Annotated in this window: 66 protein-coding genes (1 of these 66 running past the window's edge); 58 read left to right on the top strand and 8 right to left on the bottom strand. The window is 40.0% G+C overall.

Going from position 1 to position 57671, the window contains the following annotated elements:
• The 45 genes from ACDX78_RS02285 to ACDX78_RS02065 all read left to right on the top strand — a co-directional run.
• Positions 1-1290 carry the 3' portion of a DNA polymerase gene (locus tag ACDX78_RS02285; protein ID WP_486025005.1) on the top strand. Its footprint begins 669 nt before the window's first position, so only the last 1290 of its 1959 coding nucleotides appear in the window; its start codon lies beyond the left edge, outside the window; the stop codon is at positions 1288-1290.
• Positions 1291-1302: 12 nt separating this feature from the next.
• Positions 1303-1971 (top strand): sigma-70 family RNA polymerase sigma factor, encoded by a 669-nt coding sequence (locus tag ACDX78_RS02280; protein WP_486025003.1) that lies wholly within the window; start codon positions 1303-1305, stop codon positions 1969-1971.
• Between the two features lie 37 nt (positions 1972-2008).
• On the top strand, positions 2009-2212 hold the full coding sequence (locus tag ACDX78_RS02275) for a hypothetical protein (RefSeq protein WP_486025001.1): 204 nt from the start codon (positions 2009-2011) through the stop codon (positions 2210-2212).
• 42 nt (positions 2213-2254) lie between these two features.
• Positions 2255-2431 (top strand): hypothetical protein, encoded by a 177-nt coding sequence (locus tag ACDX78_RS02270; protein ID WP_486025310.1) that lies wholly within the window; start codon positions 2255-2257, stop codon positions 2429-2431.
• Entirely contained in the window at positions 2422-2859 is a 438-nt protein-coding gene (locus ACDX78_RS02265) for a hypothetical protein (protein WP_486024999.1), read from the top strand. Before ACDX78_RS02270 ends, ACDX78_RS02265 begins: the two co-directional genes overlap by 10 nt.
• Positions 2860-2869: 10 nt before the next feature.
• Positions 2870-3193: a DUF3310 domain-containing protein gene (locus ACDX78_RS02260; RefSeq protein WP_486024997.1), complete on the top strand. Its 324-nt coding sequence runs from the start codon at positions 2870-2872 to the stop codon at positions 3191-3193.
• Positions 3194-3214: 21 nt separating this feature from the next.
• The gene (locus ACDX78_RS02255) at positions 3215-5656 is read left to right on the top strand and encodes a virulence-associated E family protein (RefSeq protein ID WP_486024995.1); all 2442 of its coding nucleotides are present in this window, start codon (positions 3215-3217) and stop codon (positions 5654-5656) included.
• A gap of 315 nt (positions 5657-5971) precedes the next feature.
• Positions 5972-6253, top strand: a complete 282-nt coding sequence (locus ACDX78_RS02250) for a VRR-NUC domain-containing protein (RefSeq protein ID WP_486024994.1) — start codon at positions 5972-5974, stop codon at positions 6251-6253.
• Complete coding sequence (locus tag ACDX78_RS02245; protein ID WP_486024992.1) at positions 6250-7626, top strand: DEAD/DEAH box helicase; 1377 nt, start codon at positions 6250-6252, stop codon at positions 7624-7626. Before ACDX78_RS02250 ends, ACDX78_RS02245 begins: the two co-directional genes overlap by 4 nt.
• A 1-nt stretch (position 7627) precedes the next feature.
• Positions 7628-8056 (top strand): transcriptional regulator, encoded by a 429-nt coding sequence (locus tag ACDX78_RS02240; protein ID WP_486024991.1) that lies wholly within the window; start codon positions 7628-7630, stop codon positions 8054-8056.
• 193 nt (positions 8057-8249) lie between these two features.
• Positions 8250-8726: a hypothetical protein gene (locus ACDX78_RS02235; RefSeq protein ID WP_486024990.1), complete on the top strand. Its 477-nt coding sequence runs from the start codon at positions 8250-8252 to the stop codon at positions 8724-8726.
• Complete coding sequence (locus ACDX78_RS02230; protein WP_486024989.1) at positions 8727-9032, top strand: hypothetical protein; 306 nt, start codon at positions 8727-8729, stop codon at positions 9030-9032.
• Positions 9033-9187: 155 nt separating this feature from the next.
• Entirely contained in the window at positions 9188-9526 is a 339-nt protein-coding gene (locus tag ACDX78_RS02225) for a hypothetical protein (RefSeq protein WP_486024987.1), read from the top strand.
• The gene (locus ACDX78_RS02220; RefSeq protein WP_486024985.1) at positions 9513-9926 is read left to right on the top strand and encodes an HNH endonuclease; all 414 of its coding nucleotides are present in this window, start codon (positions 9513-9515) and stop codon (positions 9924-9926) included. Before ACDX78_RS02225 ends, ACDX78_RS02220 begins: the two co-directional genes overlap by 14 nt.
• A 61-nt stretch (positions 9927-9987) precedes the next feature.
• Entirely contained in the window at positions 9988-10383 is a 396-nt protein-coding gene (locus ACDX78_RS02215; protein WP_486024983.1) for a phage terminase small subunit P27 family, read from the top strand.
• A gap of 16 nt (positions 10384-10399) precedes the next feature.
• Positions 10400-12001 carry a terminase large subunit gene (locus ACDX78_RS02210; RefSeq protein WP_486024982.1) on the top strand — a complete coding sequence of 534 codons (1602 nt, stop codon included), beginning with the start codon at positions 10400-10402 and terminating at the stop codon, positions 11999-12001.
• 4 nt (positions 12002-12005) lie between these two features.
• Positions 12006-12284, top strand: a complete 279-nt coding sequence (locus ACDX78_RS02205; RefSeq protein ID WP_486024980.1) for a hypothetical protein — start codon at positions 12006-12008, stop codon at positions 12282-12284.
• Positions 12285-12512: 228 nt separating this feature from the next.
• A complete protein-coding gene (locus tag ACDX78_RS02200; protein ID WP_486024978.1) occupies positions 12513-13742 on the top strand; it encodes a phage portal protein in 1230 nt (409 codons plus the stop codon).
• On the top strand, positions 13723-14322 hold the full coding sequence (locus tag ACDX78_RS02195) for an HK97 family phage prohead protease (RefSeq protein WP_486024977.1): 600 nt from the start codon (positions 13723-13725) through the stop codon (positions 14320-14322). Before ACDX78_RS02200 ends, ACDX78_RS02195 begins: the two co-directional genes overlap by 20 nt.
• A 2-nt stretch (positions 14323-14324) precedes the next feature.
• Positions 14325-15566, top strand: coding sequence for a phage major capsid protein (locus tag ACDX78_RS02190; RefSeq protein ID WP_486024975.1), 1242 nt, complete (start codon positions 14325-14327; stop codon positions 15564-15566).
• 141 nt (positions 15567-15707) lie between these two features.
• Positions 15708-15974, top strand: coding sequence for a head-tail connector protein (locus tag ACDX78_RS02185; protein WP_486024974.1), 267 nt, complete (start codon positions 15708-15710; stop codon positions 15972-15974).
• The gene (locus tag ACDX78_RS02180) at positions 15967-16347 is read left to right on the top strand and encodes a phage head closure protein (protein WP_486024972.1); all 381 of its coding nucleotides are present in this window, start codon (positions 15967-15969) and stop codon (positions 16345-16347) included. Before ACDX78_RS02185 ends, ACDX78_RS02180 begins: the two co-directional genes overlap by 8 nt.
• Before the next feature lie 4 nt (positions 16348-16351).
• A complete protein-coding gene (locus tag ACDX78_RS02175; RefSeq protein WP_486024971.1) occupies positions 16352-16732 on the top strand; it encodes an HK97-gp10 family putative phage morphogenesis protein in 381 nt (126 codons plus the stop codon).
• Positions 16729-17124: a tail completion protein gp17 gene (gp17, locus tag ACDX78_RS02170; protein ID WP_486024969.1), complete on the top strand. Its 396-nt coding sequence runs from the start codon at positions 16729-16731 to the stop codon at positions 17122-17124. The genes ACDX78_RS02175 and gp17 overlap by 4 nt, the downstream gene beginning before the upstream one ends.
• Entirely contained in the window at positions 17124-17720 is a 597-nt protein-coding gene (locus tag ACDX78_RS02165; RefSeq protein ID WP_486024967.1) for a major tail protein, read from the top strand. Before gp17 ends, ACDX78_RS02165 begins: the two co-directional genes overlap by 1 nt.
• 124 nt (positions 17721-17844) lie before the next feature.
• Positions 17845-18213, top strand: a complete 369-nt coding sequence (gpG, locus tag ACDX78_RS02160; RefSeq protein WP_486024966.1) for a phage tail assembly chaperone G — start codon at positions 17845-17847, stop codon at positions 18211-18213.
• Positions 18214-18230: 17 nt separating this feature from the next.
• Positions 18231-18380: a hypothetical protein gene (locus ACDX78_RS02155; RefSeq protein ID WP_486024965.1), complete on the top strand. Its 150-nt coding sequence runs from the start codon at positions 18231-18233 to the stop codon at positions 18378-18380.
• A 20-nt stretch (positions 18381-18400) separates the two neighbouring features.
• Positions 18401-22369, top strand: a complete 3969-nt coding sequence (locus ACDX78_RS02150) for a phage tail tape measure protein (protein WP_486024963.1) — start codon at positions 18401-18403, stop codon at positions 22367-22369.
• Between the two features lie 6 nt (positions 22370-22375).
• Complete coding sequence (locus tag ACDX78_RS02145; RefSeq protein WP_486024962.1) at positions 22376-23224, top strand: phage distal tail protein; 849 nt, start codon at positions 22376-22378, stop codon at positions 23222-23224.
• Positions 23225-23279: 55 nt separating this feature from the next.
• A complete protein-coding gene (locus ACDX78_RS02140; RefSeq protein WP_486024960.1) occupies positions 23280-23480 on the top strand; it encodes a hypothetical protein in 201 nt (66 codons plus the stop codon).
• Positions 23481-23502: 22 nt separating this feature from the next.
• Positions 23503-23670 carry a hypothetical protein gene (locus tag ACDX78_RS02135; protein ID WP_486024958.1) on the top strand — a complete coding sequence of 56 codons (168 nt, stop codon included), beginning with the start codon at positions 23503-23505 and terminating at the stop codon, positions 23668-23670.
• A gap of 26 nt (positions 23671-23696) precedes the next feature.
• Complete coding sequence (locus ACDX78_RS02130) at positions 23697-23948, top strand: hypothetical protein (RefSeq protein WP_486024956.1); 252 nt, start codon at positions 23697-23699, stop codon at positions 23946-23948.
• Positions 23949-25124 carry a hypothetical protein gene (locus tag ACDX78_RS02125; protein ID WP_486024955.1) on the top strand — a complete coding sequence of 392 codons (1176 nt, stop codon included), beginning with the start codon at positions 23949-23951 and terminating at the stop codon, positions 25122-25124.
• 1 nt (position 25125) lies between these two features.
• Positions 25126-28893 (top strand): Gp37-like protein, encoded by a 3768-nt coding sequence (locus tag ACDX78_RS02120; protein WP_486024953.1) that lies wholly within the window; start codon positions 25126-25128, stop codon positions 28891-28893.
• Positions 28893-29087 (top strand): hypothetical protein, encoded by a 195-nt coding sequence (locus ACDX78_RS02115; RefSeq protein ID WP_486024951.1) that lies wholly within the window; start codon positions 28893-28895, stop codon positions 29085-29087. Before ACDX78_RS02120 ends, ACDX78_RS02115 begins: the two co-directional genes overlap by 1 nt.
• Complete coding sequence (locus ACDX78_RS02110) at positions 29036-29455, top strand: hypothetical protein (RefSeq protein ID WP_486024950.1); 420 nt, start codon at positions 29036-29038, stop codon at positions 29453-29455. Before ACDX78_RS02115 ends, ACDX78_RS02110 begins: the two co-directional genes overlap by 52 nt.
• A 75-nt stretch (positions 29456-29530) precedes the next feature.
• On the top strand, positions 29531-30049 hold the full coding sequence (locus ACDX78_RS02105) for a DUF2441 domain-containing protein (protein ID WP_486024949.1): 519 nt from the start codon (positions 29531-29533) through the stop codon (positions 30047-30049).
• A 90-nt stretch (positions 30050-30139) separates the two neighbouring features.
• Positions 30140-30448, top strand: a complete 309-nt coding sequence (locus tag ACDX78_RS02100) for a hypothetical protein (protein WP_486024947.1) — start codon at positions 30140-30142, stop codon at positions 30446-30448.
• Complete coding sequence (locus ACDX78_RS02095) at positions 30445-30696, top strand: phage holin (protein ID WP_486024945.1); 252 nt, start codon at positions 30445-30447, stop codon at positions 30694-30696. Before ACDX78_RS02100 ends, ACDX78_RS02095 begins: the two co-directional genes overlap by 4 nt.
• A complete protein-coding gene (locus tag ACDX78_RS02090) occupies positions 30696-31625 on the top strand; it encodes an N-acetylmuramoyl-L-alanine amidase family protein (protein ID WP_486024944.1) in 930 nt (309 codons plus the stop codon). The genes ACDX78_RS02095 and ACDX78_RS02090 overlap by 1 nt, the downstream gene beginning before the upstream one ends.
• Before the next feature lie 427 nt (positions 31626-32052).
• Positions 32053-32265, top strand: a complete 213-nt coding sequence (locus ACDX78_RS02085; RefSeq protein ID WP_486024942.1) for a hypothetical protein — start codon at positions 32053-32055, stop codon at positions 32263-32265.
• Positions 32262-32576 (top strand): YolD-like family protein, encoded by a 315-nt coding sequence (locus ACDX78_RS02080; protein WP_486024940.1) that lies wholly within the window; start codon positions 32262-32264, stop codon positions 32574-32576. The genes ACDX78_RS02085 and ACDX78_RS02080 overlap by 4 nt, the downstream gene beginning before the upstream one ends.
• 91 nt (positions 32577-32667) lie before the next feature.
• The gene (locus tag ACDX78_RS02075; protein ID WP_486024938.1) at positions 32668-33309 is read left to right on the top strand and encodes a hypothetical protein; all 642 of its coding nucleotides are present in this window, start codon (positions 32668-32670) and stop codon (positions 33307-33309) included.
• Positions 33306-33848 (top strand): hypothetical protein, encoded by a 543-nt coding sequence (locus ACDX78_RS02070; protein ID WP_486024937.1) that lies wholly within the window; start codon positions 33306-33308, stop codon positions 33846-33848. Before ACDX78_RS02075 ends, ACDX78_RS02070 begins: the two co-directional genes overlap by 4 nt.
• 206 nt (positions 33849-34054) lie before the next feature.
• Positions 34055-34312, top strand: coding sequence for a competence protein ComK (locus ACDX78_RS02065; RefSeq protein ID WP_486024935.1), 258 nt, complete (start codon positions 34055-34057; stop codon positions 34310-34312).
• Here ACDX78_RS02065 and ACDX78_RS02060 read toward each other — a convergent pair.
• Positions 34260-34649: a YhjD family protein gene (locus ACDX78_RS02060; protein ID WP_486024934.1), complete on the bottom strand. Its 390-nt coding sequence runs from the start codon at positions 34647-34649 to the stop codon at positions 34260-34262. The genes ACDX78_RS02065 and ACDX78_RS02060 overlap by 53 nt on opposite strands.
• A gap of 500 nt (positions 34650-35149) precedes the next feature.
• Here ACDX78_RS02060 and lepB point away from each other — a divergent pair, with 500 nt between their 5' ends.
• The 6 genes from lepB to ACDX78_RS02030 all read left to right on the top strand — a co-directional run bounded on the left by lepB (position 35150) and on the right by ACDX78_RS02030 (position 48148).
• Positions 35150-35701, top strand: coding sequence for a signal peptidase I (gene lepB, locus ACDX78_RS02055; protein WP_486024932.1), 552 nt, complete (start codon positions 35150-35152; stop codon positions 35699-35701).
• Positions 35702-36545: 844 nt separating this feature from the next.
• Positions 36546-40037, top strand: a complete 3492-nt coding sequence (gene addB, locus ACDX78_RS02050; RefSeq protein ID WP_486024931.1) for a helicase-exonuclease AddAB subunit AddB — start codon at positions 36546-36548, stop codon at positions 40035-40037.
• Positions 40037-43765: a helicase-exonuclease AddAB subunit AddA gene (gene addA, locus ACDX78_RS02045; RefSeq protein ID WP_486024929.1), complete on the top strand. Its 3729-nt coding sequence runs from the start codon at positions 40037-40039 to the stop codon at positions 43763-43765. Before addB ends, addA begins: the two co-directional genes overlap by 1 nt.
• 706 nt (positions 43766-44471) lie before the next feature.
• Complete coding sequence (locus ACDX78_RS02040; RefSeq protein ID WP_486024928.1) at positions 44472-45647, top strand: DUF418 domain-containing protein; 1176 nt, start codon at positions 44472-44474, stop codon at positions 45645-45647.
• 466 nt (positions 45648-46113) lie between these two features.
• Positions 46114-46467 carry a YisL family protein gene (locus ACDX78_RS02035; protein ID WP_486024926.1) on the top strand — a complete coding sequence of 118 codons (354 nt, stop codon included), beginning with the start codon at positions 46114-46116 and terminating at the stop codon, positions 46465-46467.
• Between the two features lie 172 nt (positions 46468-46639).
• Entirely contained in the window at positions 46640-48148 is a 1509-nt protein-coding gene (locus tag ACDX78_RS02030; RefSeq protein ID WP_486024924.1) for an alpha-amylase family glycosyl hydrolase, read from the top strand.
• Positions 48149-48185: 37 nt separating this feature from the next.
• Here ACDX78_RS02030 and ACDX78_RS02025 read toward each other — a convergent pair whose 3' ends face one another.
• From ACDX78_RS02025 to ACDX78_RS02015, 3 genes are all read right to left on the bottom strand, one after another.
• Complete coding sequence (locus ACDX78_RS02025) at positions 48186-49058, bottom strand: SDR family oxidoreductase (protein WP_486024922.1); 873 nt, start codon at positions 49056-49058, stop codon at positions 48186-48188.
• A 204-nt stretch (positions 49059-49262) separates the two neighbouring features.
• Positions 49263-49451: a YppF family protein gene (gene yppF / locus ACDX78_RS02020; protein WP_486024920.1), complete on the bottom strand. Its 189-nt coding sequence runs from the start codon at positions 49449-49451 to the stop codon at positions 49263-49265.
• Between the two features lie 241 nt (positions 49452-49692).
• Complete coding sequence (locus tag ACDX78_RS02015) at positions 49693-50550, bottom strand: DegV family protein (RefSeq protein ID WP_486024918.1); 858 nt, start codon at positions 50548-50550, stop codon at positions 49693-49695.
• 303 nt (positions 50551-50853) lie between these two features.
• On the opposite strand from ACDX78_RS02015, the gene ACDX78_RS02010 reads away from it, so the two are divergent.
• The gene (locus tag ACDX78_RS02010; protein ID WP_486024916.1) at positions 50854-51696 is read left to right on the top strand and encodes a YitT family protein; all 843 of its coding nucleotides are present in this window, start codon (positions 50854-50856) and stop codon (positions 51694-51696) included.
• 13 nt (positions 51697-51709) lie between these two features.
• A complete protein-coding gene (locus ACDX78_RS02005) occupies positions 51710-52111 on the top strand; it encodes a hypothetical protein (RefSeq protein ID WP_486024914.1) in 402 nt (133 codons plus the stop codon).
• Positions 52112-52479: 368 nt separating this feature from the next.
• Here the strand turns inward: ACDX78_RS02005 and ACDX78_RS02000 are convergent, their stop codons facing one another.
• From ACDX78_RS02000 to ACDX78_RS01985, 4 genes are all read right to left on the bottom strand, one after another.
• Complete coding sequence (locus ACDX78_RS02000) at positions 52480-52743, bottom strand: NifU N-terminal domain-containing protein (RefSeq protein WP_486024912.1); 264 nt, start codon at positions 52741-52743, stop codon at positions 52480-52482.
• A 206-nt stretch (positions 52744-52949) separates the two neighbouring features.
• Positions 52950-53156, bottom strand: coding sequence for a DUF3813 family protein (locus tag ACDX78_RS01995; RefSeq protein WP_486024910.1), 207 nt, complete (start codon positions 53154-53156; stop codon positions 52950-52952).
• A 1-nt stretch (position 53157) separates the two neighbouring features.
• On the bottom strand, positions 53158-53307 hold the full coding sequence (locus ACDX78_RS01990) for a hypothetical protein (protein ID WP_486024908.1): 150 nt from the start codon (positions 53305-53307) through the stop codon (positions 53158-53160).
• A gap of 307 nt (positions 53308-53614) precedes the next feature.
• Positions 53615-54448: an HAD family hydrolase gene (locus tag ACDX78_RS01985; RefSeq protein WP_486024906.1), complete on the bottom strand. Its 834-nt coding sequence runs from the start codon at positions 54446-54448 to the stop codon at positions 53615-53617.
• A 169-nt stretch (positions 54449-54617) separates the two neighbouring features.
• On the opposite strand from ACDX78_RS01985, the gene yjfP reads away from it, so the two are divergent.
• The 5 genes from yjfP (at position 54618) to moaD (ending at position 57096) form a co-directional block, all read left to right on the top strand.
• Positions 54618-55379: an esterase gene (yjfP, locus tag ACDX78_RS01980; protein ID WP_486024904.1), complete on the top strand. Its 762-nt coding sequence runs from the start codon at positions 54618-54620 to the stop codon at positions 55377-55379.
• Positions 55380-55453: 74 nt separating this feature from the next.
• Entirely contained in the window at positions 55454-55765 is a 312-nt protein-coding gene (locus ACDX78_RS01975) for a metal-sulfur cluster assembly factor (RefSeq protein ID WP_486024902.1), read from the top strand.
• Between the two features lie 87 nt (positions 55766-55852).
• A complete protein-coding gene (gene mobB / locus ACDX78_RS01970; protein WP_486024900.1) occupies positions 55853-56371 on the top strand; it encodes a molybdopterin-guanine dinucleotide biosynthesis protein B in 519 nt (172 codons plus the stop codon).
• A gap of 7 nt (positions 56372-56378) precedes the next feature.
• On the top strand, positions 56379-56870 hold the full coding sequence (locus ACDX78_RS01965) for a molybdenum cofactor biosynthesis protein MoaE (protein WP_486024898.1): 492 nt from the start codon (positions 56379-56381) through the stop codon (positions 56868-56870).
• Positions 56863-57096, top strand: coding sequence for a molybdopterin converting factor subunit 1 (gene moaD, locus ACDX78_RS01960; RefSeq protein WP_486024896.1), 234 nt, complete (start codon positions 56863-56865; stop codon positions 57094-57096). The genes ACDX78_RS01965 and moaD overlap by 8 nt, the downstream gene beginning before the upstream one ends.
• Positions 57097-57671: the final 575 nt, after the last annotated feature.

Raw genomic sequence — 57671 nt, 5'->3', positions numbered from 1 at the left:
GATCAATTAAGAACAGAAGCTGTAAAAATCACAGGACTGGATAACCCCAATAGCACAGCTCAGTTAAAGCCTTGGCTGGAAGGTAAAGGTTTGGAAGTTCCTAACCTGCAGAAAGAAACTGTTTCCGAGCTACTCGAGACTGCTTCAGATGATGTAAAACGCGTGCTTGAGATTCGGCAAGAAATGTCTAAAACAAGCATTAAAAAATACCAGGCTATGGTGGATGCCGGGGGACACGATGGGCGTGCAAGAGGGTTGCTGCAGTTCTACGGCGCCAATCGCACGGGCAGATGGGCAGGTAGACTTGTCCAGGTACAGAACCTGCCGAGAAACTATATGGACACCTTAAGCCTAGCTCGTGGTATTGTTCAGAATAAAAATGAAGAGGGTTTAAAGATGATTTACGGAAACGTACCGGATACTTTATCACAGCTTATCCGGACTGCCTTTATCCCTAGTGAAGGACACACTTTTGTAATTTCCGATTTTTCTGCCATTGAAGCAAGAGTAATAGCTTGGCTTGCCGGTGAGCAGTGGCGGCTGGACGTTTTCAACACTCACGGGAAAATTTATGAAGCTTCAGCCAGTGCCATGTTTGGTGTTCCAATTGAAGAAATTACCAAAGGTTCTGACCTCCGGCAGAAAGGTAAAGTGTCTGAACTTGCTCTTGGTTACCAGGGAGCTGCCGGCGCATTGATCAGTATGGGAGCTCTTAACATGGGTTTATCAGAGGAGGAACTGCCGGACATTGTGAAGCGGTGGAGATCAGCTAACAGAAGAATCGTAGATTTATGGTACAGCTTAGAAAACGCTGCTCTTGCCGTATTACGAGACGGTCAGCCAGTAGGTGTAAAAGGCTTAATTCTGCAGCGTGAGAGTGACATTGTAAACGGCTTGGACTTCCTTACCATCCAGCTGCCAAGTAAACGGAAACTGTATTATGTGAAGCCGTTTTTATCTGAAAATGATTTCGGCAAAGAGGCTGTCCACTACTGGGGCATGAATCAAACAACAAGAAAGTTTGAAAAAATAGGCACTTATGGCGGCAAATTGGCGGAGAACGTGGTACAGGCTATTGCAAGGGACTGCTTGGCTGTGTCGCTGGAACGGCTGCACAATGCAGGCTATCAGACTGTTATGCATGTGCATGATGAAGTTGTACTGGACGTACCGAAAGAACAGGCAGATCTTGCAGCAGTTGAACAAATCATGGGACAGTCTATTGACTGGGCTCCAGGGTTACCGCTTGAAGCAGATGGCTTTATATCAGACTACTATATGAAAGATTAGGAGAGCATCAAAATGAAACTAATAAACGGGGAGCTATTAAGTGAGGATGAATGTTATCAAAAACATTACAGATTGATTTATAAAACTTTAAGGCCGTTTCTGCCAACTGCAAAAAACGTTGGTATGGACCAAGAAGATCTTATCAGTGAAGGAAAAATAGGCTTTTTGAAAGCGTATCGCAGGTTTGATTCAAGCTTAGGTTACAGGTTTTCTTCTTATGCGATCAGGACAATTAAATTTGAAGCGCTGCGGTTTATAAGGGATAAAGGGAAAATTGTCAGGTTTCCCAGAACAGCTATAGAGCTGGCCAATAAAATAAACGTTGCAGGCTTGGAAGGTTGTACGGAAAAAGAAATAGCGGAAAAAATGAACGTTCCTGCAAAAGATGTGGAGATTGCTATGTTAAGCAGAATGGATGTCGATTCAGTCGATCAGACTGTTTTCGATGAAAATGAAAAAGTCACGCTGCTGGACCGGTTAGGCAGTGAAGCAGATTATTCAGTAGTTTTTGTAAATGATTTTATTGACCGGTTGAATCCAGATGAACAGACAATCATTGATATGAGGATGAAAGGATTTCAGCAGCGTATTATCAGTGAAAAATTAGGCGTTTCTCAAGTGTGGATTAGCAGGCAACTTAAGCAGATCGGTGAGAGGTATTTGGAGCAAGTTGGGTCGTAGTAGACACCAAATGCAACAAAACAAGGAGGAAATTAAAATGGAAAAGCAATTACTTTATTATGTAGTTCCAAAAGAAAATTTCAAAGCGGAAGATAGAGTTTTTTTAGAAGGCGAGAAGTACCCAGTATATGACAATGACGGTTACTCTATATTATGCGCTGAAAACGGAACATTCAATTTCAATAAAAAGTTAATGCCAAAAGTAATTGAAGATTGGGAGTTAGAAGTAGTCAATATTTAATAAGTAGTCCGATTAAAAACCGACACAAAAGGAGGCTTGTAAATGGGACGAGGAAAGAAGTGGTCTCAGGAAGAACTTGATTACCTTGAAGATAGATGGGGCGTAGTTAGTATAAAAGGTATTGCGAATAAACTTGGCAGATCTGTTAACGCCGTAAAACTTAAAGCCCAGAGAACCGGACTTGATGATGCCTATGAGGAGGTACTGAGATGGAAATAAAAATAGTCGGAAGCACCACCAAAGTTAAGGAAAAGATGAAGAAAGAGCGGCAGGAAAGAAAGTCTGAAATTGCCGCTCTGGAGAGGAAAAAGAAAAAGGCCAAGGGCATTCTTATTCCACCAGATCAGGAAAGGTTAAACCATTTGGAAAGAACGCTGCATATATTTTCTGTTTCAAGCACATTGCCTGCTGACTTTGACGGTTTAATCATAAACGGAAAATTGCTGCAGGCTTATTTAAAAAAGCTGAAAGGCTGTGACTTCAAAATAGAGAAATCTCATGAAACTACATTACCTTCTATTAAGCTTTGGTACGGAAAGGAAAGACCGTATTTAAACGGTTTGCTGGAGCTCTACCCACTCAATCACTATTTTGAAGATTATGAAGGCATACCCAAATTGGAAATACATTACGATTTCTTAGATTAGGAGGTATACAGTGATTAAACTAAAAAACCCTTTTTCAGGTTTAAAAGACCCTTTTACGGATTTACCTGAAGTGCCTATGCCCAAAGTTCCTAATATTGAACATCTCAAGCTCGACAACGTGAATCACCCGCCGCACTACAAGCAGGGGAAGATAGAAACTATTGATGTGATCATGGATGTTACAAAACAGCTACCTGGGGATCAGGGCTATCTGGTCGGGAACATCATTAAATACGTAAGCCGGTACCAATATAAAAATGGCGTGGAAGATTTGAAAAAAGCCAAATGGTACTTGGATAGGTTGATAGAGGAAGACGAAAAGGCTGGAAGGTAATAGAAAGCAGGTGAGGAGATTTTGACACTACAATACGACAGACAGATTACCATTTCCGCGGGGAACAGCCGCAGGGCTACCCAGTGGCCAGCACAAACTTTATATTGGTCTGACTTAGTAGATCGTCTCCGGACAGCTGTGAGGGGCACAGAAACGCTTGAAGAATATCTCAAAATGCCGAAGCGCCAGCAAGATGATCTTAAAGACGTAGGAGGTTTTGTCGCCGGTGAACTTAAAAACCACCGGCGAAAAGCTTCCAATGTGTCCGGTAGGGACGTACTAACCCTTGACCTGGATAACATCCCAGCAGGGGGCACAGAGGACGTACTGAAGCGCTTGGAAGGCTTAGGGTGTGCTTATGCCACGTACAGCACGAGGAAGCATGAGCCGGGCAAACCAAGGTTACGTGCTCTTGTTCCTATTAATCGGACTGCTACAGCGGATGAGTACGAGCCGTTAGCCCGGAAACTGGCTTCCATCATCGGGATGTCCTTGGCAGACCCTACCACATTTGAAGCTTCCAGGCTGATGTACTGGCCAAGTGTTTCAGCTGACAGCCAGTATGTTTTCCAGTTCGCTGATAAGCCGCTTCTGGATGTTGATGGGTTACTTTCCATGTACACTGACTGGCGAAACATTCAAGAGTGGCCACAGGTGCCGGGAGCCAGTGAATCCCATGTAAGGCTTGCAGCCAAACAAGGTAATCCGCTTGAAAAACGTGGCGTTATCGGCGCATTTTGCCGGCAGTATGATATCCACAGCGCTATTCAGACGTTTTTACCCGGTGTATATGAGCCCACTGATGATGGCAGGTATACGTTTGTAGACGGATCCACTGTAGGCGGTGCCGTGATATACGATGATGGGCTTTTCCTTTACTCTCACCATGCTACGGATCCCTGCAGCGGTAAATTAGTAAATGCTTTTGACCTGGTACGGTTGCATAAGTACGGAGATGAGGACGACGATGCCAAGCCGGAAACTCCGGTTAATAAGCTGCCTTCATTTACGCAGATGAGCGCTTTTGCTTTAAATGATGCGGGAGTAGCTGAAATTATTAACCAGGAACGGTACGAACAGGCTATTGCGGATTTCGGTGATCCGGCAGCGGATGCTCCGGAGGATAACCCGGGATCCGAGGTTAAAAAGGAAGATTACAGCTGGATAAAAATGCTTAAGATCCATCCTTCCACCGGACAGCCGCAAAAGACAATTGAGAATATATTAATTGCGCTTGAGGGAGAAAATAATTTAAAGGGCAGGATTCTATTAGATGACTTTGCAGATTCCATTGTAGGTATTGCGCCGTTGCCCTGGGCGCCCAGAAACAACCAAGAAGGGGAATTTAAATGGTCGGAAAATGACGACTCCGGATTACTTATTTACTTGGAAAAGATTTTAGGTTTCCAATCCAAAGAAAAAATGATGCATGCTTTAAGTCAATGCGCCGCAAAGCACGCTTTTAATCCGGTTACCGACTACTTACACAGTTTGAAATGGGATGGTGTAAAAAGGCTGGATACGCTGTTTATTGATTATCTGGGTGCTGCAGACACGGCTTACTCGCGTGCCGTTACCCGTAAATCATTTACTGCAGCTGTAGCCCGTGCCACGAGTCCCGGAATAAAACACGACACCATGCCTGTACTAACCGGGGAGCAGGGATTGGGTAAATCCACCTTGATCCATAAAATGGGGCAGACCTGGTTTAGTGATGCCCTGGAATCATTTGAAGGTAAAGATGCGGCTGAACTACTTCAAGGAGTATGGATAGTAGAAATCAGTGAAATGAGTGCTTACAATAAATCAGATTTAAACACCATCAAAGGTTTTTTAACAAGGACTGAAGATCATTACCGGGCAGCTTATGCACGTAAAACGGAAAAGCATCCACGTAAAAACGTGTTTTTTGGCACCAGTAATAGAAGTGATTATTTAAAGGATCCAACAGGCGGCCGGCGTTTTCTTCCCGTTGACGTAGGTGTGCAGCAGCCGATTAAAAGCGTGTTTGATGATTTAGACGGTGAAGTTGATCAGTTATGGGCTGAGGCAGTTATGTATTGGCGGCTGGGCGAGTCGCTGATATTAACGGGAGATCTGTTAGCGGAGGCAAAGCGGCAGCAGGAGAATCATGCAGAACAGGATCCTTGGGAAAGTATTATACGTGAATTTGTTGAAAGAAAAGTACCGGTTGATTGGTATAAAAAGGATAAGGCTACTCGGAAAATGTATTGGTCTGGAGATTTTGGCCGCAGTGACGTGGAACTTATGAATCGTGACCGTATATGTGCGGCTGAAATATGGGAAGAGTGTTTCAGTGAAAAAGTAAACCGTTTAAAACGATCAGAGACAATGCGGATTAACGACATCTTAAGCAACATAGAAGGTTGGGAAAAGAAAGCAACACCTTTCAGGTACGGCCCATACGGAAAAGTAAAAGGTGGATACGTAAGAATATTTTAGGGTTAAAAGCTGTCTACCTTCTGCCTTAAAATTGTCTACTTTGACCCTGTATTGTCTACCTTGTAAAAAATGGAAATGTCTACCTTGTCTACTTTGAAAAGTGAGAAAGTAGACGGGGAAAGTAGACAGCTAAACCCTTGATATATCTATATTTATATTACTTTGTCTACCTTGTCTACCTTAAATATATAAAAGTATATAAATAGGTAATATAGATGGATTAGGCGTATATAGTAACTGCCTGTACGCCTAATATAGCGCTTGTACGCGGGCGCGGTTGAGAAAGTAGACATGTTAGAAAGCGAGGTTTGTAAATTGAGAGAAAGAGACATTGAGGAGTACTTGAGAAAAGAAGTTAAAAAAGCCGGAGGTAAAGCTTATAAATTTGAATCACCTGGAAATGATGGCGTGCCGGACAGGTTGGTTGTTTTTCCCGGAAACAAAGTTTCTTTTGTGGAATTAAAAGCACCAGGTAAAAAGCCAAGGCCTTTACAAATTAAACAAATGCGGGATTTAGAAGGTTTCGGCTGCAAGGTGTTTTTAATCGACAGCAAAGAACTGGTGGATTTGTTTGTTGATGGAGAGCTTCAGAAATGAAGTTTATCCCGCACAGCTATCAAAAATACAATATCCACCGGATACTTCAAACACCGGCCATCGCGTTATGGCTTGGAATGGGACTTGGAAAAACCGTAATTACACTTACAGCCATAAACGATTTAAAATATAACCGATTTGCAGTGAATAAGGTTTTGGTAGTTGCACCTAAAAAAGTGGCCCAGGGAACATGGACAAACGAAGCAAAGAAGTGGGATCACCTGAAGATGTTACGGTTTTCCATTGTGCTTGGGTCCAGGAACAAGCGGATCCGGGCGCTAAATACACCGGCAGATATATACGTTATCAACCGGGATAACGTTACCTGGCTTGTCGATTATTACCGGAACAGCTGGCCTTTTGACATGGTAGTGCTGGACGAATCAAGCAGTTTTAAAAATCACCAGTCTAAAAGATTTAAAGCTTTGAAGAGCGTAAGGAAGCATATAAACAGGATTGTAGAACTAACCGGTACACCGGCTCCAAACGGTTTACTTGATACGTGGGCACAGATTTATTTGCTGGATGAAGGCAAAAGACTCGGATCGAAAATAACTGGTTTCCGGGAAAGATATTTTGAGCCGGATCAGCGTAACCGTGATAGAGTTTTCTCTTACGCACCGAAACCAGGAGCCGAGGAGAAAATTTACGATATGCTTAGGGACATTGTAGTCAGTATGAAAGCCAAAGATTATATAGAGCTGCCACCTGAAACATATAACACGATTCCGGTTGTTCTTAGCGATAAAGCCAAAAGAGCTTACGAGAAATTGGAGAAGGAGATGCTTCTGGAAGTGGACGAATCGGAAATAACGGCGGCTTCTGCAGCTGTGTTAGGTGGAAAACTTCTTCAACTTTGCAACGGAGCAGTTTATGACGAGGATAGAAATGTTTTAGATATCCATAACGATAAACTGGAAGCATTTCAGGAGACGATTGAAGCCTTAAATGGCCAGCCGGTTATCGTGTATTACAGCTATCAGCATGACAGGGAGCGAATTAAAAAAACACTTGCCAAAACAGGCTTACGGATCCGGGACCTTAAAACAGCCCAGGATGAAGCAGACTGGAATAATAAAGAAATCGACGTACTGCTTGCCCATCCTGCATCAGCCGGATACGGATTAAACTTGCAGGAAGGCGGAAACCATGTTATCTGGTTTAGCCTAAATTGGAGCCTGGAGTTGTACGAGCAGGCAAACGCAAGACTGGTCCGTCAAGGCCAGAAAGAAAAAGTTATTATCCACAAGCTTATTGTCAGCGGGGGCATGGATGAAAACGTGGAAGATGCCTTGCAAGGTAAAGCTGTTACCCAAGATGCATTACTGGAAGCTGTTAAAGCAAGAATTGAAAAAGTGAAGGAGGGGTCATGACTTGCAATTAAAGCGCAGCACGTTTAAATACATCGAGGCTGAAGTTTATAACCTTCACGAAACTTTGAAAGAGATAGAATTAACGGAGTCAGAACTATTGGATCCATACGAGGAAGAACCGGACGATCCGACAATCGTAAAAGGAGCTAACTCAGTTAGGATTCCAGGAGATCCAACCGGAAAGACAGCTACTCTTTTGGTTGAGCATAAGACTTTGCAACGGATGAAGCAGGTTTCCGGAGCAATTAAAAAAGTGTATGCCGGTTTAATTCCTGAAAAACAGGAAGTTATCAAAATATATTATTGGGACAAACCGGGTGAATTAACATGGGACGGAGTGGCCAAAGAGACCGACACAAGCCGCAGAACAGCCATCCGTTGGAGGAAACATTTTATCTATGAAATAGCTAAGGAGCTGGGTGAAAGATAAAAATGGCACTAAGTTGGCACTCTGAGAGTCTACTTCCGTGATATTATGTTAGTATAGGAAAATCTCCCATACCTGAGGACACAGCTTATAAATTTATCGAGACATCGGTTAATCACTGTAAGCTGTGTCAATAATTTGGTATTGCATAATCCTTCCAACTGACCGATAATAATAATAAAGGAGTGGGGGATTTATGAAGAAGGTATTATTTATATTGTTTGCTGCATTATTTGTAGTTGGGTGTTCGGGAGATGATGAAGAATCAGCAGAAGTAAATGCTGAAGAGATGGAACCAATGGAACAATCCGAAGGTGAAGAAGTAAAGAGTGAACAAGATGATGAATTTGACATAGATGAGTTTATAGAAAATGCAAGAGAAGAAACTTACGAACAATCAGAGGAAGCTGAAAAAGAAATTTATTTGAACTCGATAAACAATTTAATCTCTGATTACGATGAAACTTATGAAACCTTTACAACGGAAGCAGGAACAAACTTTTACGATATGGTTATTCAAGATATAGATACAAACGGTATAGATGTAGCTAGAGGAAACACAGATCAATTACTGGATGTATTGAAACCAGAAGAACAAGAAGCATTCAGTGAATTTCTTGATGAACTACTAGAGATTGAAGAAACATTCTCCCATTTAGATTGGAGTGATTAAATGCAAGTAGAATGTGATGATTGTTTTTCGCAGTTTGAAATGGATTTAAAAACAAAAGTGTTAAAGAACCAAATCCATAAACATTATTTCACTTGTCCTGATTGTAATACTGAATACGTTTCTTATTATACTGATGCTAAATTGCGTAGAGATATTAATCGGAACATGAAAAAACGTAAACAGTACGCCCAGTCCAAAACTGTTGAAGAATCAAGGCAGTTATTAGCTAGGATTAAAATGAATGATAAGCTGCTTAATCGGGATAAGGATGCATTGAAAGAGAAGATGCAGAAGGAAGTGGTGTGATGAACTCAAATCCTTCGGACGACTTCATTATGGAATTAGGTAAATCACTTGGTGTATATAAAGTATTAGATTGGATGATGAAAATAATAAATAAGCTGAAGACACTTACTTAATTGTAGGTGTCTTTTTATTTTATATAAAAGGAGATAGAGATAATGATTTCACTACAAGATTTAGGAATAAATATAATGAATGCCGATGGAGAAATGAGGAAAATGACAGACATTCAAAGAGATTTGAAAGAAGCTTATTCAAAAATACAAGCAGCAAATAAGCCTTTATTGGTTATCGAACTCCAAGATGAAACCTCCGTACCGAAAGTGTTTTACAAAGGGGAAGAGATCACGAAAAAAATACACATTCATTTTGATTGGGATACTGATACATCTTTTCCGGGCGGCTTGTCTTATGCGATCGAGCATGCAGATATGGACAATGGATATCCTGCTGTAAATAAAATCGAGCGCAGAATTAAAGACCATGCCGCAGACTAGTACTAAACCTCACAGCATCTGCAATGAGTTCGGATGCAACAATCTTACAAAGGAATCTTATTGCGAAGAGCACCAACACATTCAGATTGAAAAGGAACTCAAGCGTCACAGGTATTACAATACAAATCGTGACCCTGCGGTAATAAGGTTTTATAACTCAAAGGAATGGCGAGCACTCTCTGAATATGTTAGAGCCAAGAACCATTACTTATGTATTCAATGTGACTTATCTCCGGCGGACTTGACAGACCATATCATACCCATTGAGGTTGATTGGTCAAAACGGCTAGACGTAAATAACTGTCAGCCACTTTGTCACGATTGTCACAACAAAAAAACAGCTGAAGATAAGAAAAAGTTCGGGAGGGGGAGGTCAAAAGTTTCTCAAGAAAAGCTCTGAGAACCCACCCCCCATCGACCGTGCAACTTTTTCAGTTTTTAGGATAGGGGGGAGTTGATAATTGGAGGAAAATGGAAGTAAAAAATATAGAGTGCCAGGTTGGCTAGATGGTATGGCGAAAACTGAGTGGAAAAGAGTCTTGCCTCTGCTCGACGAAAGCCGATTCAATGAAGTAGACCTGAAAGCACTTGAAGCTTATTGTCAGTCTTACGCTAAATGGAAACGATGTGAAAGAATACTCATGGATGAAGGCTATACATTCGAAACACCAAACGGATATGTGCAACAACGCCCTGAAGTGTCGATTGCAAAAGATGCTGCTGGGAGTATGCAGACCATTGCTAAAGAATTAGGCTTCACCCCAGCTTCAAGGATCCGCATGGATAAGAATAAAGGTGAAGGAGCGAGTGGGAGGGGGGAAGGAAATGACCCAGAAATGGAAGACATGATTAGTTAAATGTAGGTGAGGTGATATGAAATTAAAGAAACTAGTTGATGAAAAATATCTAACAGAAGATTATTATTTTGATGAAAAAGAAGCGGAAAAATTCCACCGGTTTTACAGAAAATTAAAGCTGCCGTATGCTGGTGTATTAATTCAGCTGATGATGTTCCAGTTAAAAATAGCAATTGAAATACTGACCATAAAAAGAGTGAAAGATAACACCCGGCGATTTCGTGAAGTCTTTATTACTATGCCAAGGAAGAATGCAAAGTCATTCCTTGTGGCATTGATCATGCTTTATATATTTTTTACCGATAAAGAACCAGGGCAACAAAATATCATTGTGGCCAACAGCCGCGATCAAGCTTCTAACGTTTATAACATGATTAAGTTCATGGTCAAGAATAATAAAACACTTATGAAGTATTGCCGTATCGTTGACAGTAGACGTGAAATCATTCGAAAAAACGGATCTTATATCAAAGTAATGTCATCCGATGCGGGTAGGCTGGATTCATTTGAGCCTTACGTTGCATTGGTAGATGAAACCCACGAGGACACAACGCACGGCCAATCATTCGTGAAGCTTGAAACTGGAATGGGGCAGCGTGATGCTCCATTAATTTTTAGCGTTACCACAGCTTCAGATGGTCAAAACAAACATAATTTGGAGTATGAAAAGTTTCAATATGCGCAAAGTGTTCGTAATGGAGAGATTGAAGATAATGCATTTTACAGCGCCATTTTTAAAGCGGATGATGATTGCGATGTCATGGATAAAGAGCAATGGATTAAAGCAAATCCTGGCATTGATCTGTTGGAAGGCGGCTTTAGAAAGTCAGAAGAAATAGAACGATATGCAAAACGTGTTGTTCTTAATCCAGTAAAAGAACCGGAGTTCAGGCGATATTATCTGAATCAGCACGTTATTTTGGTTAATGAGCGTGCTATTAATATGGATTATTGGGAAAAGAGTGCAGCAAAAGAAGATTTATCTTTCCTAAAAGGTAAGCCTTGTTATGCCGGATTAGATTTATCCATACAGAAAGACTTTACTGCATTTGTCCTGGTGTTTCCGGTTAATGAAAAGTATTATGTCATACCGTATTTATTTAAGCCGGCGGATACGCTTGTGGATGATGCAAGATTAGATGATTTCCCATATCCTGCTTATGCAAAACAGGGATATATCGAAGCTACAAAAGGAGATTTTGTTAACCATAGGCACGTTAGGCAAAAAATAGGGGAATTGTCCCGGATCTATGATATTAAAGAAATCGTATTTGATAAGTTTTCCAGTAGTGGAATTGCTTCTGATTTGCAGAATGATGGTTTTATCATGGTTGATCATGTGCAAGGATTTGGATTTAGTCCTACTATATCCGATTTTTACGATTTATTATTTGATGATTTATTGAGACATAACGATAATCCTGTTATGAATTGGATGGCAGAAAGCACGAGAGCCAAAGAAAACAGCACTGGAAAGATAATGTTTGATAAAGAACAGGGGAAGATTGACGGTGTTATTGCTATGTTGATGGGATTGACTAGGGCGATTGCAAATAATAAAAAGCAGGAATACGATCCGAATAAAGCCATTGAAGAATGGGCTAATAGTATGAGGTGATGAAATGAAGATGTTGCACATAAAAGTGAACACAACTTTAGATGAACAAGGCTATGAAAAAGTTAGAAAGAGAATTGAAGATGAATTAGAAAGTGGTTTTCTAATTACTGATAAAAATATTCAAGCAGAAGTATTGGAATTCAACGTTGCGAGACTTGAAGAAGCTTCAAGTGATGATTTATACCAACGACATTATGCGTGTCACTGGGTTGGTGAAGATGGAAAGATTAAACCTAAAAGTTTAGGCACAGTAGATCGTCTTACCGGGAAGAAGATGACATAATGAAATTAATTAAAAACTTAATATCGAAAACCACCAAGTTCATTAAAAATATAATTAATGAGCTTTTTATTTTGTCTGGACTCTCTCTCATTGTGGTTGCGACATATCAGATTAATGTAATAGCAGCTATGTACTTACTTGGAGCAGTCCTTATTTTGTTTGGTTTATTCTTAGCATTTACCAGGAGGTGATCCACATCTAATTTAATTTGAAGGGAGTGATTATTTTGTGAAACTGTTTGGAAGAGAAGTCAAAAAAGAAGATATTGACGTAGATAAACTGCTGGAATCTCCTGTTTTTAAGTCAATGTTTGGTGTAAATATGGATAAAAAAGGCAAGAAGGAAACAACGCTAATCACTTCCTTACGCATTTTATCGGATAATGTTAGCAAGTTGCCTGTTAAAGTCCATAAGGGTAATGATGAGTCTGACGATCACGCTCTTTCCAATATGCTGAAATTGCGGCCAAACAAGCTAATGTCCGCATCCACACTGTGGAAAACAATCGAATATCAGCGTAATTGGTACGGTTATTCAGTTGTGGCGATTGGAAGAAATAAAAATGGTGAGCCAGTATCGTTAATTCCTTTGGATATGGACCATCTGACAACTTATGTTGATGATATTGGATTGTTGGAAAACAAAAAAACACCGATGTACTTTGAATATCATCAGGGCGGTAATCAATATCGTTTTTTTTACGAGGATGTTCTTTATTTTCTCGGAATGACAAAAGATGGCATAGATCCAATGCCAATTCGGAAACAACTGCAGACCGTAATTGATAACGCCAGCGAAGCACAACAATTCACTAATAATTATTTAAAAAATGGTCTCCATGCTCGCGGTGTAGTGAAATATATCGGTGATTTGGATGAACAAAGTCAAACTGAATTACAAAAAAGAATGAGTCGCGTTTCTGGTGGAATAGAAAAGGCTGGCCAATTGCTACCGTTGCCTATTGGATTTGATTATCAATCCATTAGCACGTCATTATCCGATTCGCAGTTTGTGGAGTTGCAGGCGTTAAGCGAAAGGCAGATTGCTTCTGCATTCGGTGTAAAAATGCATCAATTGAATAGCTTGGAACGGTCTACCCATCATAACCAAGAGCAGCAAAACAAAGAATTTTATGCTGATACATTACAACCAATTTTAACTGGATATGAACAGGAAATGTCTTACAAGCTTCTTACTGAAAAAGAAATCAGTGAGGGCTTTTTTATTCGGTTTAATGTTGATGCTATGCTTCGGTCAGATTTGGAAACACGTTACAAAGCATATAACGAAGGCATTCAAGGCGGATTCTTAAAACCGAATGAAGCAAGAGGTAAGGAAAACCTGCCTCCTGAACCAGAAGGAGACAAGCTTTATTTTAATGGAAACATGATGCCTGTCAGTTTTGCTGGTAAGCAGTTTATGAAAGGTGGTGAAGCTAATGGACAAAACGGAAATTAGAGAATTGGTGACAGGTGATATTGAAGTCAGGGAAGATGAGGATGGCAATCGGACATTATCCGGCCATGCCGTTAAATGGGAAAAGAAATCTCATGTACTTGGCTATTTTTACAAGTTTCGTGAACAAATCAAAAAAGGAGCATTCGCTGATTCTTTAAAAAATGATGATCAGCGTTTTTTATGGTCTCACGACGTTTCTCAAGTTCTTGGGAGAACAAAAAACAGCACTTTAAGGTTGAAAGAAGATGACACGGGTTTGCGGGTAGAACTTGATTTACCTAAAACAACTCTTGGTAATGATGCTTATGAAACTATTAACCGTGGTGATGTTGATGGAATGTCCTTTGGATTTATGGTTGAATCAGATGAAATCCAAGAACCAGATGATGATTTACCCCTGAGAACAGTCACAAAAGCTCGTCTCTTGGAGGTATCTGCGGTTGCTTTTCCTGCCTATCCAGATAGTGAAGTTTCAGCACGCGGATTTGACAGAATGAAAGAATACGACAATGAAATTAAAGAATACCGAGAACAGCAAGCAGCAAAAATAAAAACTTTGATTGATTTAGGAGGAATTTAATAATGACAGTTAAACAAAAAGGATTAAAGATGCAGCTTCAATTTTTTAATGGTGATAAAGAAGGAAAACGATTAAAAGAAATTACAGATCGTTTGGCAGAAATTCGTGAAATGCTTACGGATGATGAAAAACGCGGCGATGCAAAGTATTCTGATTTGGAAAAAGAAGTACGTGAATTGAATGATGAAAAGGTAGAAATTGAAGCTCGACAGAATGCGCTCGATGGAACTAAACCAGGAGAACAACGGGAGGGGGGAGAAAATCGTGAGTTTGATCCTGCCAACTTCCGTAAAGTTGATAATGGCAATGAAGAAAGAGTTGAACCAAATGACGAACAGCGTGATGCTTTCAAAAGTTATCTCGAAACAAGAGAAATTGACGGAGATAATTTAAAAACTGATTCCGGGTTTGTTGTTATTCCTGAAGAAGTAATCAACAGCATTATGAAACTGAAAGAAAAGGAATACAACCTGGACAGATTTGTAACGGTGAAATCAGTTAGCTATGGTTCTGGTAAATATCCGGTAATTCGTGAATCAGAAGTCGCTGCACTTCCAGAAGTTGAAGAACTGGCAGAGAATCCAGCACTTGCTGTTAAGCCATTTTACAATTTAGGTTACGAGATTAGAACACACCGAGGTTACTTTTTAGTATCCCGTGAAGCAATTGAGGATGCCGCAGTTAATATTCTGTCTGAATTAATGACATGGTTAGCTCGTACAGTTGCCGCCACTCGTAATAAGGCGATCGTTAATGCCATCAAAAACGGTACACCTGGACAAGTTAACGGCAACCCGTCAACACTTGAATTTGAAAAGGTAGAAGCAGTTGGCATGGACGGTATTAAAGATGCTATCAATCTGAAATTACTGCCGAATTACGATCATAACGTAGCTATTGTGTCTAAAACTGCATTTGCCACTCTTGACAAAATGAAAGATAAAGAGGGTAACTATTTACTGCAACCAGATGTGAAAGAACCTACTACAAAACGCTTGCTTGGAGCGACTGTTGAAGTTCTTCCGGATGAAATGATTGGCGATAACAATGCAAACACAATCATCATTGGTAACTTAAAAGATGGTATTGTCCTGTTTGACCGTTCTCAATATCAAGCAGCTTGGACAAACTACATGCATTTTGGCGAAGCGTTAATGGTTGCTGTACGCCAAGACGTTCGTATCCTGGATGAGAAGTCTGTCATTGTGCTTAACTTTGTAACTGAAGCACCTGAAACTCCCTAATACGCCCGATGAACCAGAAGAAAATGAAGAAGGTGAGGGCAACATAGCAAACTATCATTTAGGTGGTGGTTGGTATGAAGTCAATGGTCAGAAGGTGCAAGGGAAAGACAATGCATCAGAATTGCTAAAGGGTGATGAATAATGCTCCCATTAGTAAAACAATTTTTACGATTAGATGAACATTATGATTATGAAGATGAATTACTGCTGCATCTTATTGAAACAGCTAAAGAATATATCAAAAATGCAACCGGGCAGCAATTTGATGAAGAGATTAATATTCACCAGCAAATTGTGTTGTTGTTAGTAACCAACTGGTATGAAAACAGAAACACTCAAATTGCACAGGAACTGGACAGAACGCTCACAAGTATGATTTTACAAGCGGGGTTGGTTAAAAATGAATAGATCATCAATGGCAACAATGAATCAATTAAACAACCCTGCCAGATTTAATAAAATTGTACAGTTTGAAGAAGTAAAACAAGTACAGAATGAATCCGGTCATTGGGTTGATGATTGGGTTAAAAGTGATCTGGGTACAACCTACGCCCAGATCCGCAATATCCGGGGGAATGAGTTTATTATGGCTGGTGCAAAACAAGCGGAAATATCGGCTAGAATAAACACCCGTTATCGTAAAGATGTGGAAGATAAATATTATGAACTGGGAGAGAAATTAAGACTCACTCATAAAAATCGCGTTTTTGAAATCGAGTATATGAATAATCTCGAAGAAAGAAATGCGGAATTTGAATTTATCGTAAATGAGGTGAGGTGAGGTAATGAAATTAGACGTATCCGGATTTGATGAACTCACAACACAATTTAGCCGCATGGCAAGCGATGAACTCACTAAATTAGAAAATGAAGCAGTTAAAGATGGTGCTGAAATTGTTAAAAAGCAACAAGAACAAAACTGGAATCGATCAGGATCCGATGGAGAACACATCAAAGACAATATTAATGTTGGCCGCCCTTCCAAAATAGCAGAAGGCACGGGGATAAATGTTGGCCCTAAAATGTCTTTACGGTGGAGAGGGAAGTTTGTTGAATACGGAACATCTTATCAAGCGCCACAAAGACCAGTTGAGCGTTCAGGGGCTCAAAGCGAGAGGGCGGCAACCAGTGCAATGATGAGGGTGTTAGAGAGGGTGGTATCGTGACAACAGATTTAGGAAATTACGAAGCGCAATCCGAGTTATTTCAAGCATTAACAGAAGATGATGAACTGGCCACTCTATCAAAGGGTGGCTTTCATAATCTTGTGGCAAAACAGGATTCACCGTTCCCGCGGGTGGTTTATTCGGAATTAAATAACGTCCCGTCCGGTCATGCAGATAATGACGAAACACAAGCTACTGTTAATTTTCAAGTTAGCATATTTAACAATAGCCAAACTATCATTCATGAAAAAGCAATGATCAAGGCTGTCGATAGAATTATGAAATCTTTGGAATACGGCAAGTACGATCAACAAGGTTTATATGAAACAGACACAGAACTTTACCACGTGGCTTTACGCTACGAAAAAAACTTTTATGGAGGTAATGAATAATGGCAGAGAAACAAGCGAAAATCATTCACGGTTTGTCAAATTTCCATATTGCTTTATTGGAAAGTGATGATAACACAGGAGTTGAATACAGTACTGTTGAACGTATTGATGGTGCAGTAAGTGTATCAGGTACACCGAACGAGGACAGAACACCGAAGTATGCCGACAATGGCGTATTTGCTTATTTGGATAACTTTGAGAGTTTTGATGTAGATATGGCAGCTATTGACATTCCTGAGGATATGCAGGCAGAAATGTTCGGGGAAAAAGTAGTAAATGGAGTTACTTTTTCTAATAAAGATGACATTAAAAAAGAAATCGCACTCGGATTTGAAGCAAGATTGCGGGGAGGCGGCAAGCGTTTTTACTGGTTGTTAAAAGGATCCCCATCTGTTATGGGAATTGAACATGCTACAGATGAGGGAGCCATTACGGCGCAGGACGCTAACCTGTCTATTAGCTTTACTCCACTTAGCTATAACGGTGAATGGAGAGCACGTTTAAGCACAGAGACGGTTACATCTGATGAATGGTTCGCAGAAGTTGTTTATGGTGAAGAAGTTGCCTCTGAACTTCCAGGGGAAACCACACCCTAATGAGCCCGAAGAACCAGAAAATGGCGAGGGCGATGAAGAAACAGAATTAAATAATATTGGAGATATTGATTATTAAGAGTGGGCATATTGCTCACTCTTTTTATTTAGTTAAGGAGTGGTTTGATTGGCTGAAAAAGTAAAAGAAGAACATAAACCAATTTCAATTGAACTTGAAATAGACGGTAAAATGCAACGATTTGTTACACCGAAACGGATAAGCGGCACACTTTTAAAAGAAGCCGGAATGATATCGGAGGAAATCACATCAGGAATCCCGACTATCGCTGATTTGGATTCTTATTATCAATTTGTTTGTGATGTGTTTGGCAACCAATTCACCCTACAGCAATTTGAAGAAGGTGCTGACTCAAGGGACATCATGAAAACTGTTAATGCCTGTACGTATTTTGTCATGGGTCAAGTAACAATGGCAGCAGAAATGTTGTTGAAAGATGTGGATTTAACAGCGAATGAAGACGAAAAAAAAACATAAATGAAACAGTCATGGACATGTACAACCAATTAATTGATATTGGTATATCGCAAAACGATATCGACAACATGGATATGGTCTACCATTTGCAATTGCTTGGTAGACGTAAACAAGAAAAAGAAAGTAATGAAGATGACAAATTATATATCGATGATCTTGGAATCTAACTAGAAAGGCGGGTGAATTTATGAGTGGAAGGAATTTAAGGGTTAATCTGATTGCGAACACGTCACAGTTTAAAAGTGCTATGTCCGAAACTAGTAATCAGATGAAAACAATCAACTCGGAATTTCGAAACGCATCCGCTGAAACAGATGAATACGGTAATAAATTAGATAATACCGGAGCAAAGAAAACACAGCTTAACGGGATTATCGGACAGTACGAAACCAGAGTAAAGGCAATTACACAGGAACAACAGCACTGGACTGCAGAACTGGAAAGAGGAAATATCACCGAAGAAGAACATGCACAGAAGCAAGAAGAACTCTCTCGCCGTTTAAACAACACTGAAGCTGAAATGAAAAAGTATGAAGGGCAACTTAAACGATTGAATTCTGAAGGTCAAAATACGCGAATGACTTATGAAGAATTTGATAAACAGTTTCGTGATGTTGGTAAGACAATGGCGAAAACAGGTGCTGCTGTTGGTGCTGCCACGGGTGTTATGTTCAAGGGGCTTACGAATTTAGGTAAACGTGTAGTAACTACAGCTTCTGACTTCGATACAGAAATGAGCCGGGTCCAAGCTTTGACTGGTGCCACAGGTGATGAATTTGAACAGCTAGAAGGGAAAGCGTTAGAGCTCGGCAGCAGCACAGTTTTTGGTGCATCTGAAGCAGCAGATGCAATGGGCTTCTTAGGGATGGCTGGTTTTGATACTAATCAAATTTTAGAAGCCACGCCCGCACTTCTGGATTTAGCGGCAGCAGCACAAATGGATTTAGGACGAGCTGCGGACATAACTTCAAATATCATATCAGGGTTTAATTATGAAGCAGAAGAAGCCGGAAGGGTATCTGACGTACTAGCTAGTGCATCATCAAATGCGAACACGAACGTTGAGCAAATGGGAGATGCTATGGCTACTGTTGCCCCAATTGCCAGTACGTTAGGGATGGATATTGAAGATTTATCATCCGGTGTAATGGTCATGTCTGATGCAGGGATACAAGGGCAAAAATCCGGAAGGCAACTAAGACAAGGTTTAATTAGACTATCTAAGCCCACAGGTGAAGCATCTGATTTGATTGAAGAACTTGGAATTAATGTATTTGACGCAGACGGGAATATGAAGTCCCTTGATGGCGTTGTGGCTGAATTAGAAGACGGCTTAGATGGGATGTCTTCTCAAGCTGAAACAGCAGCCCTGGCAACACTCTTCGGTAGTGAATCTACAGCTGGTTGGTCAGCCTTGTTAAAACAAGGTTCTGGTGTGTTAGCGGATTATACAACTGACTTACAAAATTCTGAAGGTGCAGCGAGTGATATGGCTGAAACCATGCAGGATAACTTGCAAGGATCTGTAACTGAGTTAAAATCAGCATTTGAAGGATTGCAGATTGAACTTGGTCAAAAATTAATTCCCTATGTGCGAGATGGGGTTGATTGGCTAACCGAATTCACACAAAGTCTTGTTGATATGGACAGCGAAACAGTTGAAGCGATTGCCAAGACGGCGTTAATGGCTACTGGTGTTTTAGGTGTTACAACAGCCGTAGCAGGTTTAGTTGCTGGTATTGGTGCATTAATGGCATTTGCTGGCCCAATCGGCGTTGCGATTGTCGGCGGTACAGCCTTATTAGGTGGGTTAGCTACTGCATTATATGGCATCGAACAACACACCAAAGCAGTAGAGGAATCCCAAAGAGAGGCTAAAAGAGAAGCACTGAACTATGGTGAGAATCTTTCAGAAGGAACTCAAACAGGTGTGAAAGCTTACACTGATTTATATGAACATGCCAAAATTAAAATGGTAGAACTTCGCACCATGTCCGGTGATGAAGCAGAGGCAACCAAAGAAGAATTACGTCAAGCTTTTGCTGATATGGCTGATGTGGTTATAGCTGAATTAGAACAGCAAAAAGATGAACTGACGCGGGTTGTTAATGAAATCTATGGTTCTGTAGGTGAAGCTGGGGCTGCAAGATCTGAACAGATAACAGATGATATCATTGAAACGATTGACTCGGAAATAGCCGAATACAGACGTGCCAGAGACACCATAAATGAAATCATTGATGAATATGGTGCCAATTGGGCTGACTACCCTGAAAAGGTTCAAAAGGCATATGATGAAGCTTATCTCATCATGGATGAAGGCGCAGGAGTATTCGCCCAGACACAAAGGGAAATGCAAGCTATACAAGAGCGCATCATTGATCAGGGCGGCGCTATTCAGAATGATCAAGTAGAAGAATTCATTGGAAGAATCAATGAAACTTTCGACGGATCTCTTGAGGCAATCCAGCAGCATTACAGTGATAAGAAAAGTGTCATGGATCAGGCGCTTGCTCAAGAGCACATAGATGCTGAAACTCATGCCGAAATGCTAAAAGGTTTAGAGCAGATGACAACAGGCATGTATGAGGATGCAGCCTCACAGCGTAATGATGCTCTGCAAGAATTGGCTGGGCACGTTGACAAACGTGGAGAATTGATCGATCTGGAATCAGGGAAAATCTTAGAACGGGGAAAAGTAGAAGAAGAGCTTTCAACAACGGGGCGTCGAGTGGCAAGAGAAAGAGATGAAACCGACGAAGAATACTTCGACAGATGGCTTAAAAGGCAAGAGGATTATTTAGCCAACACCGAAAAGTTTGCAAGCGACACAAACCGCGTAGCCAATGAACAGCAGATTGAGTTTTTAGAATCTCTCGGTTATACCTACGAAGAAGCTTTAATCCTTATGGATGAGTTGAACCGTGACTCCACAGAAGCTTTATCAGAAGGCGCAGAAGAAGCAATGGAAGCCGGCAAGGCTAAAGGTGACCATTACATCATGGGATTAGATGAAACAATCCCGGGCGCTCAAAGGTCAGCCGATGAGATTGTGGAAGCCCATAACGTGCGAATCAGGGAAAGCCAAGAGGAAACCGAATCGCTCGGTAAAGCTTCTGGTGACCATTATATTAAAGGTCTTGACAGCACAACGTCTCAAGCGAGAAACGCAGCAGAACAATTTTCCAATGCTTCCAACGAAGGAATTGGTACAGGTGATGAAACATCCGAACAGCACGGTAAAGATAAAGGTGATGCCCACAGGAAAGGGCTAGATGGTACACGGGAGGCTAACAATCACAGCGGACGTGAGTTTAGCAAGAGAACCCTTCAAGGAATCGGAGAAGGTAATACAGAATCTGAAAATGCTGGTAAAAACAAAGGTGATGCTCACCGATCCGGTTTAGAGTCCACCCAAAGTAACAATGAAGCTTCTGCTAACCGATTGACCGCAGGGGTTACAAGGATTCTTGGAAGCACGACAGACGGCGGCGGTGGAAGTAAAGCTGGTCGAGAGTTTAGAGGCGGCCTTACTGGATGGAATGGACAAGTTGAAGCTGCAGGTGCAGGCATTGCTCGGAGTGGGCGTGATGGGCTTGCGAGTGTGGATACTTCTGGCACCGGAAGAAACTTTGTTAGTGGTTTTAGAAATAATATTAATGACAACAATGGTTCAATTTGGAATAGAGCATGGAATTTAGGGCGGACAGCGTTAAGTGCTTTAAACAGTTCGATCCGAACGGCTTCACCTTCAAGAGAAACAGAAGAAACAGGAGAAAACTTCATTGCTGGTTTTGCCAATTCAATTGATAAAGGCAGAAAAGAAACAGCTGAAAAAGCTTCCCTTGTTGGTAAAGACGCTCTTGAATCTTTAAATAAAGAACTGCAAGGGTATAAACAGGCTATAAGCGGAATCGCTATGGCGGTAGGTAGCAATAAGCAAACCCTAAAAGTAGAACATGAAATAAAACATACCGGGTTAGAAGACAAGCTTGATCAGCTGTTAGAACTTCTGGCAAAAGAAAGAATGGAGAAAAACAGTTCATCTGGAGTCACCCAAAATATAACTATAAACAGCCCAGAACCAACAAGCCCATCTGAAAATGCAAGGAAATTAAAACAAGCTTCTCGGCACTTAGCATTGGAATGGAGGTGATAGATATTGAGACGATTAACATATGAAAACGCCAGAGGCGAAACGATAGTCTTTTATCTATCGCCTTTTTTAATTGAGTCGTTAGAAGGAATAGGAGAAATAAACGCTGATTTACAAGGGCAGAAAAGTCCTTATCAGGACGGGGAAACTCATATCGATACGATATTACAACCACGTTTTATAGATTTAGAGGGATCCATTACTTTTAAAGATAAGGAAACAATTAGGAAGTACCGGCGTTTTATTTCACGCGTCTGCAACCCAAAGTTAGGATTAGGAAAAATCACCTTGGAGCTTGATGGAGACATAAAAGAAATATACGGGGCATTAGATGGCGGGGTAGTATTTCCGGAACGTGGCCAAAGTGTTTGGCAGGATTTTTCGATCACCTGGAAATGTCCAAACCCATACTGGCGAGACCCACAGCAGGTTTCTCGTTCACTCAGAGCATATGAAGGAAAATTCACGTTTCCTTTTACGTTTCCTGTCCAGTTTGGAATCGAGGGAGACGTTACAACTATTACAAATGACGGCGACACATCCGCGCCTGTAATAATCACAATACAAGGCCCGATAACAAGACCAATGATTGAAAACCGTACAACCGGAGAATACATGCAGGTTAATACGAGAATCGGAGCCGAGGAAGTGCTTTACATTGACACTAACCCGCAAGCAAAGCGTGTAGAGATACACCGGCCGAATCAAATTATAAAGGCAATGGGCTATTTTGACCATAACTCTGATTTTTGGCAGCTGGAAATCGGTGAGAATGAATTGCGGTATACAGCTGATGAAGGTATTGCTGAAGCCATTGCGGCTATTGGGTGGCATTCGCAATATGTTGGGATATAAATTTAAAGGAATCTATCATTTCCTGTCGAATTAATTAGACAGAGGAGTGATAAAGATGGAAAATACTTTAATGAGATTTTATCTTGATGACCAAATGGTATTGGAAACTACATCAGATAAGCATGATTTCTTGAAAGATCGTGAATTGGAGATGGGAGACGTCATCCAAATGGGTGATGAGAAGGTAATGATTGAAAGCTATAAGGAGCAACACCCACACAACATTATAGACTACTATCTTATTAGGATGGAGTGAAAACATGGTAAGAGGCTATATTATGACGTTTTATAAAAATGACCAAATTGTAGGAAAGCACGCGAGCATTAAAGAGCCTTCAGATGAGGAAATGAAAAACATGCTTATTGAATTTGAAGCAACTCATGCAAAACTTGAACAAGAAGCTAGATTGATAAGAGAAACTGATATTAATTTTCAACCTGCTTAAGCATCTCAAACGAGGTGCTTTTTTAATTGAAAGGAGTTGATCAAATGCGTGTCTCTGAACTAATTTCCCTGTTAGAAAAGGCAAAAGAAAAATTCGGTGACTTGGAGGTTATCAGTGATTGCAGTAAGGAAGGTATCGTTAATGATTGTGAAGGAGTTTATTTAGATAAAGGACTCGATAAAATAAGAATAGCAGATGAAGATATTGATGAAATAAAAGATTTCGTGAAAGAAACCAACTATGAAAAATATATTTTCGTAGACAAAGTGGGTGATTAAATGGCAGAACTATCACGTTTTTTTAATAGCGTAGCCGGAGACGAAAGAACCTATCAAGCGAATGACTTTGCACAGTTTTTTATAAACTTTTTAGGTGACGGTTTCTTTGACGGTTTGGCAGTGTCATCCAGTAACTCAATGAATGTCACCATACAGCCCGGCTCTGCATTTATACAAGGTCATGAATACACAAATACGACAAGTTTTAATTTAACTCACGACACAGCAAGCGCAACACAGAACAGAATTGACCGTATTGTGTTAAGGCTTAATCGTGATGTTGACGTTAGAAATATAAGGGCGTTTATCAAAAAAGGTACCGAGGGTAGCAATCCGTCACCACCTGAATTAACACGCAATGATTATGTTTGGGAAATATCCCTTGCACAAATATTAATTGAAGCAGGAAAATCATTTATTGATGATTCCCAGATCACGGATGAGCGCGGGGATCCGGATGCTTGTGGTCGTGTCAGATTAACACCGACAGTATCGTCACAGCTTGACAGCGTGGACATATACAGTCCGCAGAGAGCATCTTCAGCATTTGACCCCGGAGTTTACGGCTTTAGACTCCACGGTGAAAATAACGGAGATGAATTGCAGGAGTGGATGGACAGTATTGGCATTAGTCCTTCAGATTATGGACGAGGGCTATCAAGCTTACGGGCAAGAGTGGACTTGAATATTGATCGAGCAGGATCCGGTGTTCAGACATTTACAGTGTTTGATTGGTCGCAGAATAATGATTATCAGGTGTACGGCAAGTTTAGCCGTCAGTCCAATACCACATCGTCATCTAGCATATGGGGCAGATGGCAGGAAGAAATAATGGTATTTGATAAAGGCAGACATGGAAATAATCACTGGGTACAGTACACGGATGGCTCAATGGAATATCATGGCGTTATAGACTTGGGTAATATTGCAATTGATTCTGCAATTGGAAGCAGTGATATTTGGCGTGCTGACGATAACTTTGTATTACCATTAGACAAAAACTTTGAGGAAATACACTATTTTAATATCTTCCCACGTGAACAGTCTGTATTTAATATTTGGGCTGCATCATCCAGTACAGGATCATCCACCCCTAGTTTTAGAGTTTTGAGCACAACTAATCATGACAGCGCAAGAGTTGTACTTGGTTACTTTGTAAAAGGAAGATGGCGATAACATGCAGCCTATCAGAGTTTATGATAAAAATTTAAACATGCTCACCGAAACGGATAATTATTTATCCTTACAGTTTATGCCGCGTTTTTATGAAGTGGGAGACTTTGAACTGCATATTAATCAGTATATCGAAAGCGCTGAATACTTTGTAAAGGGCAATCTCATTGTACTGGATAAGCGTGGCGACAAAGCGATGCTAATCAGGCATAGAGAGGTAGCACTTGATCAAAATGGAAAGGCATCCGAAAATTGGCGCATTACAGGTGTAACACTTGAGGGCGTGCTAGATCAGCGTGCAACCATACCGCCGGAGAATACTTCCCACGATCGTAAAAGCGGAAACGCTGAAACAGTCATGAAGCACTATGTCGAGAATCATTTTATTAATCCGGTTGACTCTGACCGAAAAATAGAATTCATCGAAATAGCTGCAGATCAAGAGAGAGGTGCACATGTTGAATGGGAATCCCGGTTTAAAAATGTTTCCGATGAACTGACTGCGATAAGTAAGCAGGCTAATCTTGGCTGGATTATGTATGCTGACATGGAACGCAGGAAGTGGATATTTGACGTAGTGGAACCGAGAAATGTCACGCAAAGAAATGAAGCAGGCTTACAACCTGTTTTTTTTAGTCCCGATTTTTCCACAATAAAGACGCAGCAGTTTGTCGATTCCGATTTAAACTATAAAAATGTTGGCTATGTAGGCGGTCAAGGTGAAGGCGTAGAAAGAAAAATTGTAAAAATCGGTGAAGCAAAAGGCATAGATCTGCATGAAATATTTATAGATGCCCGGGACGTTTCCGAAACGGACGAGGAAACAGAAGAAGAACTTCCACCTGAAGAATACGAGCAGCTGTTAATTGAACGTGGTCAACGTAGGATGAGAGAGTTTGAGACTACGTTTTATTTGGAAGCTCAAATACTGACACCTAGCATTAACCGCAATAATGATTTTGCCATGAGTACACCATTTGAATATGAGACTGATTTTCGTTTAGGTGATGTGGTACAGGTCTTTAATAAAAAGTGGAACATTACAATGAACGCTCCCATCACCGAGTTTAAAGAAATCCATGAGCCCGGTGGGTTTATCTTGGAGGCTGTTTTCGGAGAAGCGCAGCCAACTTTAATCAACAAAATTAAGCGTGAATTTGACGATTTGAAAGGCATTGAGCAGCAGGAATTACCTGCCCGGTTAGCTGTTGAACGGATGCGTGAGGCCATGGAATATGGGGATGAACGCTTATCCGAGGAAGAAAGAGCACGTATTGAGCAGGCACTTGAAATCCTTGACGAATCTAAAGAATACGCAGGTGAAGAGGCATATCAAGCTGAACAGGAAGCTAAACGCCATGCCGATGATCAAGACATTGTTTATGATGAAGAGGCAAAAAGAGATGCTTCTCAGAAATCCGAGCAGGCGGAGAGTAATGCTAAAAAGCATGCCGAAGACCAAGACGAATTTGTCAGGGAGGATGCAGGGCAAGACGCAACTGATAAGGCTAATCGTGCCGAGGATAACGCTAAAGGTCATGCCGACGACAGGGCAGATGAGGCAGAACGTAATGCTAAAGATTATACAGACGAAAATGCTGTAGATTGGGAAGCCTATAACGCAAAAATGCAGGAGATCGGCGACGATTTAGCGGATAAAGTAGGCGTTGAGTACGTTGACGGTCAATTGCAGTTAAAAGCTGACAGTGACGTTGTACAAGCTATTGATGCTACTGTTAATGATTTATCAGATACTGCTGATAATCTGCAACAGGCAGTAGCTGATAATGCAGACGAGCTGGATGCACATGACGGGCGTATTACGAATGTTGTCACGGACTTAGATACTGTGGAAGGTAATTTAAACGTAGCTATTACCGACTTATCTAATCTGGACGATACTGTAAGTCAAGCGCAAACGGATATAAGTGCAAACGCTACTGCAATAAGCCTAAAAGCGAATCAAGATGATTTGGATACCGTATCGGGTGACGTAAGTAGTTTATCAGCAGAATTGTCCGTAGTTGCCGGAGAAGTTGAAGCAAAAGCCGAGCGGTCAGTTGTTGAGACCTTAGAAGGTGATGTAACTACTGTTAGCGATGATTTATCTGCCTTATCTGTAAATGTTGAAGAGATAGAAGGTAATGTATCCAGTCTCACCCAGACTGTAAGTGACCATGGTACCGAAATATCAGATTTAGAGACAGCAAGGTTACAGCATGCTGATTTAATTGAGGATAGGGTTACCAAAACTGAATATAGTACTGATATGGATAATGTAATTACAGACCTAACAGACCATGAAACTAGAATTACTCAAACCGAATCTGATATTACAAGTAAGGTAGAACAGACCGATTTTAATAGTGTTACAGGAGATCTTAGTAATAGGGTATCAACCGTAGAGCAAACCGCAGACGGTCTTGTAATTGATGTTTCGGACGTCAGTGCGGAATTGGATAACTTGGAGATTGGTGGGCGGAATTTAATTGAAGACAGCTCTAAATATGAACTAACGCCTAGAGACACTAGTTATAACTACGCCTCAATGCACCTAACGAAAACATTGGAAAGTGATACAGTGTACACCGTATCAGCCGATGTGGAAGTAACAGATGGAGATGTAACAGAAATTACTGTTCTTCAAAGGCGAGGAAGTAATGATTCGAATGGAAGTGTCGGAGACCTTGAAATTAGAGATGGAAAGATCATGCGAACTTTTACAACTAGCAATGATGAAACAAACCGTCTTTTATTTTATGCAGGCAAATCTGGAAATACTAACGGTAACGGAGTTCTATTTACTAATGTACAACTCGAAAAAGGCAACAAATCCACCGACTGGACACCAGCACCGGAGGATACGCAAGCGGAAATAACTGACGTCTACGAGTACGCATCATCCGAATTTGAACAAGTGGCAGGCAGAATCGACTTAAAAGCTGACAGCACGTATGTCGACACGATTAACGACATCGTAGAAGATCACAGTGCGCAGTTTACGGTCATGTCTGAAGAGATTAGCGGTAAAGTCGATGACGGGGATGTGCGTTCCATCTTTACGCAGGAAGCAGGCTCATTTACTTTTGACGCTGATCAGATAAATTTCCTAGGGCATACGTTTGGGAAGGATGCTACGTTTAGTGGTAAAGTGTCATCAGGAGAAATAACAACAGACAGTGTAGTTATAGGAGTAGAAGATGCTAGTTATTATGACGACCAAGAGTCTCTTGGACAAGGACTAACGCTGAAAAACCCTGTATTTAATAACGCCACAGGCAGCTATGAATTTGGCAATCTATTTAGAATTGCTGTTTCAGAAAATGAGGCTAACTTTTTCGCTCCGCAAAATTTGTTTAACTTTTTTTCTGGAGCCAACCCGTGGGAGCATGCAGCGTTAAGAGCCTCCGCTTTTTTTACAGAAGAGGGCAGAGCAGATGTTATTGTAGATGAAGGATCTAATGCTGATGGTGAGTACATTCGTTATTCAAGTGGATTGCAAATATGCTGGGCCAATCATATAGAGTTGATGACAGATGAATCAAGCGGCTCTCTATCGAGGACGTCTAACCCTGTTACATGGTCTTTTCCTGCTTCCTTTCAAAGTGGGTTTCCTATTTCTGTATCTGTTTCCGTGGCTTCCGTGGGAAGATGGGGGGACATTGCAAATGAACCAAACTCCACAGGCGTTAATCTAATTGCTTTTAGTTCATACAATCCCTCTACTTCTACATGGACGACAACAGCGACTGCTATAGGGAGGTGGAAATAATGGATGTAAACCGAATCATCAATAAATTAAATATAGAATGGTCAGGCGATATGTCGAATGCAAAAAGACGTATCGCTATTTTATCGGCTGAGAACGAAAGGTTGAAAGCTGAAATTAAAAAACTAAAGGAGGAAAATGAAAAATGCAATTCGAAGTCAGAAGCATCAACACCAGATACAAAGAAAGCCAAATAGACAATGTTCAGGTATCGTATAAAGCAAATACTGAAAGCCGATCTGTTAATGGAAATGGAAATTTTAACTTGTCTGCAGATGAATATGAAGGAAATGAATCAATTGCCACCTTGGAACAAATGGCAAAACAGCATTTGCTTGATGAAGTCCCTAATTTGAATTTTGAGGTTAGAAGTATTAATACAAGATACTCAGATGATGAAGTAGTGAGTGTGCAAATATCGTACACTACAAGGAATGATAATCGGACTGTCAGTTTCAATGGGAATTTTGAATTAAGTGATAAAGAATATGAAGAAAACAAGGCTATGGAAAGACTGGAAGAAATGGCAGAAGAAATATTTATAGAAGAGGTTAACGCTGAATAGGCGTTATTTTTATGTGTGAAAAAAGAAGGACTTTTGCCCCACCCTGTAGAAATAATTAGGCAGGAGGGGATTTTTATGAAAGAAGTAGTAAATGAAATTTTTTATCATTGTAATTCAACAAGTAATCAAAATCCATATAACTTATTATCTGAGGGTGATATTTTAAACATAGGCAAAACAATCAATCCATTTATGTCTTCATATGAAAACCAAGTACCGAATGTTATAAATAATAAACAAGCCCTAATAAGCGCAGTTACTTTTTACTGGCACTATGCTAGAGAGACAATTTTTGAAGAGGAGAGAAAAAACATTAATGAAAACTTACCGTCAAGATTTACTTCTCTTTGGGTTGGAGATTATGAAAGTATGAAAGACTGGAAAATGCATTTTGAGCATAATAAAGTGCAACTTCTTGAATTGTCATTAACTGGGGTAGTGTTTAAGTGTGACGCAACTTTTGTTGAAGGAAATCCGATTCCTCTATCAAAAGTTAGGGAGAATGCCAATAAATACTGGGGAGGACATGTGTTAGATAATAAAAAAGTAGAGTACTTGTTTACAGGTAAAGCTAAAGTAATAAAAGTATTGTAGGCATCTCAAACGAGGTGCTTTTTTATATGGGGAAATACGGGAGCTTACAGGCTTCCTTTTTTTGATGTCTGAAAATGTAGGGGGTCGAGCATGAGTGTCGAACTAGGAATATTGATTTCAATTGGATCTTTTTTTATTGCCGTTATTGGTGTTCTTATCGCTTATTTAACCTATCAATCTAAAAAAAGCACATCCACCAAAAACGATACAAAAGAAAGTGCAGAAGTAAAGGCTGGTCTTGATTATATCCGTAAAGGTGTTGATGATATCCGGATTGATCTAAGGGCGAACGAAAAGCGAATAGGTGCATTAGGCGAACGTTTAACTAGGGTTGAGGAATCGTCCAAACAAGCTCATAAGCGATTGGATAATTTAGATAAAGGGGGTGATCAGAGATGAGAAAACAACTTAAAAAAATTGATAACAAATGGATCCGTCTGGTAGCTATGGCAGTTGTATTTGCTAATGCTGGAGCTCTAATGTTTGGATATGAACTACTTCCTTTTGACAACGAGACTATTGTAGCAGGTATATCTGTTATTGCATTGGCGGGTACAGAGATTTGGAATCACTGGAAAAACAATAACTGGACGGCTGAAGCTAAAAGGGCTCAGCAGTATTTAAATGGAGAAAAGGAGGCTAAATAATGTCTAAAGTATATTTAGATCCAGGTCATGGTGGCAGTGATCCGGGTGCTGCGGGTAATGGATTAAAGGAAAAAGATGTGGTGCTAAAAATCGCACGTTATACAAGGAACTATTTGCAGAATGATTATAGTGGTGTATCTGTGAGAATGTCTCGTAATGATGACAGTTTCCCATCGCTAACAGATCGTACAAATGATGCAAACAGCTGGGGAGCAGATATCTTTGTATCTATCCACATTAATGCTTTTAACGGATCTGCCTATGGGTATGAGGATTATATTTATAATCAATTAAGCAGAAATTCCGAAGCTGGAAAATTGCAAGATGCATTACATGCAGAATTGGCTCCGCTGTTTAGAAACAACCGTGGTAAAAAACAGGCTAACTTTGCAGTATTGAGACAGTCCAGTATGCCGGCAGTACTAACGGAAAACGGCTTTATCGACAATTCACAGGATGCAGATTTTTTAAAGAGTGATAGCAACCTGAGAAAGATTGCTGAGGCACATGCGAAAGGGATTGCGGTTTATTTGGGGCTGTCTGGCGGCTCTGGCGGTGGAAAGGCTAAACCTCCAAGCAAGTCAAAAGGTGCAAACCTCACAGTTGATGGCAAGTGGGGAGGTGCTACAACAGGAGCGTTACAGGTTGCGCTTGGTACAACTGTTGACGATATCATAAGTAACCAACGTAGAAACTCTGTCACTGAAGCTATGTACGGCAATACTGTACGTTTTAGTAACAGCGGCGGCAGTATGGTGATTCGTGCGTTGCAGAAGTTAATTGGAGCTACTGTGGATGGTTTACTCGGACCGCAGACAATTAGGTTGTTACAGACTTACTTGGGTACTACCGTAGATGGTGTGTTAAGTAGGCCATCTATGGTGGTCAGGGAAATGCAACGTCAATTAAATTCAGGGACATTTGTATAATTAAGGTTAAATCCTTCTTTCATGTTTGTGTTATTGATTTTAAAAAGGGTGGAGCCTGGAAAACTCTACCCTTTTTAAACAATAAACTTTTAATATAGTTCAGGCTCATCATAATAATGGAACCCATCTTCTAACTTTTTATTGCATTCAGTGCAGTACTCCCAATATCCAAAATCCACATTATCAGTATACACTCCTGCGATTGAATTGCATTCACAGTAATTATCACTCATAAAAATACCTCCAATTTTTTGGTAAAAATAATTTGGAAACCATATTTTTATTCTTTTCTATTGATTTCTGTTATTTTGGTTTTTATTTTTTATTATATATTAAAAAGCAAAATATTCAACTATAAACAACAGTACACACGTTCTCGTTTTTATGGTATCATATTAGAACAAACGTTTCCTTTTGAGGTGATCTTATGGACTTAATAAACCGTGCCGTCGGTAGTAAAACTGTGTTGGAAATGATTTATATTGATGACGATAATAACTTGACACAGCGGTTTATCCGGGTACTGGATAAGCATGAAAACAGCATTTTAGCTTATTGTTATTATCGGAAGAAGGTACGCACCTTTAAAATGGAAAACATATTGTCGTTACAAAAAGCAAGCAGGAGGTTTACAGCATGACAAATGACAGGGGTAGCATAAAATGGACTACGCTCATGTTGCCTGAGCATGTACAGATGATTAAAGAAATGTGGGCAGAAGATGATAAAAAAGAAAAGCCAATCCAGGATGAACAGCAGATAGAGGAAAATGTGATGAAGCTGCAGCTTGCTATTCACGATAGTCTTACTGTTGAAGTAAAGTTTTTCAGCAATTATGAATACCATATGTTGAGAGGTAAATTAAAAAGTATTGTTGCTGATGACTGTATTATTTTTGATGACGGAACAAAGGTTGGCATTAATGATGTAATTGATGTTATGGTGGATTAAATTAAATTTACAATTGTTATATCTATTTTGCAAAAAAGCAGGAAAAGAGACCTTATTTGTAGAATGTATTCAATATAAGGAGGGAGAAATATTGGAAATAGATTTAGATTACAACCAAGTAATAGAAGGTTACAATTCATTTATTGATTACATATCAGACGAATTTAATAAGCATCTATTAATAAACACTATTGATCGTTGCATAGAAGGTCCTGAATGGCCAAAGTCATATTATAATTTGAGAGATGAATTTTTACCTAAAATAATGGGAATAGAGGCTTCGATGTTTCTATTTTGGTTTGCATTGGGAGGAAATATTAAAGACAATTCCTATGACGATATAATATTTAAAAACGAAAAAGCAAATACTTTTTTGAATTATTTATTGTTTAATTATTCATTGGATTTTAAGAGAGCCAAACAATTCAATGTTAATCCTTTGGGTTTTGATAAAGTGGATTTTACGCATAATCAGAATAGAAACATGTTTAATATGTACCTACTAAGAAATGATTCTGATCAATTTTTAATGTCTGTGGACACGAAAGATTTTTCTTTAATGATATCTGATATTCTGTATTATTTTTCATTAATGTTAAATGAAGGGGCTGTCAGTTTCGAAGATATATCTAACCTTAGAACCATTGTTTCTGATTTAGAATCGACAACTATTGATTTAAAGGAATATCTGATTACACTTGAAAGTGAGTTAGAGGAGAGGGAAAATGAATGAATGCTTCTGAGGGCAAAGTCATTGAATTTCCTGGACAGTCTGACGGTGTTATAGGTGGTAAACGTAAAAGATCACACTTAAACCATGCTATACCTATAAATGAAATAGCAGCAACTAGTAACCATCAATATAACGGCGGTGAAAAAATGGATGACAGTAAAATATTAGAAAAATATATGGAAAAAGTTGATACCGATAGAAGAGAAACAGAAAAGCATTTACTGGATGATGCACGAGAACGTGAAACAAGGCTTAGGGAAGAAACGATTAATCGTGAAGAACGTTTTAATGAATCTTTAAAAAATTATCAAAAAGAAAGTAAAGAAAGAGAAGAACGCTTTATTGCAGTAATAGAAAAACTTGAAAATAAAATTGTTGAAGAAAATGAGAAAATGAAAGCTAGTCTTGAAAAGTCAGAACAAAAAATTGATGATTCCGTTAAAAATTTAGAGTCAATGAAAAGAACTAACTTTTGGGGACAAGTGGCTTTTATTATAGGAATATCAGCAATTATAGTTACTTTTATAACTCAAATGTAAAGCCCTCACACCGAGGGCTTTTTATTTTCACAAAAGAAAAAGAGCCTTCAAGGCTCCTCTATATTTATTATTGTTTATCTGTGATACAACTCGTGATACACTTTCAATAAAAAAATAGACTTATTCAACTGGAAGCACACTCCCTAAAACCCTATTAAATCAGTGTTTTATATTATTAATAAGTCTATTACATTGTTATAATTAGCATGTACTTCTTTCCGACTACATCTCCGAGAAACCCCTCATGCTCATGGATTGGTCATTCCCATATTGAACATGTTAATAAAGTGGGTAAAGGTACGGAAATTATTTTCAAAGATGGCCAGCGGGTGTTGCTGCAAGTTTCTTATGGTTCGATTCAAAATCAAATACAGCGAACGGCTCAATTTCGCTATACGCTGGATCACCGGCTCAAGTATTTGAAGAAACATACTGCTGGGATGATAGCAGAGCCTTATCCATAAGCTCCTGTAAAATTTCCTCCACTTTCATCCGTATTGCCGGATTAAAAAAATTCCTTTTTTCCTCATGACCATCACAGATAAGTAAAAAAGTGGAGAACGAATCATTTTTATGCAGTCTTACTACATGCATGCTTTTCTGCAACATGATTTTTCTTAACTGCTTCCGTTCACTAACAGCGATCTGCATCATGCTTTTCAATAGCTGCAGATACGGTTCTTTTATTTTGAATGGTCCGGCTTCCACATGCTTTATATCCTGCTCAATGACGATCATTGCCATGGATAAAAAAAGAAAACGTACGGACACTTTAGAATCCTCATCTTGAAGATACCGCATACGACATCCCTCCAAAAAAGAACAAATGTTCTCTGTTTCTATATTATATGCAAAACCAACGGAAAAATACAATAAAAAAATGAAAAACAATGAAATTAAAGTAGCTGTTCCGTGGTTCTGACTAGGTATAGCAGGCAGTTTGGATTAGAATTAAACACTTCAGTTTAATCCTGGTTGATATGAATGGGATACGAATTGAGTATAGAATAATTTCACGAGTAAAAACCTTTCAAAAATTTATTCAACGTTTCTGTATCATCAGTTTTAGCAGCATGTATGCAGTGAAGGGCGAGCTTGCCTATTGAGTTCAAATGTTATGGAGTTTCCACCCGTTCCAAATCGAAACAAGACAGTAGGTTATGTATTTTATTATTTTAGGTGATTGGCAAATATATGGAGAAAAGATTGGGTAGAAAATTGTTAACAAGGCATGAAACCAAGCTTTAAGAGGGTTGAAGAGCCAATAAAAAGGGTAGAATGATATCTGGAGGAAGATAATCATGAAAAAAGTAAACTACCCTAGGTTGCTTATTGCAATAAGCATTGCATTGGTTCTTGCTTTTACGCTGAGAAGCGTCATATTTGCAAATTATTCAGTTGTCGGAGAATCAATGCAGCCCACATTGAATGACGGCAATTTGTTAATCGTGAATAAAGTACTTTATAACCTGCAGGAGGCAGACCGTTTTGATGTCGTTGTTTTTCATGCAAATGACCAAGAAGATTACGTGAAACGAGTCATTGGAACACCGGGAGACAAAATAGAATATAAGAACGATCAATTGTATGTGAACGGTGAATATGTTGAAGAGGAATTTCTGGAATCATATAAAATGGCTAGCAGTTCCGACCCTTTTACAGAGGATTTCACGCTAAAAGCGCTGACAGGTGAAACACAAGTGCCTGAAGGAAAATTATTCGTGCTTGGTGACAACCGGCAGGATAGTCTTGACAGCAGGTCATTCGGTTTTATTGATCAGGAAGTGCTTGTAGGAAAAGTCGGTATGACATACTGGCCGCTCCCTCAGGCGAGTCTTACACTGGGGAAATAAGAAAGTATATAATTTTATGTAGGTGTTAATGAAACAACAAGTTTAGCCACGTCCCGCTCCACGCTTAGCGACTAGCGAGACGTCCTTCACCTCGGGCCTGCAGGATGCAGGTCAGTTCGGTGTTGCGACAGGACGTCGCGTTTTTAACCGAACATCCTTCGATAAGTCAACATGGCTCCTATGTAGAAGGAAGGTCGACTAAAATCGGACTTCGCGTCCAACGTCGGCATACCCCTATGAAGGGGCATGTTTCCTTTATCTCCTACGGCTCAGTCCAGTCCATACGTCGCTAATCTAGCTTTAAGCCTTTGTTCGCAAATAGCTATGGAGAAGCTTCCATCTTTGGTAAAATAGAAGATGGAAGCTTTTTAATGGTTATGTTCATATAGTTTGTTGCTATTCAGACCGGAGCCCGAATACACTGCGCTTTTACCTCCAGGCACAAATCGGCATCTCTGGAAACTCCCGTTGGCCATTTTCAGCGTGTCTTCTTTGCCGCCGGCGACTGGAGAGCTCCCAACGTACAGCATGTGCTAGTGTAGATGACGTCACAGGTATTATGATGGGCGAGCATTTGGCGCAGTCTTGGTCGATGACGGTTGTCACCAACCTCGTGCTTGAGCACTCCTCGCGCTCTACGGGGGTATCACTGATGCCTTTTCTCCCGCAAGAGTGTACGTGTATCCGGCTGATAGCAAAATAATAATATATCAGTTTTGCAGAAAAACAACAAATCTTTACGGTGGGACGAGAATATCTCGTAGTCCTAAATCATTACGAGGACGGAAAATTTCAGTCTCAATCCTTTAAAAAACAGCCTTTTTAATTGAATGGAGGAGTCACTATGGGAGTCCGATTTCTGATTGGCAGAGCCGGAACCGGAAAAAGCGGAAGAACATTGGATGAAATAAAAGAAAAATTGCTTGAGCACCCGCAAGGTTCTGCCATCTTTTATATTGTACCGGATCAAATGACATTTCAGCAGGAATACACGTTATTTCGCGACGAACATATAACAGGAAGCATCCGTGCACAGGTTGTCAGCTTTTCAAGGCTGGCCTGGCGTGTGCTGCAGGAAACAGGCGGTGCTACAAGACAATTTATCAGTTCTGTTGGAACACAGATGATGCTTAGAAAAATTATTGAAGAGAAAACAGGGGAATGGCTTACTTTCGGAAAGGCAAAGGAGAAACAGGGATTTTTACAGCAGCTGGAAAGCATCATCACCGAATTCAAACGTTATAATGTGACACCGGAACTGCTTTATGCACAAATGGAAGGAATGGATCGTTTTGTACATAAAGATCCTAAAGAGATAGCACTTTTAAATAAACTGACAGATTTAGTATATATTTATGAGAAATCCCTTTTTGCTTTGCAGGAAAACTATATTGATAGTGAGGATCAGTTGGAATTGCTGGCAGAAAAGGTCGGACTCTCGCAAGCACTGGAGGATGCAGAAATCTATTTGGATGGTTTTCATAGTTTTACTCCTAAGGAACTGCTTGTTATTGAAGCACTGATGAAAAAATGCAAACGTGTAACTGTAACGCTCACTTTGGATCAAGTGGATCAGGAAGCACCATCCGAACTGGATTTGTTTTACAAAACTGCGGAAACTTATCAACAATTAACGCAGATGGCGGGAGAAAGCGGGGTTCCGGTAGAAGATACGATTTATCTGAATCCTGCAGATGGAAGATTTAAAGATCGTCCTTATTTTGCTCATTTGGAGCAGCACTTTAATACGATTCCCTCTCCAAGTTACGCAGGAGATGTTCCTATTCGGATTGCGGAGGCGGTGCACCCAAGGGCAGAGGTTGAAGGGGCTGCACAGGAAATCATTCGCCTTGTGCGGGATGAAAATTACCGTTATCAGGATATAGCCCTATTTATCAGGGAAGCTAATACGTATAACGATTTAATTTCCACCATTTTTCGAGATTATGATATTCCGGTATTTATTGATGAAAAACGTACGATGATTAATCACTCCCTGATTGAGTTTATTCGTTCTACTATGGATATTGTGGAAGGAAACTGGCGGTATGATGCTATTTTCAGAGTGCTGAAGACAGGATTTATTCCTGCTTCAGACAAGGAACTTCCGCTAACAAATGATGCCATTGATGAACTGGAAAATTATGTATTGGAATACGGTATTCTTTCCAGGGAACGATGGTTAAGTGAAGAAGAATGGGTCTTTCAGCGGTTCCGCGGCTTTGAACAAAAGGGTCAGACGGATGCAGAAATGGAGACTCAAAAGCGAATTAATAAATACCGCTCTCAGGTCGTGGATGCACTCCGGGATTTTGACCAAAATATCCGAAAAGCCAAAACCGTAATGGAGTTTTGCGAGATAACGTATATGCTGCTCGAGGCTGTTGGAGTGCCTGGACGTCTGGAAGCAATGCGGGCTTTTTATGATGAGCAGGGAGAAATTGAAAAAGGGCGAGAGCAGGAGCAGGTATGGGACGCTATTATTCAGCTGTTTGATGAAATGGTGGAAATGGCCGGAGAAGAAAAAATGACGCTGGCAAGCTTCAGGTCCACACTGGATGCCGGATTTGAAGCATTGAAATTTGCCCATGTTCCGCCAAGTATGGATCAGGTCATTGTTGGTACGATTGATCACTCACGAATCAGCGGCATCAAAGTTGCCCTACTGCTCGGTGTAAATGAAGGAATTTGGCCGATGAAACCACCGGCTGACGGTATTATTAATGAAGAGGAACGAGTGATTCTCGAAGGACATGGGCTTAAACTGGCGGAAAGCAGCAGACAGCAGTTGCTTGATGACTGGTTTTATATGTATATTGCCTTCACTGCTGCCAAGGATCAGCTTTGGATCAGCTATCCTTTAAGTGATGAAGAAGGTAATACAAAAATGCCTTCCCAGCTTATTAAACGAATAGAAGATTTATACCCAATATGCTGTGACCATATTTTATTGCAGGATCCTGAAGAATTGGTTGAGGCCGATCAGTTTATCACCACAGCACTGAAAACAAGATCTGCCTTGACCGCCCAGCTTGCAAGATACAGAAAAGGTTATCCGGTGAAGGAAATCTGGTGGCATGTTTTAAACTGGTATGTGGAAAACCATGCAAAACACAGTACAACATATAAAATCCTGCAAAGCCTTTTTTACCAGAATAAACCAATAGATTTATCAGCAGAAACAGCGGAAAAACTATATCCTCCAAAAGAGGTCAATGCCAGTGTATCCAGGCTGGAAACGTACTATCGCTGTTCTTATCAGCATTTTGCAAAATACAGTCTTGGTCTTGAGGAACGAAAAACGTATAAACTGGATGCACCGGATATTGGTCAGTTATTTCATGAAGCATTAAAAACAATTACCGAATGGATCCAAGGGGAGAACAGGGATTTTGCGGCATTGTCGAAACAGGATACAGATCAGTATGCGAAAAAAGCTGTTCACCAGCTTGCTCCTGTGCTGCAGCATCAGATTTTGCATAGCTCCAACCGGTATAAATATATACAGCAAAAACTGCAGCAAGTCATTGCCAGAGCAGCCTATGTATTAAGTGAACAGGCAAGACAAAGCCAGTTTTCACCAGTAGGGCTTGAACTCGGTTTCGGGAAAGATCAAACATTGGATCCACATATTTTAGCATTGCCAAATGGCTATGAACTTGTGCTTCGGGGACGTGTCGACCGAGTGGACAAGGCATTAAACGAAGATTCCCTCTTGCTAAGGATTATCGATTACAAATCAAGCTCCAAAGGATTGAATTTGCTGGAAGTATATTACGGTTTGGCCTTGCAAATGCTCACGTATCTGGATGTTGTTTTATCCCAGTCGGAAAAATGGCTCGGGGTGCAAGCGACTCCTGCAGGCGTATTATATTTTCATGTCCATAACCCGATGATCTCCGGCAATGATAGAATAAGTGAAGAAAAAATAGAAAATGAGATTTTTAAAAAGTTTAAAATGGACGGTTTGCTGCTGTCTGATGAGGAAGCAGTGAAAATGATGGATACCAACCTGGAACAGGGGTACAGTCCAATTGTGCCGGCAGCGATCAAAAAAGGGGGCGGATTTTATAATTCTAAAATTGCGGATGAGGAAAACTTTGAAAAGCTGCAGCACCATGTGCAGGGCCTGATGGTCGATGCAGGGCTTGATATAACAGGGGGAAACGTACATTTAAATCCCTTTAAACATAAACAGAACGTCGCTTGTACTTTTTGTCCGTTTCATTCTGTCTGTCAATTCGATCCATCATTGGATGACAATAATTATCATAAATTAACCGATATGAAAGAGGATGAGATTTTAAAAAGATTAACTGAAGGGAGGAAAAGCTGATGGTCAAATGGACAATAGAACAGGAAGAAGCTATTTATACTTCAGGGAAGGATGTGCTTGTCGCTGCTGCGGCAGGTTCCGGCAAAACGGCAGTGCTCGTGGAACGTATTATTCAAAAACTGTTAGATAAAGAAAATCCGGTAGATATTGATTCCCTGCTTGTCGTAACTTTTACCAATGCAGCTGCCCAGGAAATGCGCAACCGGGTTGGTGCTGCTTTGGAAAAGGCAGTTGCAGCAGATCCGTCATCAATCCATTTGAAAAAGCAGTTATCTCTTCTGCAGCGTGCTTCGATCTCTACCTTGCATTCCTTTTGCTTGGATGTCGTAAAGCAGCACGCCTATTTACTGGATATTGACCCTGCATTCCGGATTGCAAATACAATGGAAGCAGACCTGTTAAAGCAGGAAGTAATGGAAGATTTGTTTGAGGAATGGTATGGCGCAGGGGATATAGAGCAGGATGAATTTTTCGCTGTAGTAGACCGTTTTTCCAATGACCGGAGTGATGCGGCTGTAGAAGAATTAATTCTGTCATTATATCATTTTGCAATGCAGAACCCGTGGCCGGATGAATGGCTTGACGAACTCGCAACAGCTTATGAGATAGGTGCGGATTGGCAGGAGTCGGAGCTGTCCTGGCTGGATATTATAAAAAACGAAGTTCAAAGTCAATTTGCTGCGATTCAGGATGAAATGAATCTAGCTTTCAATTTAACCCAGGAAACTGACGGACCATTTCATTATATGGATGCAATAGAAAAGGATCTTACTGGTCTAAAGGAAGCATTAAACCATTTTCATAACTGGGATAATTTGCAGGAATTTATGTCATCAAGCAGCTTCGGCAGATTATCGGGGAAAAAAATAGAATGTGATGAAAAGAAAAAAGAAAAATTAAAAAACTTGAGAGACAGCTATAAAAAACGCTGGAATAAAATGAAAGACAGGTGGTTCAAACGAAATTTAGCCAGTCATGTGGAAGATATGCAGGAAATGGCACCTGTCGTTAAAAAGCTGACAGCGCTGGTAAAAACTTTTAAAGATCGATTTACAACAAAGAAAAAAGAAAAAGCCATTGTGGACTTTTCTGATTTGGAGCATTACTGTTTATCATTATTTTTGGATGAATCGGCAACAACGGTTGAACCGGTACCTTCCAAGGTAGCACATTATTATAAAGAAAAATTCAGCGAATTATTAATTGATGAATATCAGGATACCAACCTGGTGCAGGAAACTTTATTGACATTGATCAGCGACCGTACAGGAACAGGCAACATGTTTATGGTGGGTGATGTGAAACAAAGTATTTACCGCTTTCGTCATGCTGAACCAAAGCTGTTTATTCAGAAATACGGATATTTTGCTGAAGAAACTAACCCGGCCAGCAGGATTGATTTAGCACGGAATTTTCGCAGCAGGGAGCAGGTACTGACAGGAACAAACTATATTTTTCGGCAAATTTTGGATGCGGAACTGGGAGAGATTGATTATGATAAAAACGCTGAATTAATCTATGGGAATAAAATGTATGATGAACTGCCGTACTCCGAGCCAAATCCCGAACTCGTTATAATTGACAGAGAAGCAGAAGAAGATGTAGACGTCTCAGAAGATGAAGAGGATTATCAGGATTTAGAAAAAGCTCAGCTGGAAGCTCGTTTCTATGCGGAAAAAATTAAAACATGGATCGGACAAAAGGGCGGAGTACCGCTGCAAGTTGTGGATAAATCAACAGGAGTACAGCGGGACTTCCAGTATCGGGATGCCGTCATTTTACTGCGTTCCATGAGCAATTGGGGCCCCGTGATCGTAGAAGAATTGAAGAAACAAGGGATTCCTGTCTATGCAGAGCTGTCCACTGGTTATTTTGAAGCAATTGAAGTAAAAGTGATGATTAGTTTTCTCAAAGTAATAGATAATCCAAGACAGGATATTCCGCTGGCTTCCGTTTTACGTTCACCAATTGTAGGCTTAAATGAAGAGGAATTAGCTGCTATTCGGTTGGCGAAAAGAGGATCCTATTTTTATGAAGCTATGAAAAGCTATATAGATACCAATCGGAATAATACCTCAGACAAAATTAAAGCGTTTCTTGAAAAATTGGAGGAATTTCGATTTGCCTCAAGACAGGGAGCATTATCGGAATTAATCTGGGATATTTATATGGAGACAGGCTACTACGACTTTGTCGGCGGTATGCCTGGCGGTCGTCAGCGGCAAGCAAACCTGAGGGCACTTTATGACCGGGCAGGAACATATGAAGAAACATCATTTCGCGGTCTGTTCAGATTCTTACGCTTCATTGAGCGGATGGAGGAAAATAATGATGATCTTGGTGCGGCAAGAGCACTGAGCGAGCAGGAAGATGTCGTAAGAATCATGACCATTCACAAAAGTAAAGGGCTTGAATTCCCGGTGGTCATTTTAGGCGCAATGGATAAGCAGTTTAATTTAATGGATTTAAATCAGCAGTATTTACTCCATAAAGAAATGGGGTTTGCTTCCAAATATATCGATCCCGTAAAACGAATCACGTACCCGACACTTTTTTATCATGCTTTAAAACAGGAAAAACTGCGAGAGCTTTTGGCTGAAGAAATGCGGGTTTTATATGTGGCGTTAACCAGAGCAAAAGAAAAACTCGTTATGGTCGGAAACGTCAATTCGATGGAAGATAAACGGAAAAAGTGGGAAAGAATGATTGATCACGCCCAGTGGGTGCTCCCCGCACATTTTCGGATGGAATCCAAAACTTATCTGGATTGGGTAGGGCCAGCCCTTATCAGACACGAAGATAACAACCTGCTACGTGGAGAAATGGAGCTGATTTCAACATTAAATGAGATTCACCTTGATCCATCCACATGGGATGTAACTATTTTACATGGGAGTGAGCTTGTCAATATAGATGAAGCCGAGGGAGACAAGAAGGAAGAGCTAAAGCGTACTATTGTCAACTGGGAGAAGGCTTCTGTAGCTGATGAAAGTCTGGAGCAGGCAGTAGATCAACGTTTATCCTTTACTTATGGTTTCAAGGAAGCAGCTGCGTTGAGGGCGAAACAAACGGTAACCGAAATAAAAAGACAGCAGGAAATCAAGGACGAATACAGCTCAGACCAGCTTGTCCAGCAATTTAAGGCGCCAATAGTAAAACGGCCTAATTTTATACAGAAAAAGAAAACTATTACTTCAGCGGAAAAAGGTACAGCAATGCATACGGTAATGCAGCACATCCCAATGAACAGAGCTTTAAGTGAAGATGAGATTGCAGAATTTGTGGAATTTCTGGCAGCAAAAGAAATACTAACGCAGGAACAAGCGTCGATCATTGATTATTCAGCTATAGCAGGTTTTTTTGCTACACCAATTGCAGGTTATATGAGAGAAGTAGAAAATGTACATCGGGAAGTCCCTTTCAGCCTTACCTTGCCGGCAAATGAAGTATATGCTGACTTGGCAGATGGAACGGAGGAGCAGGTGCTGATTCAGGGCGTTATTGATTGCCTGATTCCAAAAGAAGATGGCTGGATTATCATGGATTATAAAACGGATGCCATTCCTGAAGAGGTGGACACACAGGCAAAAAGAAAACTGATGAAAAGGTATGAAACACAGCTGAACTTGTACCGGCAAGCCGTTGAACAAATATGGAAAGAGCCGGTGAAAGAAGCATATTTATATTTCTTTTCCAGGCAGCTTTTATTGGAAGTGCCAGGTGAGTAAATTGTAGAAGCCAACCTTCATATGAGGGTTGGCTTCTTTTTTTAGCGAGTGTCTAATTTTAAGGACACTCGCTTTTTGCTGTTTTCACACGCAATGACTACCTGAAAACTTCTCTTAAGCAGGTAATTTTAATATTATATATCTTGCAATCGCTGTATAACTGTTGTCCTCTTTCATTCCGTGATATGATATAAATACTTGAAATGATTATGTTTTTTCACCTATTTCGGAAGGATATATTATATAAAGTACTAGGATAAATTTGTATATCATAGTAAGCGATCAACATTACTTTCTGATCTCAGATCTCTTTTTTATGCAACCGTATTAATCGTGAATGTGCTGCCAGTCATATCCGGTTTCTGGGTGGCGCTTTATTTTACGGATAATGCTTTTGCGGATTATGGGGGTCTATTTTTACTCAATCGGCAGTCCGAACACACTTCGCTTTCCTCGGGCGGCTGGTGATCCCCCTTGCCTCGACAAGGGGGATGCCGACGTTGCCCGCAAAGGGCGGTTTTAGTCGGGCCTTCAATATTGGCGCACCGCGGGGTCTCACCGATGCCTGTCCTCCCGCAGGAGTCTACGTGTATTCGGCCTACTAGTATAGTAATATATGTCCTAAGTTTGCTTCAAAAACAAAATTATTTTAGAAGACAGTCATATATAAAGAAGTCCATTTTTTTACGAAAGGCCGGGATGAAATATGCCAACAGCAGCTTCGCCAATTAATGAGAAAAATCGGCTTGTATGGATCGATGCAGCAAGAGGGTTTGCCATATTTGGAATTTTCATCGTCAATATTTTAGGCTTTTCAGCTCCTTACTTTTTGTATGGTGGTGCGGAGGATGTATGGACTTCTCCCATAGATCAGTTTATTCAAGCTATCATTGATATTTTCTTTCAGGCTAGCTTTTATACGTTATTCTCATTTTTATTCGGTTTCAGTATCCAATTAATGACAGATAGACTCGCAGAAAAAAATATAGCATTTTATATGATATTGCTGAGAAGGTTGATTGTATTAATTGGTTTCGGTTTCATCCATTCTTTCTTGCTTTGGCATGGAGATATACTATTGAGTTATGGAATCATCGGCCTGTTATTGTTGTTTTTCCTGCAGGTAAGAAGCCGGACAATATTGATGTGGGGGATGGTCCTATTATCCGTAACCGTGGGATTATTTACACTGCTCCTGTACCAGGTGAGGGATCACTTGGACTGGTATAGCGTAGCAGCGGTGAGTCAGGCATTCGAGAATTATCAGGAATCAAGTCTTTTGGTTATTTTATCCCAAAATTACAATGACTGGGTTTATGCAAATGGCGGGATAGCATACTTGCCTTTAGCGGGAATACTATTACCATTGTTCCTGTTTGGGATGTATGCTGCAAGGCAGCGGATTTTTCATGAACCGAAGAAACATCTGTCCTTATTAAAACGGCTTTGGTATATCTCATTCGTTCTATTTATTGCTTTTAAATTGGGTCCGTACTTTTATGGAAATCCAACGTGGTTTTCTTATATTCAAGATAATATTGGCGGTACTGCTTCAGCGATATTTTATCTTTTATCCATTACGATCATGGCACAAACAGAACTTGGAAAAAAATTAATCAAACCCTTTATCTATGTTGGAAGAATGGCATTAACCAACTATGTTTTTCAGTCCGTAATAAGTTTTACTTTGTTTTACGGTGTTGGGTTTGGTTTATATGGGTCGGTAAGCCCAACGATCGGTGTTGTTATTGTAATGATTGTGTTCATTTTCCAGGTGTTTTTCAGCAAATGGTGGTTTCAGCGTTTTCGGTTTGGCCCGCTCGAATGGGTCTGGAGAACTTTGACCTATCTTAAAAAGCAGCCGTTGCGTAAAGTTTTTTGAAATTGTAAGTATGTTTGATTTGCTATAGATTTATCGCAGTGTAACTGGCTGGCCGACAAAAACGCCACGTCCTGGGACTGTGCGTAAATGCTCGTCCCACCGAAAACCTTTGGGACTACGGGACAGTAGTTCCTCGTCCCATCATAAAGAATTGTGGCATTGTCGGCACTAGCACGTCCTGTACGTCGTAAGACTCCCACTTCAAGCATGAAGGAAACATGAAAATGCTAAGTGGGAGATCCAACAGCCAGTAACGGCCCGATTCGTTCAAGGGCCTTTAGGTCATACCCTTGCGGTGCTAACATTCAGTGGGGGATGAAAAGAAAACCCCTACTGAATGAAGTTTCGCTTTATTAGAAATTACACTTGTTGAGCAACTAGTAAATTGTAGGATTTTCTAATAGAAAATGATATGATGTTCTTAGCAATAAATAGAAAGTCTGTAGCGAAGTGGAGGAATAAACAAATGACTCATATGCATATTACCAGTTGGGTGCTCGCGCTTATCCTATTCATCATTGCATTGGTAATGTACAATCAGGGAAAAGCAAAGCCAGGCAAAATATTACACATGATACTAAGACTTGATTTCTTATTTATTTTGTATACCGGCGGGGATTTAATCGCTAATTATTTTGGTGGCAGCAGCTTCCTCCCTGAAGCTATTGTAAAAGGGTTAGCTGGTATTTGGGTGATCGTTGCAATGGAAATGATACTTGTGAGAAACAATAAAGGAAAAGCAGAAAAAAGCGCGTGGATCCAGTTGATTATTGCGTTCCTTATCACATTAATACTTGGATTCTGGCGACTGCCAATGTAAAGTTGAAACACGGGGACGGTTCTAGTGTTGTGAAAGTTTTTCTCCAACATTAGAACCGTCCCTTTGTTTATAAAATATGAAGGATTTCTGACAATTTATCTGTTTTTATTGACTATTTTTCTGTGATCGTAATAATAGAACAAGAGCAGTATTTCTATTGGAGGCCTTACTAATGAAAAAAATGTTATTTTCTTTTCTTATATTTTTACTGGTCCTAACCTCTTTTCAACCGGAAGCAGAAGCAGCCAATGGTGAAAGACAGGTAAAGGATGAAATTATATACAATATCATGGTAGACCGTTATCATAACGGTGATTATGAACTGGATGATCAAATCGATGTCAATGACCAGCTAGCTTATCACGGCGGGGATCTGCAAGGTATCATCGACAAACTGGATGAATATGAAGAGCTTGGGTATACTGCCATTTCCATTTCTCCGATTATGGCAAATGCTCCCAAAGGATATCACGGCTACTGGATAGAGGATTTTTATGAATTGGAAGCACAGTTTGGGGAGATGGCTGATTTACATAGATTGGTTGAAGAAGCACATGATCGTGGGATTAAAGTGATTATGGAGTTCGTCTCCAATTATATTGCATCAAGTCACCCGATTGCCGAAGATCCGGAAAGAGAGGACTGGGTAAAAGGAGAAATGGATGTAACGACAGACTGGTCCGAAAATGTGGAAGTATTAAACCAGGAAAATCCTGAAGTACAGGATTTTCTTATCGATGTTGCAATCTACTGGATGGAAGAAACTGATATTGACGGTTTTAAACTTCATGCCGCAGATCAAGCCGATCCTGCATTTTTAGAAACCCTTACTGCCGAAATAGAAAGTAACAATGATCATTTCTACCTGCTTGCAGATGTATTAGACCCGGATGCGGAAACGTCCCATCTTTTGGAAAATCCTGCTATTGATGCAGTGGACAATTATCAAATGTTTGAAGTTATTACAGCAGTTTTTTCACAAGCAGGCAATGAGGTTTCAGATATTTATCAAGCATATGAAGAACATGCTACAGAAAAAGATATTTTATTTGTAGATGATTTTTATACGCAACGTTTCACGCAATTAATTGGAGAAAATGGACGTAATCCGTTAACTGTTTGGTCGCTCGCGCTCGCTTACATGTATACCTCACCAGGCGCGCCTTCTATCCTGCAAGGTTCAGAAATACCTATGGGCGGCACTGAGATCGAAGAGACAAGAAGCCTTGTTCCATTTAACAACGGAGAATCGGATTTTACCGAGTTCTATAATCGGATTTCTTCGCTAAGGATGCAATTTCCTGCATTGATACACGGGGATTTTGAAATGGTCGGTTCCAGCGGCGCTATGAGTATTTTTAAACGAACACTGGATAATGAAGCATTGTATATTGCTATTAATAATGATGTGGAGACACAAGTTGTCACTTTGGATGACATTGGTGAAGGAATGCAGCTAAGAGGGTTTATGGAAGATCACACTGTACGTGCAAATGATGAAGGAGAATATCAGGTTGGCCTAGCTCGTGAATCAGTCGAGATATTTACCGTTCAACCTGATGCTGGATTAAATTGGAGCTTTATCTCCTTTGTAGCAGGGAGCTTTGTATTGTTTATTACGGCTATTATTATATTGAGCCGCAAACAAAAGGATAGAGAGACAACGGGAAATAATGAGTAAATATAAAAATTAAACAGCAGGCTGAGACAAATTTGTCTCAGCCTGCAACTATGATGCCGCCATTTACATGAATCATTTGACCACTGACATAACTGGAATCTTCTGATGCCAGATATACATAAGCCGGGGCTAAATCCTGTGGCTGCCCCGGTCTTTTCATCGGCGTATTTCCACCGAAATCATCGACTTTTTCCTTGCTGAAAGATGCTGGAATAAGCGGTGTCCATATCGGGCCGGGAGCAACTCCATTAACTCGAATACCTTCCGCTGCTACTGATTCAGATAATGATCTGGTAAAAGAGGTTATCGCTCCTTTTGTTGCCGAATAGTCTATTAAATCTGCACTTCCCTGGTAAGCAGTTATGGAAGAAGAGTTAATAATAGAGCTTCCTTCCTTTAAATTAGGCAATACTGCTTTTGTAATATAGAACATGCTGAATACATTTGTACGGAAGGTTTGTTCCAGCTGTTCACTGGAAATATCCATGAAACTTCCTTGAGGATGCTGTTCACCGGCATTATTAACGAGAATATCAATTTTTTTAAATTTATTTATTGTTTCCGTTACAGCAACTTCACAGAAGGATTGATGACCAATATCCCCGCTGATCAATAAACATTGCTGTCCTTCCAATTCTACAAGCCGTTTTGTTTCCTCTGCATCTTCATGTTCATCAAGGTATACAACAGCTACATTAGCGCCTTCTTTGGCAAAATGAATGCTTACTGCCCTTCCAATACCACTATCTCCACCTGTAATCAGTGCTACTTTATTTTCCAATTTTCCGCTTCCTTTATAGCTTTTTCGGAGATATGCCGGTTCCGGAAACATTTTTGATTCAATCCCCGGCTGTTTATGCTGCCTTTGAGCCGGAGGGGTTATTTTTCCGTTGTTTTTTTCCATACCCATTGCTATCCCACCTTACAAATAATGTGTTAATACATATTTACCCAAATTTAGTATTGTTCAACCATGCAGAGCCATAAAAATCTGAGAAGTATTTTTGAAAGGTAAGTATAGAAGTTTCACATGAACTAAAAGCAAATAGGATTTCAACATAAAAAAGCAGTTTTTGTTCTTTTGTCAAAAACTGCAAAATCTTGATTAATTTTCTTAAGACACGTTTTCATGTGCGGAAATAGCACCTTGTTTACTCAAAAACATGTAAATCTCTCTGTAATAGATAACATCAATGTCACCGATAATGTATTTTTTTTGATAATAATCCAAAAGGTCATTCACTGAGTCAGGTGTATGGTTGCAATCATTTTGATAAGTATGGACCAACTCACTTATTTGCATCTTGTACCCCTCCCGTATATTTTGTACAACCCCTGCTCTATAACTATGAATAAAAACAATTGGATATGCTATTTATTCCGGGAAAATGCAATCCATAGTAAGGTAATAGTCATCAAAATTTATTAAAAATATGACGAAAAAAGGACAATTTTGCGGGGAAGGGATAAAAAAACCCAACCCAATAATGCGGGTCAGGTCTGGGGTGTATTGCATTCACCAAGCTTTTTCAGCACTTTATTCATTAGTCCGTATTATTTAAGAAAAATAAAGCAATAGTTCCGGGACCGGAATGAGCGCCGATGACCGAGCCGACCATTTCTATAAGGATGTCATCTGTTCCGAATTTTTCCCTGATCATTTCTGCCAATTGTTCCGCTCTTTGCAGATCATCACCATGACTGATTCCGATTGTCTGGTTTTTGAAGTCTGTCCCTCTTTCTTCCATAACTTCCAGCATTCTTGACAATACTTTTTTGGATCCTCTAATTTTTTCCAGCGGAATCAGCTTTCCTTCATCGACATGAAGAAGTGGTTTAATTTTGAGGAGCGAACCTACAAAGGCTGCAGTTTTACTCACCCGCCCCCCGCGTTTTAGATATTCCAGGTCATCTACAGTAAAAATATGCTCCATGTTTTTGGCATGTTTGGTTCCTGATACTGCTATTTCTTCAAGCGTTGCTCCATGCTTGGCCAGTTTTGCTGCATGCAGGATAACAAGTCCATATCCGATCGAAGCACATTTTGTGTCAATCACTTCAAAATCTGCATCCGGATATTCTTCCTTTACTTCCTGTTCCATCATTTTTGCTGATTGATATGTACCTGATAGTTCAGAAGAAAAGGCAAGGTAAACAAATGGCTTATTTTCCTTGGCGTAGGAAGTAAAAACTGTTTTAAATGTCTGCGGCGTAACCTGGGATGTTTTTGTCATAGCGCCTTCTCTCATCGCATCATAAACGGTTTTTGGATCGATATCGATGGCGTCTCTGTATTCTTTATCATCTAGGTGAACAGTTAATGGTATCATTTCAATATCATATTCGTTATAATGTGTAGTTGATAAATCACAAGCAGAATCTGCTATTATTTTAACCGTCATTTTTTCTCACCCTCTTTTTTATATGTTTCTTTTAGTTTAAAGCTAGTTATAAAGATAGTCAAAGCATATTGCATGATTATTTAGCAGATTTTAAAGTATATAACTTTTTCATCTGTATAATTCATATGTCTCATTGTAAAAAATCACATTTTGTTAAATTTAGGTTGCACTTTAAGGTATTAGGTGTATTATATGATAGTTCTACCTGTCTGGAATCAGGTTTGTTTTTAACGGGATAAGTGAAAACTCAGGATATGGAACTGTCTTCATTAGTGCAACTCATGTAGGAAAAGGAGGTAAAATATGTTTCTAATCGAGGCAAAACGGATTGCCGGCGTTATGTTTGGGGCGTTATTAAATGCGATTTCACTAAATTTTTTCTTGATAGGTGCAAATGTTTATGCAAGTGGTTTTACCGGGTTTGCCCAGTTGACTTCAAGTTTTTTCTACGACGTTCTGGGAATCGGCATTAGCACGGGAATCTTTCTTGCTTTATTTAACATACCTGTAGCTATTTTAGGTTGGATGAAAGTTGGCAAAGGTTTTACCGTTTACAGTAGCATTTCTGTTATGTTTACTACATTATTTCTGGAACTGCTGCCGGTCATCGCCTTGTCTGAAGACATTATACTTAATGCGGTATTCGGCGGTGTGCTTGCGGGAATTGGAGTCGGACTGACGTTGAAAATCGGTGCTTCTACAGGCGGTATGGATATAGTGGCAATGATATTATCACGCATGAAGGATAAACCGATTGGAACATATTTTATGATTTTAAATTCCATTATCATTGCATTGGCAGGTATCCTGTATGAACCCGAGAATGCGTTGTACACATTACTCACGTTATATGTAACGACCCGTGTCATTGATGCCATTCATACTCGTCATGAAAAAGTTACGGCAATGATTATTACACATGAAGCGGATGAATTGCAGAAAGCGATCCATCAGACAATGGTACGAGGAATTACAATATTACCTGTCAAAGGTGCTTATACACAATCAGATAAACATATGTTATACCTTGTTATAACACGCTATGAATTATACGATTTAGAACGGATTGTATATGAGATAGATCCAAATGCATTTACAAATGTGGTACAGACAACAGGAGTATATGGTTTGTTTAGAAGAGATTAAAGGAGATAACAGTATGAGGTATTTAAATTTGATCATCATTACGGTACTGTTTTTAGCAGCTTGTGGAGATACTGGAGAAACTATTGATGAAAATGCGTCTGAAACGGATCGAACAGGTTCGGTTAATCTGAGGAATGTGGAAGTGGAAGTCGAGGACTTGGAAGTGGAAGTAACCGGAGAAGCAAGCACTGCATCTGATGAATTTTATTATAGGGTGGAAGAAGAGGGAAACGTAATTATTGAAGAGACCCACATGGGTCTGGAGGAATCTCAGTCTGACTGGAGCAACTTTGAGATTATACTGGATTTAACAGAGAACTATGCAAATAACGAAGAGCCGCCCATCATAGTATTATACGGAAAAAATAGTGAAGGGGATATGATTAATCCAAACCATATTCCAGTGGATTTATAGGCAGTTTGTCCAGCGGTTGATAAAGGGGTTCTAAACGTCCGAAAGTGCAGGGGAAGGTAATACTCGGTCACGTATAACGTCTTTAAGTGTCCGAGTGACCATCTTTATGTTATGCAAGGTCACATATAATTCCTTTAACTTATCTGGGAAGGGTGAGCTTTATCCGAGAGAAAGAATTATCTTACCCCCATATTCCCGATAATTAGCCTTCATTGTAATAAAGATACACCAATTATTACAAGGTAAATAAAAATACAATCTGCCGGTAAACGCAAAAAAAGAGACACCGAAAAATACACATGTGTCTCTCTATTATCCTGTGCTGAATCAGGAAAGTATAAACTGGATTGGCCTGCATTCTATGTAGATCAGTACCCGTGTTTTTCAAATACCTCTTCTACTTTAGGTGTCAAATCATCCCATTCTACTCCAAAAAGTTTATTCACGGTAATAAAATTTTGGTATCCGAAAACGTTGTCCACACCTTCAAGTTTCATCAGGTCATTTAAAATCTCATGTTCACTTTTATCCCCGGGCATAACTGAAATGCTGTTCGTACCTTCGAAAATCAGTTTATCTGCTGTGAATTTTAAAGCATTTGGGTTTGGTGTCGCTTCAGCGCGAATTCCCATATTTAAAACCTCCTTATGTCTACTCATCCCTATATTAGCAGAAATAGCATCATTAAAAAAGGAATTATACCGAATTTTAGGGAACGGAGAGAAATGAAAGAAAGACTGCCTTCAAAAAAGAAGGCAGTCTTACCCTTGTATCAGTGGTAAAACCGTTTCATCAACAAATGAAATGAGAAATTACATTAACATCAAGGGTGCAGAGGTTATTGCATTTCGTTTTGCTGTCTCAATTGATTCTCCAGTTGCTGTAATTGCTGCTTTTCTTCAGGTGTAGCCTCATTATAGGCAGCTTGAATGGCATTTTGTACAGCTTGTTGATCCTGGGCATTTGCTTGATTGTTCTGGTTATTCATTAAGTTTGTGACAGCGTCTTTGGCCTGTTGAAACAGGTTATTATTATTGTTTTCCAACTTAAAACCCTCCTACAGTATGGTTATCTGCTTCCCCACTCTTACGCTCCGCATCGGAAAACGTTGATCTGTAGGGAAATCGTTCATCATGCTTCTTGATAGAATCAGCGCTCTGTTGACTAAATCGTTTCGACTTACTCTTTTTTCCCACGATGATTCCTCCTTCACATGGACTAAAATATCGCTTATCAGGCAGTTAGAAAAAATCTTGCTAGGTCTGGCTAACCGTCTCATCACTGAAACTGCAGTGAATTAACCTGCTTTTCACTAATTATTTCTTATCCGTGAAAAAAGTGAACGTATTTTACGTTCACTTTTAGTATGAATTATTACAGCAATGCTATAGCATGAAACTTTTGGGAAATAGTTAAGGAAAACCGTTTAAATTGGATTAGAGCAGCCGAGCTAATTTTCCTGTTAAAACTTGGTGATTTATTTAGGGGGATAATTTGTGATTTTTAAAATGACTTCACTTTAAGGTATAGATACTGTTCAAGGAAATTCCCGATGCCATTTGCTTCGTTCGTATCTGTGACATGTTTGGCAACTGATTTAAGTTCATCAATGGCATTTCCCATGGCTACACCGACTCCTGCATAGTCGATCATTTCCAAGTCGTTGTCTTCATCTCCAAAAGCAATAATGCGTTCCGGGGGGATGTCAAAGTATTTGGCGATTTTATGCAATCCTACAGCTTTATTCATGCCTTTTTTAACAATTTCAATGATGTTCCATGGTGCACCCCATTTCCGGTGCTCGATCAGCTCTGCATGAAAATCATCTAAATGACTTCGGAGCTCCCTGATATGGTTTTCTTTTGGATGAATCAAAATGGAAGTAGGGTCTTCGGACAAGTTGTTTTTTATATTTCCGATTTTAAAAGGGGATTCATCCGGCATCGATTGAAAAATATCAATGATTTGCTGATTAAACTGATCCAAATAGACCGTATCCAGGACTTCAGCCAGGATATTGTTTACGTTCATTTCATAGCAGGCGTCGATGATCTTGCGGGCGGTTCTTATTGGCATTGGATTATGCAGGGCATCCCACTTATTATCTCTCGGATGATGGATTAATGCCCCGTTAAAGTTAACCATCGGCGTATTTAATCCAAGTGCTTCGTAAAAGCCAATACTGGCCCGGTGTGGTCTGCCGGTGGCTATCACTACAATATGTCCTTGTTCCATTGCTGTTAGTACGGTTTCTTTCGTACGCTCACTAATCAGTTTCATATCTGTTAAAAGCGTGCCATCCAGATCTAAAGCAATTAAATGTCTTTTGTTTTCCATTTTTCTCACCTCGTTAGACAACAGTTTATAGGGGAACAGCGATGATGTAAAGTAATTTTTCCTTTACATTAGTTGCAAAATGGATGAATAAGAAAGTAAAATGATATTATGAAAGAAAGGTTACAGATAATTTTTTCATATGGGTAAAAGCGAACAAAGGAGAAAAACGATGATCGGCATATTTGAACAACAACTGAACGAGATTCCGGTTTTACATGTAGTAGAAACAACAAAGGAAAAAGAGTCATTGCCAACAGTGGTCTATTTTCATGGGTTTACGAGTGCCAAGGAGCATAATCTGCCAATCGCCTATTTGCTGGCGGATAAAGGGTACAGAGTAATTCTTCCTGACAGTCAATACCATGGCGTGAGGGAAATGGAAGTTTCTAAAGAAAAAAAGCAGGTTTCTTTTTGGAACATCGTAATGAATAATGTAAATGAACTTGAGCGTATAAAAAAAGAATTGGACGAAAAGGAATTGATATTGAATGACCGTTTTGGCATAGCTGGAACGAGTATGGGTGGTATCACCACTTCTGCAGCGCTGGCAACATATCCATGGATTAAAACAGCAGCAATCCTGATGGGTTCGCCAAAAATTACTACTTATGCAAAAACATTGGTTGACAGCTTTAGAAAAGCAGGCAACCTGCCTGTAACGGAGGAAATGATCGAGGAATTATATGAAAAACTGCAGCAGTATGATTTATCCCTCCAGCCGGAAAAACTGGACAACAGGCCGCTATTATTCTGGCATGGAGAAAATGATGCGGTCGTGCCATTTGATCATTCCTATACGTTTTATGAAGATATCGCAAGGCTTTATCAAAACAAGGAGCATATCCATTTTGTAAAGGAATCCTATCAAGACCATAAAGTTAGCCGGCATGCGATACAGGAAACAGTTCATTGGTTTCAAAAACATCTATAAGTGTGAGTAATATCATTTAAAAAAATAAGAAAATATGTTTAAATATAGATAAGAGAAAGAAGGAGGGAAGATTCATGGATGAAGCATTAAAAGAAAATATGATGGGTGCCCTTGAAAACGTTATAGACCCTGAATTGGGTATCGATATTGTTAACTTAGGTTTGATATATGATGTTTATTTAGATGATAATGGCCTTTGTACCGTGACAATGACATTAACTGCAATGGGCTGTCCGCTTGCAGGCCATATCGAGCAGGATGTCCGTCATGCACTTGCTGATATTCCTGATATTAAAGAAATAGACGTAAACATTGTCTGGGATCCGCCTTGGGGTAAAGAAAAAATGTCCCGCTATGCAAAGATTGCTTTAGGTATTCCAGATTAATAAAGGAAAGGTTAATTCATAAGGGATGAATTAACCTTTTTTTGCATAATCATTTTCTAACATCAATGTTGGAAAAGAGGAGTAAATATGGAATCTGAACAGACTTTTTCTATTTGCCAAATCGTCGGGTATAAAAACACCGGAAAAACAACGCTGATGGAAAAGATAATCAACTACTTTACTGCACAAAATCATAAAATCGGCACTTTAAAGCATCATGGCCATGGCGGGGAGCCAAAGCATGTGCATGGTACAGACAGCTTTAAACACCTGCAGGCAGGTTCAAGCATAAGTGCAGTTCAGGGAGAAAAACAGCTTCAGCTATCTATAGCGGATGTATCGGCTTATCCACTGGAGAAGCTGATTTCGTTGTACACATTCATGCCGATTGATATCCTTTTACTAGAAGGCTTTAAACAGGCAGATTATCCAAAAATCATTATCATAAGAAATAAGGAAGATAAAGCTCTATTGGAACTGTCTAACATTATCGCAGTTGTTTCCTGGGATAAGGATATTCCTCTGCCAGCTGATAAAAAAACTTTCCTGATGGAAAAAGTGGACGAAAAACTGCCGGAAATTGCCTCCCTAATTGCAGGTGATTAAAGGAGAAATGAGGGATACATACCACGTGATCAAGGATTTTTGGATTACAGAAGCGCCAATAGAAATTAACGATGTCGTTGAAAAGGTGACCAGGAGAGAAGCAGGAGCCATAAGTACGTTTATCGGTACAGTGCGTGAATTCACGAATGGCAAACGGACATTGTATTTGGAATATCAGGCATACAAGCCAATGGCAGAAAAAAAGCTCGCACAAATTGGCGAAGAAATAGAAAGAAAATGGGGAAATACTGCGTGTGCCATTGCCCATCGGGTTGGAAAACTGGATATTTCTGATATAGCGGTTGTTATTGCTGTTTCTACTCCGCACCGCAACGACGCATTTGAAGCAAGCAGCTTTGCCATTGAACGGATTAAGGAAATCGTTCCAATCTGGAAAAAAGAGCATTGGGAAGACGGGGAGCTTTGGATAGGAGATCAATTGGAAACAACGTCATATAAAAATGATTTGCCGCGAGAGGTGGAAATATCCGATGATTAATGTTTTGTTTTTTGCAGAATTACAGGAAGCAGTCGGGGAAAATAAGCTCTCATTTGATGTGGAAAATATTACTGTCCATGAACTGAAATCAACCTGGCTGGAAAAATATCAGGTGGAAAACCTGGATAAAGCAATGATTGCTGTTAATGAAGAGTATGTGGGCGAGGAAACAGTTTTGCAGCGTGGAGATGTCGTGGCCTTTATTCCGCCTGTCAGCGGGGGATAACACAAAAGGGAGCAGCTTTTGGCAGGTAAGAGAAAACGTTCTTACCTGCATAAGTGTTATTAAGGCTTTCGCCATGAAAGTTTAGTGATAAGCTAAGTTTTTCTAATGCTCAATCAATCGAACCCAAGCATTTTTTGCCTTACCGCTCATTTTACCTGGATTACATGCAGGGTTCCATACGAGATCCACAGTGACTCTCCAACACTTTCGACCTGGCCAACATGGTAATTTTACGCCATTTATCGCAGTGTAACTGGCTGGCCGACAAAAACGCCACGTCCTGGGACTACGGGACAGTAGTTCCTCGTCCCATCATAAAGAATTGTGGCATTGTCGGCACTAGCACGTCCTGTACGTCGTAAGGCTCCTACTTCAAGCATGAAGGAAACATGAAAATGCTAAGCGGGAGATCCAACAGCCAGTAACGGCCCGATTCGTTCAACTAACATTTGTATGAAAACACTTATGAAAATTGCTCTAAAAAGACAACAGGAAAGCAGCTCTCTCAAATTTGATTTTTTGAGAAAATAAAATTGATACTTCACATGTAATTTAGAATCTAAGCTATCTCTTGA

The sequence above is a fragment of the Virgibacillus oceani genome (assembly GCF_041521345.1).
GTDB classification, from domain to species: Bacteria; Bacillota; Bacilli; order Bacillales; family Amphibacillaceae; genus Virgibacillus_N; species Virgibacillus_N oceani_A.
Note: the sequence above shows the minus strand (reverse complement) of the source record. Positions and strands in the feature narration are given on the sequence as shown.

What these genes read in the sequence shown, in the direction of transcription:
- ACDX78_RS02280 (WP_486025003.1), top strand. Translation starts at nt 1,303, where the DNA reads ATGAAACTAATAAACGGGGAGCTATTAAGTGAGGATGAATGTTATCAA.
- ACDX78_RS02275 (WP_486025001.1), top strand. Translation starts at nt 2,009, where the DNA reads ATGGAAAAGCAATTACTTTATTATGTAGTTCCAAAAGAAAATTTCAAA.
- ACDX78_RS02270 (WP_486025310.1), top strand. Translation starts at nt 2,255, where the DNA reads ATGGGACGAGGAAAGAAGTGGTCTCAGGAAGAACTTGATTACCTTGAA.
- ACDX78_RS02265 (WP_486024999.1), top strand. Translation starts at nt 2,422, where the DNA reads ATGGAAATAAAAATAGTCGGAAGCACCACCAAAGTTAAGGAAAAGATG.
- ACDX78_RS02245 (WP_486024992.1), top strand. Translation starts at nt 6,250, where the DNA reads ATGAAGTTTATCCCGCACAGCTATCAAAAATACAATATCCACCGGATA.
- ACDX78_RS02235 (WP_486024990.1), top strand. Translation starts at nt 8,250, where the DNA reads ATGAAGAAGGTATTATTTATATTGTTTGCTGCATTATTTGTAGTTGGG.
- ACDX78_RS02230 (WP_486024989.1), top strand. Translation starts at nt 8,727, where the DNA reads ATGCAAGTAGAATGTGATGATTGTTTTTCGCAGTTTGAAATGGATTTA.
- ACDX78_RS02225 (WP_486024987.1), top strand. Translation starts at nt 9,188, where the DNA reads ATGATTTCACTACAAGATTTAGGAATAAATATAATGAATGCCGATGGA.
- ACDX78_RS02220 (WP_486024985.1), top strand. Translation starts at nt 9,513, where the DNA reads ATGCCGCAGACTAGTACTAAACCTCACAGCATCTGCAATGAGTTCGGA.
- ACDX78_RS02210 (WP_486024982.1), top strand. Translation starts at nt 10,400, where the DNA reads ATGAAATTAAAGAAACTAGTTGATGAAAAATATCTAACAGAAGATTAT.
- ACDX78_RS02205 (WP_486024980.1), top strand. Translation starts at nt 12,006, where the DNA reads ATGAAGATGTTGCACATAAAAGTGAACACAACTTTAGATGAACAAGGC.
- ACDX78_RS02195 (WP_486024977.1), top strand. Translation starts at nt 13,723, where the DNA reads ATGGACAAAACGGAAATTAGAGAATTGGTGACAGGTGATATTGAAGTC.
- ACDX78_RS02190 (WP_486024975.1), top strand. Translation starts at nt 14,325, where the DNA reads ATGACAGTTAAACAAAAAGGATTAAAGATGCAGCTTCAATTTTTTAAT.
- ACDX78_RS02185 (WP_486024974.1), top strand. Translation starts at nt 15,708, where the DNA reads ATGCTCCCATTAGTAAAACAATTTTTACGATTAGATGAACATTATGAT.
- ACDX78_RS02180 (WP_486024972.1), top strand. Translation starts at nt 15,967, where the DNA reads ATGAATAGATCATCAATGGCAACAATGAATCAATTAAACAACCCTGCC.
- ACDX78_RS02175 (WP_486024971.1), top strand. Translation starts at nt 16,352, where the DNA reads ATGAAATTAGACGTATCCGGATTTGATGAACTCACAACACAATTTAGC.
- ACDX78_RS02165 (WP_486024967.1), top strand. Translation starts at nt 17,124, where the DNA reads ATGGCAGAGAAACAAGCGAAAATCATTCACGGTTTGTCAAATTTCCAT.
- ACDX78_RS02155 (WP_486024965.1), top strand. Translation starts at nt 18,231, where the DNA reads ATGTACAACCAATTAATTGATATTGGTATATCGCAAAACGATATCGAC.
- ACDX78_RS02150 (WP_486024963.1), top strand. Translation starts at nt 18,401, where the DNA reads ATGAGTGGAAGGAATTTAAGGGTTAATCTGATTGCGAACACGTCACAG.
- ACDX78_RS02140 (WP_486024960.1), top strand. Translation starts at nt 23,280, where the DNA reads ATGGAAAATACTTTAATGAGATTTTATCTTGATGACCAAATGGTATTG.
- ACDX78_RS02135 (WP_486024958.1), top strand. Translation starts at nt 23,503, where the DNA reads ATGACGTTTTATAAAAATGACCAAATTGTAGGAAAGCACGCGAGCATT.
- ACDX78_RS02125 (WP_486024955.1), top strand. Translation starts at nt 23,949, where the DNA reads ATGGCAGAACTATCACGTTTTTTTAATAGCGTAGCCGGAGACGAAAGA.
- ACDX78_RS02120 (WP_486024953.1), top strand. Translation starts at nt 25,126, where the DNA reads ATGCAGCCTATCAGAGTTTATGATAAAAATTTAAACATGCTCACCGAA.
- ACDX78_RS02115 (WP_486024951.1), top strand. Translation starts at nt 28,893, where the DNA reads ATGGATGTAAACCGAATCATCAATAAATTAAATATAGAATGGTCAGGC.
- ACDX78_RS02110 (WP_486024950.1), top strand. Translation starts at nt 29,036, where the DNA reads ATGCAATTCGAAGTCAGAAGCATCAACACCAGATACAAAGAAAGCCAA.
- ACDX78_RS02105 (WP_486024949.1), top strand. Translation starts at nt 29,531, where the DNA reads ATGAAAGAAGTAGTAAATGAAATTTTTTATCATTGTAATTCAACAAGT.
- ACDX78_RS02100 (WP_486024947.1), top strand. Translation starts at nt 30,140, where the DNA reads ATGAGTGTCGAACTAGGAATATTGATTTCAATTGGATCTTTTTTTATT.
- ACDX78_RS02095 (WP_486024945.1), top strand. Translation starts at nt 30,445, where the DNA reads ATGAGAAAACAACTTAAAAAAATTGATAACAAATGGATCCGTCTGGTA.
- ACDX78_RS02090 (WP_486024944.1), top strand. Translation starts at nt 30,696, where the DNA reads ATGTCTAAAGTATATTTAGATCCAGGTCATGGTGGCAGTGATCCGGGT.
- ACDX78_RS02085 (WP_486024942.1), top strand. Translation starts at nt 32,053, where the DNA reads ATGGACTTAATAAACCGTGCCGTCGGTAGTAAAACTGTGTTGGAAATG.
- ACDX78_RS02080 (WP_486024940.1), top strand. Translation starts at nt 32,262, where the DNA reads ATGACAAATGACAGGGGTAGCATAAAATGGACTACGCTCATGTTGCCT.
- ACDX78_RS02070 (WP_486024937.1), top strand. Translation starts at nt 33,306, where the DNA reads ATGAATGCTTCTGAGGGCAAAGTCATTGAATTTCCTGGACAGTCTGAC.
- ACDX78_RS02065 (WP_486024935.1), top strand. Translation starts at nt 34,055, where the DNA reads ATGTACTTCTTTCCGACTACATCTCCGAGAAACCCCTCATGCTCATGG.
- ACDX78_RS02060 (WP_486024934.1), bottom strand. Translation starts at nt 34,649, where the DNA reads ATGCGGTATCTTCAAGATGAGGATTCTAAAGTGTCCGTACGTTTTCTT.
- lepB (WP_486024932.1), top strand. Translation starts at nt 35,150, where the DNA reads ATGAAAAAAGTAAACTACCCTAGGTTGCTTATTGCAATAAGCATTGCA.
- addB (WP_486024931.1), top strand. Translation starts at nt 36,546, where the DNA reads ATGGGAGTCCGATTTCTGATTGGCAGAGCCGGAACCGGAAAAAGCGGA.
- addA (WP_486024929.1), top strand. Translation starts at nt 40,037, where the DNA reads ATGGTCAAATGGACAATAGAACAGGAAGAAGCTATTTATACTTCAGGG.
- ACDX78_RS02040 (WP_486024928.1), top strand. Translation starts at nt 44,472, where the DNA reads ATGCCAACAGCAGCTTCGCCAATTAATGAGAAAAATCGGCTTGTATGG.
- ACDX78_RS02035 (WP_486024926.1), top strand. Translation starts at nt 46,114, where the DNA reads ATGACTCATATGCATATTACCAGTTGGGTGCTCGCGCTTATCCTATTC.
- ACDX78_RS02030 (WP_486024924.1), top strand. Translation starts at nt 46,640, where the DNA reads ATGAAAAAAATGTTATTTTCTTTTCTTATATTTTTACTGGTCCTAACC.
- ACDX78_RS02025 (WP_486024922.1), bottom strand. Translation starts at nt 49,058, where the DNA reads ATGGGTATGGAAAAAAACAACGGAAAAATAACCCCTCCGGCTCAAAGG.
- yppF (WP_486024920.1), bottom strand. Translation starts at nt 49,451, where the DNA reads ATGCAAATAAGTGAGTTGGTCCATACTTATCAAAATGATTGCAACCAT.
- ACDX78_RS02015 (WP_486024918.1), bottom strand. Translation starts at nt 50,550, where the DNA reads ATGACGGTTAAAATAATAGCAGATTCTGCTTGTGATTTATCAACTACA.
- ACDX78_RS02010 (WP_486024916.1), top strand. Translation starts at nt 50,854, where the DNA reads ATGTTTCTAATCGAGGCAAAACGGATTGCCGGCGTTATGTTTGGGGCG.
- ACDX78_RS02005 (WP_486024914.1), top strand. Translation starts at nt 51,710, where the DNA reads ATGAGGTATTTAAATTTGATCATCATTACGGTACTGTTTTTAGCAGCT.
- ACDX78_RS02000 (WP_486024912.1), bottom strand. Translation starts at nt 52,743, where the DNA reads ATGGGAATTCGCGCTGAAGCGACACCAAACCCAAATGCTTTAAAATTC.
- ACDX78_RS01985 (WP_486024906.1), bottom strand. Translation starts at nt 54,448, where the DNA reads ATGGAAAACAAAAGACATTTAATTGCTTTAGATCTGGATGGCACGCTT.
- yjfP (WP_486024904.1), top strand. Translation starts at nt 54,618, where the DNA reads ATGATCGGCATATTTGAACAACAACTGAACGAGATTCCGGTTTTACAT.
- ACDX78_RS01975 (WP_486024902.1), top strand. Translation starts at nt 55,454, where the DNA reads ATGGATGAAGCATTAAAAGAAAATATGATGGGTGCCCTTGAAAACGTT.
- mobB (WP_486024900.1), top strand. Translation starts at nt 55,853, where the DNA reads ATGGAATCTGAACAGACTTTTTCTATTTGCCAAATCGTCGGGTATAAA.
- ACDX78_RS01965 (WP_486024898.1), top strand. Translation starts at nt 56,379, where the DNA reads ATGAGGGATACATACCACGTGATCAAGGATTTTTGGATTACAGAAGCG.
- moaD (WP_486024896.1), top strand. Translation starts at nt 56,863, where the DNA reads ATGATTAATGTTTTGTTTTTTGCAGAATTACAGGAAGCAGTCGGGGAA.